Annotated in this window: 56 protein-coding genes, 1 tRNA gene, 1 other RNA gene and 3 pseudogenes (2 of these 61 cut by a window edge); 25 read left to right on the top strand and 36 right to left on the bottom strand. The window is 72.8% G+C overall.

Annotated elements, in window-relative coordinates; translation table 11 throughout:
- Positions 1–216 carry the 5' end (the start) of a hypothetical protein gene (locus OG823_RS24550; RefSeq protein ID WP_371481894.1) on the bottom strand. It extends 792 nt beyond the left edge of the window, so the window shows 216 of its 1008 coding nt (coding positions 1–216); its start codon is at positions 214–216; its stop codon lies off the left edge, out of view.
- Between the two features lie 733 nt (positions 217–949).
- On the opposite strand from OG823_RS24550, the gene OG823_RS24555 reads away from it, so the two are divergent.
- Genes OG823_RS24555 through OG823_RS24565 form a run of 3 tightly spaced genes read left to right on the top strand, consistent with a single transcriptional unit; the run spans position 950 to position 3709 of the window.
- The gene (locus tag OG823_RS24555) at positions 950–1786 is read left to right on the top strand and encodes a Nif3-like dinuclear metal center hexameric protein (protein ID WP_371481895.1); all 837 of its coding nucleotides are present in this window, start codon (positions 950–952) and stop codon (positions 1784–1786) included.
- A gap of 23 nt (positions 1787–1809) precedes the next feature.
- Positions 1810–2553 (top strand): zinc ribbon domain-containing protein, encoded by a 744-nt coding sequence (locus OG823_RS24560; RefSeq protein WP_371481896.1) that lies wholly within the window; start codon positions 1810–1812, stop codon positions 2551–2553.
- A 4-nt stretch (positions 2554–2557) separates the two neighbouring features.
- Positions 2558–3709 carry a bifunctional RNase H/acid phosphatase gene (locus OG823_RS24565; protein WP_371481898.1) on the top strand — a complete coding sequence of 384 codons (1152 nt, stop codon included), beginning with the start codon at positions 2558–2560 and terminating at the stop codon, positions 3707–3709.
- A 73-nt stretch (positions 3710–3782) separates the two neighbouring features.
- On the opposite strand, the gene yaaA is transcribed toward OG823_RS24565, so the two are convergent.
- A complete protein-coding gene (gene yaaA, locus OG823_RS24570; protein WP_371481900.1) occupies positions 3783–4580 on the bottom strand; it encodes a peroxide stress protein YaaA in 798 nt (265 codons plus the stop codon).
- Positions 4581–4843: 263 nt separating this feature from the next.
- Here yaaA and OG823_RS24575 point away from each other — a divergent pair, with 263 nt between their 5' ends.
- From OG823_RS24575 to OG823_RS24595, 5 genes and pseudogenes are all read left to right on the top strand, one after another.
- Complete coding sequence (locus tag OG823_RS24575) at positions 4844–6307, top strand: RNB domain-containing ribonuclease (RefSeq protein ID WP_371481901.1); 1464 nt, start codon at positions 4844–4846, stop codon at positions 6305–6307.
- A 26-nt stretch (positions 6308–6333) separates the two neighbouring features.
- Entirely contained in the window at positions 6334–7833 is a 1500-nt protein-coding gene (locus OG823_RS24580; RefSeq protein ID WP_371481903.1) for an MFS transporter, read from the top strand.
- Positions 7834–7846: 13 nt separating this feature from the next.
- Positions 7847–8249, top strand: an RNA gene (rnpB, locus tag OG823_RS24585) — RNase P RNA component class A.
- Positions 8250–8897: 648 nt separating this feature from the next.
- Positions 8898–9089 (top strand): annotated as a pseudogene (locus OG823_RS24590) (GntR family transcriptional regulator); the annotation flags it as partial.
- 30 nt (positions 9090–9119) lie between these two features.
- Positions 9120–9518 (top strand): UTRA domain-containing protein, encoded by a 399-nt coding sequence (locus OG823_RS24595; protein WP_371484640.1) that lies wholly within the window; start codon positions 9120–9122, stop codon positions 9516–9518.
- A 162-nt stretch (positions 9519–9680) separates the two neighbouring features.
- On the opposite strand, the gene OG823_RS24600 is transcribed toward OG823_RS24595, so the two are convergent.
- Positions 9681–9968, bottom strand: a complete 288-nt coding sequence (locus tag OG823_RS24600; protein ID WP_371481905.1) for a hypothetical protein — start codon at positions 9966–9968, stop codon at positions 9681–9683.
- Positions 9965–10201, bottom strand: coding sequence for a hypothetical protein (locus OG823_RS24605; protein WP_371481907.1), 237 nt, complete (start codon positions 10199–10201; stop codon positions 9965–9967). Before OG823_RS24605 ends, OG823_RS24600 begins: the two co-directional genes overlap by 4 nt.
- A 183-nt stretch (positions 10202–10384) precedes the next feature.
- Here OG823_RS24605 and OG823_RS24610 point away from each other — a divergent pair, with 183 nt between their 5' ends.
- Complete coding sequence (locus OG823_RS24610) at positions 10385–11815, top strand: hypothetical protein (protein ID WP_371481908.1); 1431 nt, start codon at positions 10385–10387, stop codon at positions 11813–11815.
- Here the strand turns inward: OG823_RS24610 and OG823_RS24615 are convergent.
- The 3 genes from OG823_RS24615 to OG823_RS24625 all read right to left on the bottom strand — a co-directional run bounded on the left by OG823_RS24615 (position 11812) and on the right by OG823_RS24625 (position 12939).
- A complete protein-coding gene (locus tag OG823_RS24615; protein WP_371481909.1) occupies positions 11812–12342 on the bottom strand; it encodes an NUDIX hydrolase in 531 nt (176 codons plus the stop codon). The genes OG823_RS24610 and OG823_RS24615 overlap by 4 nt on opposite strands.
- A 136-nt stretch (positions 12343–12478) precedes the next feature.
- Positions 12479–12781, bottom strand: coding sequence for a hypothetical protein (locus OG823_RS24620; RefSeq protein ID WP_371481911.1), 303 nt, complete (start codon positions 12779–12781; stop codon positions 12479–12481).
- Positions 12778–12939, bottom strand: a complete 162-nt coding sequence (locus OG823_RS24625) for a hypothetical protein (RefSeq protein WP_371481913.1) — start codon at positions 12937–12939, stop codon at positions 12778–12780. The genes OG823_RS24620 and OG823_RS24625 overlap by 4 nt, the downstream gene beginning before the upstream one ends.
- On the opposite strand from OG823_RS24625, the pseudogene OG823_RS24630 reads away from it, so the two are divergent.
- Both OG823_RS24630 and OG823_RS24635 read left to right on the top strand, forming a co-directional pair.
- Positions 12937–13308 (top strand): annotated as a pseudogene (locus OG823_RS24630) (radical SAM protein); the annotation flags it as partial. The gene OG823_RS24625 and the pseudogene OG823_RS24630 sit on opposite strands and share 3 nt — an antisense overlap.
- Positions 13309–13345: 37 nt before the next feature.
- Complete coding sequence (locus tag OG823_RS24635) at positions 13346–13477, top strand: hypothetical protein (protein ID WP_371481914.1); 132 nt, start codon at positions 13346–13348, stop codon at positions 13475–13477.
- Between the two features lie 53 nt (positions 13478–13530).
- Here the strand turns inward: OG823_RS24635 and OG823_RS24640 are convergent, their stop codons facing one another.
- The 3 genes from OG823_RS24640 to OG823_RS24650 all read right to left on the bottom strand — a co-directional run bounded on the left by OG823_RS24640 (position 13531) and on the right by OG823_RS24650 (position 18039).
- A complete protein-coding gene (locus OG823_RS24640; RefSeq protein ID WP_371481915.1) occupies positions 13531–14082 on the bottom strand; it encodes a hypothetical protein in 552 nt (183 codons plus the stop codon).
- A 127-nt stretch (positions 14083–14209) separates the two neighbouring features.
- Positions 14210–16480 (bottom strand): carbohydrate-binding module family 20 domain-containing protein, encoded by a 2271-nt coding sequence (locus OG823_RS24645; RefSeq protein WP_371481916.1) that lies wholly within the window; start codon positions 16478–16480, stop codon positions 14210–14212.
- A gap of 995 nt (positions 16481–17475) precedes the next feature.
- On the bottom strand, positions 17476–18039 hold the full coding sequence (locus OG823_RS24650) for a carboxymuconolactone decarboxylase family protein (RefSeq protein WP_371481918.1): 564 nt from the start codon (positions 18037–18039) through the stop codon (positions 17476–17478).
- Positions 18040–18127: 88 nt separating this feature from the next.
- Here OG823_RS24650 and OG823_RS24655 point away from each other — a divergent pair, with 88 nt between their 5' ends.
- Entirely contained in the window at positions 18128–18619 is a 492-nt protein-coding gene (locus OG823_RS24655) for a MarR family winged helix-turn-helix transcriptional regulator (RefSeq protein ID WP_371481919.1), read from the top strand.
- Between the two features lie 100 nt (positions 18620–18719).
- On the opposite strand, the gene OG823_RS24660 is transcribed toward OG823_RS24655, so the two are convergent.
- Positions 18720–18793: transfer RNA gene (locus tag OG823_RS24660), tRNA-Met, on the bottom strand.
- A 319-nt stretch (positions 18794–19112) separates the two neighbouring features.
- On the opposite strand from OG823_RS24660, the gene OG823_RS24665 reads away from it, so the two are divergent.
- The 3 genes and pseudogenes from OG823_RS24665 (at position 19113) to OG823_RS24675 (ending at position 21194) form a co-directional block, all read left to right on the top strand.
- Entirely contained in the window at positions 19113–19361 is a 249-nt protein-coding gene (locus OG823_RS24665; protein ID WP_371484759.1) for a hypothetical protein, read from the top strand.
- 7 nt (positions 19362–19368) lie between these two features.
- A pseudogene (locus OG823_RS24670) lies at positions 19369–19891 on the top strand (class II fructose-bisphosphate aldolase).
- A 103-nt stretch (positions 19892–19994) separates the two neighbouring features.
- A complete protein-coding gene (locus OG823_RS24675) occupies positions 19995–21194 on the top strand; it encodes a HEAT repeat domain-containing protein (RefSeq protein ID WP_371481920.1) in 1200 nt (399 codons plus the stop codon).
- Here the strand turns inward: OG823_RS24675 and OG823_RS24680 are convergent.
- The 4 genes from OG823_RS24680 to OG823_RS24695 all read right to left on the bottom strand — a co-directional run bounded on the left by OG823_RS24680 (position 21155) and on the right by OG823_RS24695 (position 23975).
- Complete coding sequence (locus tag OG823_RS24680; protein ID WP_371481922.1) at positions 21155–22093, bottom strand: RimK family alpha-L-glutamate ligase; 939 nt, start codon at positions 22091–22093, stop codon at positions 21155–21157. The genes OG823_RS24675 and OG823_RS24680 overlap by 40 nt on opposite strands.
- A 156-nt stretch (positions 22094–22249) precedes the next feature.
- Positions 22250–22507, bottom strand: a complete 258-nt coding sequence (locus OG823_RS24685) for a Prokaryotic metallothionein (RefSeq protein ID WP_371481923.1) — start codon at positions 22505–22507, stop codon at positions 22250–22252.
- Positions 22508–22680: 173 nt separating this feature from the next.
- Positions 22681–23076: an ACT domain-containing protein gene (locus OG823_RS24690; protein ID WP_371481925.1), complete on the bottom strand. Its 396-nt coding sequence runs from the start codon at positions 23074–23076 to the stop codon at positions 22681–22683.
- A 215-nt stretch (positions 23077–23291) separates the two neighbouring features.
- Positions 23292–23975 (bottom strand): hypothetical protein, encoded by a 684-nt coding sequence (locus tag OG823_RS24695; protein WP_371481927.1) that lies wholly within the window; start codon positions 23973–23975, stop codon positions 23292–23294.
- Between the two features lie 401 nt (positions 23976–24376).
- Between OG823_RS24695 and OG823_RS24700 the strand changes: the two genes are divergently transcribed.
- Positions 24377–25081 (top strand): PadR family transcriptional regulator, encoded by a 705-nt coding sequence (locus OG823_RS24700; RefSeq protein WP_371484641.1) that lies wholly within the window; start codon positions 24377–24379, stop codon positions 25079–25081.
- Positions 25082–25126: 45 nt separating this feature from the next.
- Here the strand turns inward: OG823_RS24700 and OG823_RS24705 are convergent, their stop codons facing one another.
- Both OG823_RS24705 and OG823_RS24710 read right to left on the bottom strand, forming a co-directional pair.
- Entirely contained in the window at positions 25127–25351 is a 225-nt protein-coding gene (locus tag OG823_RS24705) for a hypothetical protein (protein ID WP_371481929.1), read from the bottom strand.
- Between the two features lie 62 nt (positions 25352–25413).
- Complete coding sequence (locus tag OG823_RS24710; protein WP_371481931.1) at positions 25414–25668, bottom strand: hypothetical protein; 255 nt, start codon at positions 25666–25668, stop codon at positions 25414–25416.
- 532 nt (positions 25669–26200) lie between these two features.
- Between OG823_RS24710 and OG823_RS24715 the strand changes: the two genes are divergently transcribed.
- The gene (locus OG823_RS24715) at positions 26201–26902 is read left to right on the top strand and encodes a bifunctional DNA primase/polymerase (RefSeq protein ID WP_371481932.1); all 702 of its coding nucleotides are present in this window, start codon (positions 26201–26203) and stop codon (positions 26900–26902) included.
- 176 nt (positions 26903–27078) lie between these two features.
- Here the strand turns inward: OG823_RS24715 and map are convergent, their stop codons facing one another.
- Positions 27079–27924 carry a type I methionyl aminopeptidase gene (map, locus tag OG823_RS24720; protein WP_371481934.1) on the bottom strand — a complete coding sequence of 282 codons (846 nt, stop codon included), beginning with the start codon at positions 27922–27924 and terminating at the stop codon, positions 27079–27081.
- A 103-nt stretch (positions 27925–28027) separates the two neighbouring features.
- On the opposite strand from map, the gene OG823_RS24725 reads away from it, so the two are divergent.
- Positions 28028–28252: a hypothetical protein gene (locus tag OG823_RS24725; protein WP_371481936.1), complete on the top strand. Its 225-nt coding sequence runs from the start codon at positions 28028–28030 to the stop codon at positions 28250–28252.
- A gap of 55 nt (positions 28253–28307) precedes the next feature.
- Here OG823_RS24725 and OG823_RS24730 read toward each other — a convergent pair whose 3' ends face one another.
- Complete coding sequence (locus OG823_RS24730; protein ID WP_371481938.1) at positions 28308–29654, bottom strand: MFS transporter; 1347 nt, start codon at positions 29652–29654, stop codon at positions 28308–28310.
- Positions 29655–29766: 112 nt separating this feature from the next.
- Positions 29767–30360 carry a hypothetical protein gene (locus OG823_RS24735; RefSeq protein WP_371481940.1) on the bottom strand — a complete coding sequence of 198 codons (594 nt, stop codon included), beginning with the start codon at positions 30358–30360 and terminating at the stop codon, positions 29767–29769.
- Between the two features lie 47 nt (positions 30361–30407).
- Here OG823_RS24735 and npdG point away from each other — a divergent pair, with 47 nt between their 5' ends.
- A complete protein-coding gene (gene npdG / locus OG823_RS24740) occupies positions 30408–31100 on the top strand; it encodes an NADPH-dependent F420 reductase (RefSeq protein ID WP_371481942.1) in 693 nt (230 codons plus the stop codon).
- Positions 31101–31211: 111 nt separating this feature from the next.
- Positions 31212–31403: a hypothetical protein gene (locus tag OG823_RS24745; protein ID WP_371481943.1), complete on the top strand. Its 192-nt coding sequence runs from the start codon at positions 31212–31214 to the stop codon at positions 31401–31403.
- Here OG823_RS24745 and OG823_RS24750 read toward each other — a convergent pair.
- Entirely contained in the window at positions 31397–32215 is an 819-nt protein-coding gene (locus OG823_RS24750; protein ID WP_371481945.1) for a site-2 protease family protein, read from the bottom strand. The two genes, OG823_RS24745 and OG823_RS24750, sit on opposite strands and share 7 nt — an antisense overlap.
- 250 nt (positions 32216–32465) lie before the next feature.
- On the opposite strand from OG823_RS24750, the gene OG823_RS24755 reads away from it, so the two are divergent.
- Positions 32466–35897, top strand: coding sequence for a BTAD domain-containing putative transcriptional regulator (locus tag OG823_RS24755; protein WP_371481947.1), 3432 nt, complete (start codon positions 32466–32468; stop codon positions 35895–35897).
- 76 nt (positions 35898–35973) lie between these two features.
- Here the strand turns inward: OG823_RS24755 and OG823_RS24760 are convergent, their stop codons facing one another.
- The 3 genes from OG823_RS24760 to panB all read right to left on the bottom strand — a co-directional run bounded on the left by OG823_RS24760 (position 35974) and on the right by panB (position 39004).
- Entirely contained in the window at positions 35974–36792 is an 819-nt protein-coding gene (locus OG823_RS24760; protein WP_371481949.1) for an ABC transporter permease, read from the bottom strand.
- The gene (locus tag OG823_RS24765) at positions 36789–37826 is read right to left on the bottom strand and encodes an ATP-binding cassette domain-containing protein (protein WP_371481950.1); all 1038 of its coding nucleotides are present in this window, start codon (positions 37824–37826) and stop codon (positions 36789–36791) included. Before OG823_RS24765 ends, OG823_RS24760 begins: the two co-directional genes overlap by 4 nt.
- Positions 37827–38134: 308 nt before the next feature.
- Positions 38135–39004 (bottom strand): 3-methyl-2-oxobutanoate hydroxymethyltransferase, encoded by an 870-nt coding sequence (panB, locus tag OG823_RS24770; protein WP_371481951.1) that lies wholly within the window; start codon positions 39002–39004, stop codon positions 38135–38137.
- A 295-nt stretch (positions 39005–39299) separates the two neighbouring features.
- Here panB and OG823_RS24775 point away from each other — a divergent pair, with 295 nt between their 5' ends.
- The 3 genes from OG823_RS24775 to OG823_RS24785 all read left to right on the top strand — a co-directional run bounded on the left by OG823_RS24775 (position 39300) and on the right by OG823_RS24785 (position 43103).
- A complete protein-coding gene (locus tag OG823_RS24775) occupies positions 39300–40925 on the top strand; it encodes an MFS transporter (RefSeq protein ID WP_371481952.1) in 1626 nt (541 codons plus the stop codon).
- A gap of 123 nt (positions 40926–41048) precedes the next feature.
- Positions 41049–41723, top strand: coding sequence for a TetR/AcrR family transcriptional regulator (locus OG823_RS24780; RefSeq protein WP_371481953.1), 675 nt, complete (start codon positions 41049–41051; stop codon positions 41721–41723).
- Positions 41724–42056: 333 nt separating this feature from the next.
- Entirely contained in the window at positions 42057–43103 is a 1047-nt protein-coding gene (locus tag OG823_RS24785) for an endonuclease/exonuclease/phosphatase family protein (RefSeq protein ID WP_371481954.1), read from the top strand.
- A gap of 22 nt (positions 43104–43125) precedes the next feature.
- On the opposite strand, the gene OG823_RS24790 is transcribed toward OG823_RS24785, so the two are convergent.
- Positions 43126–44880 (bottom strand): NAD+ synthase, encoded by a 1755-nt coding sequence (locus OG823_RS24790; RefSeq protein WP_371481956.1) that lies wholly within the window; start codon positions 44878–44880, stop codon positions 43126–43128.
- 290 nt (positions 44881–45170) lie between these two features.
- Between OG823_RS24790 and glnA the strand changes: the two genes are divergently transcribed.
- A complete protein-coding gene (gene glnA, locus OG823_RS24795; protein ID WP_371481957.1) occupies positions 45171–46532 on the top strand; it encodes a type I glutamate--ammonia ligase in 1362 nt (453 codons plus the stop codon).
- A gap of 76 nt (positions 46533–46608) precedes the next feature.
- Here glnA and OG823_RS24800 read toward each other — a convergent pair whose 3' ends face one another.
- The 11 genes from OG823_RS24800 to OG823_RS24850 form a co-directional block, all read right to left on the bottom strand.
- Positions 46609–47874 (bottom strand): tyrosine-type recombinase/integrase, encoded by a 1266-nt coding sequence (locus OG823_RS24800; RefSeq protein ID WP_371481958.1) that lies wholly within the window; start codon positions 47872–47874, stop codon positions 46609–46611.
- Positions 47875–47877: 3 nt separating this feature from the next.
- Positions 47878–48069: a helix-turn-helix transcriptional regulator gene (locus OG823_RS24805; protein WP_371484642.1), complete on the bottom strand. Its 192-nt coding sequence runs from the start codon at positions 48067–48069 to the stop codon at positions 47878–47880.
- A gap of 183 nt (positions 48070–48252) precedes the next feature.
- Positions 48253–49374, bottom strand: a complete 1122-nt coding sequence (locus tag OG823_RS24810) for an AAA family ATPase (protein ID WP_371481960.1) — start codon at positions 49372–49374, stop codon at positions 48253–48255.
- The gene (locus OG823_RS24815; RefSeq protein ID WP_371481961.1) at positions 49371–50246 is read right to left on the bottom strand and encodes a bifunctional DNA primase/polymerase; all 876 of its coding nucleotides are present in this window, start codon (positions 50244–50246) and stop codon (positions 49371–49373) included. The genes OG823_RS24810 and OG823_RS24815 overlap by 4 nt, the downstream gene beginning before the upstream one ends.
- Before the next feature lie 92 nt (positions 50247–50338).
- Entirely contained in the window at positions 50339–51046 is a 708-nt protein-coding gene (locus tag OG823_RS24820; RefSeq protein ID WP_371481963.1) for a hypothetical protein, read from the bottom strand.
- 20 nt (positions 51047–51066) lie between these two features.
- Positions 51067–51429: a hypothetical protein gene (locus tag OG823_RS24825; RefSeq protein WP_371481965.1), complete on the bottom strand. Its 363-nt coding sequence runs from the start codon at positions 51427–51429 to the stop codon at positions 51067–51069.
- Complete coding sequence (locus OG823_RS24830; protein WP_371481967.1) at positions 51426–52985, bottom strand: DNA cytosine methyltransferase; 1560 nt, start codon at positions 52983–52985, stop codon at positions 51426–51428. Before OG823_RS24830 ends, OG823_RS24825 begins: the two co-directional genes overlap by 4 nt.
- Positions 52982–53575, bottom strand: coding sequence for a hypothetical protein (locus OG823_RS24835; RefSeq protein WP_371481969.1), 594 nt, complete (start codon positions 53573–53575; stop codon positions 52982–52984). Before OG823_RS24835 ends, OG823_RS24830 begins: the two co-directional genes overlap by 4 nt.
- A gap of 112 nt (positions 53576–53687) precedes the next feature.
- Positions 53688–54170 (bottom strand): single-stranded DNA-binding protein, encoded by a 483-nt coding sequence (locus OG823_RS24840; protein ID WP_371481971.1) that lies wholly within the window; start codon positions 54168–54170, stop codon positions 53688–53690.
- Between the two features lie 128 nt (positions 54171–54298).
- On the bottom strand, positions 54299–54814 hold the full coding sequence (locus OG823_RS24845) for a hypothetical protein (RefSeq protein WP_371481972.1): 516 nt from the start codon (positions 54812–54814) through the stop codon (positions 54299–54301).
- A 19-nt stretch (positions 54815–54833) separates the two neighbouring features.
- Positions 54834–55179, bottom strand: the 3' portion of a protein-coding gene (locus OG823_RS24850) for a hypothetical protein (protein ID WP_371481973.1). The gene runs 197 nt beyond the window's last position; 346 of the gene's 543 nt are visible here — the last part of the coding sequence; its start codon lies off the right edge, out of view — the gene reads right to left on this strand; its stop codon occupies positions 54834–54836.

The raw sequence follows: 55179 nt of genomic DNA on the forward strand, positions 1-55179 counted from the left end.
CCGGGCGGCGAGACCGGCCCGGCCCGCCTCCCGCCGCACCCGGGCCTGGCGGACCACGACCTCTCCGCCGCCGACCGTGTCCCGGGCCAGGTACAGGCCGCCGCCGGGGTCCTGACGCAGCGCGGTCGTCAGCGCGTACCGCCCGCCGACCAGGCCACCGCCGTGCCGCCCGGCGGGCCTCGGGGCGCCCGGGCGGCGGTGGGCCGGACCGGGCACCGGCCCTCTCCCCTCGACAGGGCCGGCCCGCCCCGGGCCGCGCACACCCCCGACCGCCGCCGGGCCGCCGCTCGCCGCACCGTCCGGCCGGCCGTCCGCCGCCGCGGCTGTCGGGCCGGAGCGGTCCTCCGTGCGCGGCCTGCCCGTCGCTCGCGGCGCGTCGCCCGTACGCGGCCCGTTCTCCCCCCGGCCCTCGACCCCCACCGACCCCGGCCCCCCGGCCGTACGCAGCGATGTGCCCGCTCCCATCCCGCCTCACATCCCCTCGTCTCGGCCCGGCCGGACACCGGGGTGCGCGGTGCTCCGGCACCCCGGCCCGATCGGCTCTCGGAAGTACGGGAACCGCCGCCGGCGTCCGCCGGCCGGCCGGACCCCGGGCGGCCCACCGCCCGGGGGAGCCTTCACTCCTGCCTGCGTGGCCGCCACTGCCGGGGCAACTCCCGTTTGCAGGAGTGAAGTTACTTTCGGGCCGGAAAGGGCTCAACGAGAAGCGGGTCACTTCACTCATAAGGGTGATCAACCGGGGCTTTCGCGCACGCCGCGCCGACCCGGTGTGACCAGGACGCCGCGCCCCCGGGGCGGGAGCGGCCTGCCCCCGGCGCCGGGCCGCTCCCGCCGGGCGCCGACGGCGGGCAGCGGCCGGGCTGACGCCCGCCCGACCGGGCGCCGTCCCGGCCGCTGCGCCGGAGCACCGTGCGCCCGAACGGCCCCCTGCGCACGGTAGTCTCGACAGGTGCCGAAACTGTCCGACGTCATCAGTGCGCTCGAAGAGCTCTACCCGCCGCAGTGGGCGGAGTCCTGGGACGCCGTGGGCCTGGTCTGCGGGGATCCTGACGCCGAGGTCCACCGGGTGCTGTTCGCGGTCGACCCCGTCCAGGCCGTCGTCGACGAGGCCGTCGCATGGGGGGCCGACCTGGTCGTCACCCACCATCCGCTCTACCTGCGCGGCACCACCAGCGTCGCCGCGACCTCCTTCAAGGGCAGGGTCGTGCACACCCTGATCTCCTCCGGGATCGCCCTGCACGTCGCGCACACCAACGCCGACCACGCCGACCCCGGGGTCTCCGACGCGCTCGCCGAGGCCGTCGGCCTGCGGATCACCGGCCCGCTGGTCCCGGACCCGACCGATCCCGCGGGCCGCCGCGGCAGCGGCCGGATCGGCGTGCTGGAGCCCCCGCTCACGCTGTCCGCCTTCGCCGCCCGGGTGGCCGAGGGCCTGCCGGCCACCGCCGCGGGGGTCCGGGTCGCCGGCGACGGTGACCGGCTGATCGGCCGGGTCGCCGTCTGCGGTGGTTCCGGGGACTCCTTCATCGCCCGGGCCAGGGCCGCCGGGGTCGACGCCTACGTCACCGCCGACCTGCGCCACCACCCGGCGTCCGAGGCCGCCGAGGCCTCGCCCCTCGCTCTGGTGGACGCCGCGCACTGGGCCACCGAATGGCCCTGGCTGAACCTCGCCGCGCGGGCCCTCGACGCGGTCTCGACCGAGCACGAGTGGCAGCTGGAGACCAAGGTCTCCCACCGGGTCACCGACCCGTGGACCGCGCACACCCCCATGCCCTTCACCGCCTGACCCGATTCACAGGAGCCCTCCGCTTGAACGCCGCGCCCGCCGACCAGAACCGCCTGCTCGACCTGCAGGCCATCGACTCCCGCCTCGACCAGCTGGCCCACCGGCGTCGCAGCCTGCCCGAGCACGCCGAGATCGACAAGGCCACCGCCGACCACACCGCGCTCAAGTCGCTGACCGTCGCGGCCGAGGCCCAGCTCGGTGACACCACCCGCGAGCTGACCAAGGCCGAGGCGGACGTCGAGCAGGTGCGCAGCCGCTCCGCCCGCAACCAGCAGCGGCTGGACTCCGGCACGATCAACTCCCCCAAGGACCTGGAGAACCTCCAGCACGAGGTCGGCTCGCTGGCCAAGCGCCAGTCCGACCTGGAGGACGTGGTCCTGGAGATCATGGAGCGGATGGAGTCCTCGCAGACCCGGGTCACCGAGCTCGGCGCCCGCCTGGAGCACTCCACCGTCACCCTGGCCGAGGCCGAGGCCCGCCGGGAGGCCGCCTTCGCCGAGATCGACGCGGACGCCGAGAAGGTCCGCCGTGACCGCGAGGCCGTCGCCGTCGCCGTCCCGGACGACCTGATCAAGCTCTACACCCGCCTGCGCGATCAGCAGGGCGGCGTCGGCGCGGCCCGCCTCTACCAGCGCCGCTGCGAGGGCTGCCGGGTCGAGTTCGCGGTCTCCGACCTGAACGCCATCAAGGCCGAGCCCAAGGACGCGGTCGTGCGCTGCGACAACTGCGGGCGCATCCTGGTCCGCACCGCCGAGTCCGGCGTCTGATCCGATGGCGGCGCGGAGGTTCATCGTCGAGGCCGACGGCGGCTCCCGGGGCAACCCGGGGCCGGCCGGCTACGGCGCTCTGGTGCGGGACGGCGACACCGGTCAGATCATCGCCGAGGCCGCCGAGTTCATCGGGCACGCGACCAACAACGTCGCCGAGTACAAGGGCCTGATCGCCGGGCTGCGGGCGGCCCGCGAGATCGACCCCGACGCCACCGTGGACGTCCGGATGGACTCCAAGCTGGTCGTCGAGCAGATGTCGGGGCGCTGGAAGATCAAGCACCCCGACATGCAGCCGCTCGCCGCCGAGGCGAAGGCGGTCCTGCCGCGTGGCCAGGTCAAGTACACCTGGATCCCGCGCGAGAGGAACAAGGACGCGGACCGGCTCGCCAACGAGGCGATGGACGCGGGCCGGGCCGGCCGGCAGTGGGAGCCCAAGCCGCTGAAGGCCGCCAAGCCCGTCGTGGCCGAGGCGCCGGCGCCGCTGGAGACCGCCGCACCCAAGGCGGGCTGGGCCGCCCCGGCCGACCTCGGCACACCCACCACCTTCGTCCTGCTCCGGCACGGCGAGACCGCGCTCACCCCGGAGAAGCGGTTCTCCGGCAGCGGCGGCAGCGACCCCGAGCTGTCCGAGCGCGGCCGCTGGCAGGCCGAGCGGGCCGCCGAGGCGATGGCCGCGCGCGGCAGCGTCCAGGCCGTGGTCAGCTCGCCGATGCGGCGCACCCGGCAGACCGCCGAGACCGTCGCCGCCCGGCTGGGCCTGGACGTGCGGATCGAGGAGGGCCTGCGCGAGCTGGACTTCGGCGACTGGGAGGGCCTGACCTTCGCCGAGGCGCGCGAGCGCCACCCGGCGGACCTCGACGCCTGGCTCGGCTCCGCCAAGGCCAAGCCGACCGGCGGCAGCGAGAGCTTCACCACGCTGACCCACCGGGTCGGTGTCGCCCGCGACAAGATCCTCGCCCGGTACGTGGGCAGGACGGTCCTGGTGGTCTCGCACGTCAGCCCGATCAAGACGCTGGTCCGCCTGGCGCTGGGCGCCCCGCCGGACGCGCTGTACCGGATGGAGCTCTCGGCGGCCGCCGTCAGCGCCGTCCAGTACTACACGGACGGCAACGCCTCGCTGCGGCTGCTCAACGACACCTCCCACCTGCGCTGAGACCGGCCGGAGGCGGGCCCCCTTCCCCCCTCCGGCCGTCCGGTCCGGCGGCCCCGCGCTCCCGCCGTCCGGCTCAGTGGACGTCGGTGACCACCACGTCCAGCTGCCACGGCTTGCGCGCCGTGCCGTGGGCGGCCACCTCGACCCGGTGGCCGAGCTCGGTCAGGACATCCACCAGCTCACCGGGCGTCCTCGGCTCGGCGCCCGTGACCAGCAGATCGCGTACCAGGCGCCCCTTGGTGGCCTTGTTGAAGTGGCTCACCACCGAGCGCTTCAGAACCCCGCCGACCTCGCGCTCCTGGAGCACCCGCACGGTGGCCGTCCGGGCGGCCACCTCGCCGGCCGGCCTCCAGGCCGCCGCGTAGGCCGCGCTGCGCAGGTCCAGCACCAGACCGTCGGCCACCGTCGGCAGCACAGTGGCCATCGCGCTCCGCCAGTACGTTCCGAGCGCCCCCAGCGGGGGGAGTTTCACACCCATCGAGCAGCGGTACGGCGGGATCCGGTCGCTCACCCGCACCGCGCCCCAGAGCCCGGAGAAGACCAGCAGCGAACGCTCGGCCCGCGCGTACGCGGCCTCGTCGAGCTTCGCCAGAGCCAGCGCGTCGAACAGCACGCCCGTGTAGACCTCGCCCGCCGGGCGCGCCCCAGCCGTCAGCAGACCGGCGTCCCGAGCCACCTCGCCGCGCAGGCCGGGGCTCAGACCCAGCACCTCGGCCGCCCGGTCGGTGTCACCCGTGCACAGCTCGACCAGCGCGTCCAGCACGGCGGTGCGTGCCGCCGTCAGTCCCGGCAGGGACAGGCCCTCCAACGCGAGCGGCACGCCGGCCTCGGATGCGGCCTTGCCCTCCGAGGGCGGCAACAGGACCAGCACGGGCGGCACTCCTCAACACTTTGTGGCAGCTGACCCCGACACCCTACGCAACCGGGCCCCGGTGCGCGGAACCGCCGCCACCTCCAGGCGGAGGCCGCCACGGCCGCTGCCGGCCCGACCGTCCGCCCGGCCCCGCGCAGACCTGTCGTCCGGTGGAATCCGCGGGTCCGGTCGTCCGGCAGGACCGGACCGGCCCGCGGCGCCGGCCGGGTTCCCGTGCCCAGATCCACCACGACCCGCCCGGAACGTCCTATTCTGCGCCCATGCCCCGTCGAAAGTTGAGCGTCAAGGCCGCGGACTCCGCCCGGATCAACGCGGAGCTGGCCGAGCTGCGCACCAGCCTGGAGATCCACGCCGAGTGGCCCGACGCGGTGCTGGCGGAGGCCGAGGAGGCGGCGAGCGCACCCCGCCTGCCCGGCCTCGACGCCACCGATCTGCCGCTCTTCACCGTCGACCCGCCGGGTTCGCGCGACCTCGACCAGGCCATGCACCTCGCCCACCGCCCAGGCGGCGGCTACCGCGTGCACTACGCCATCGCCGACGTCGCGGCCTTCGTCCGTCCCGGCGGCGCGATCGACACCGAGGCCCGGCGGCGGGTGCAGACGCTCTACTTCCCCGACCGCCGCGTCCCGCTGCACCCCGCGCGGCTCTCCGAGGACGCCGCGAGCCTGCTCCCCGGTGAGATCCGGCCGGCACTGCTCTGGCAGATCGACCTGGACGACGACGGCGCCGTCGTCCTCGCGGACCTGCGCCGGGCCCAGGTCCGCTCACGGCGGCGCCTGGACTACGCCGGCGTCCAGCAGGCCGTCGACTCCGGTGGCGCCGACGAGCAGCTCGCCCTGCTCGCCACGGTCGGCCGGCTCCGGGCGCAGCAGGAACAGGCCAGGGGCGGGATCAGCCTGCCCGTCCCCGAGCAGGAGGTCGAGGAGACCGCGCACGGGTACGAACTCGTCTACCGCGCCCAGCTGCCCGCCGACGGCTGGAACGCCCAGATCTCGCTGCTCACCGGCATGGCCGCCGCCGAACTCATGCTGGACGCCGGCGTGGGACTGCTCCGCACCCTGCCCACCGCACCGGAGTCCGCCTACACCCGACTGCGCCGGGTCGCCCGGGCCCTGCGGGTGGACTGGCCGGAGGGAACGCCGTACCCCGAGCTGATCCGCTCACTCGATCCCGCCGTCCCGCTGAACGCCGCCTTCCTCAACGAGTGCACCGGCCTGCTGCGCGGCGCCGGCTACCGGGCCTTCGACGAGACCCGGGGCCTGCCGGCACCCGCCGACCCCGGCCACGCCGCGCTCGCCGCCCCCTACGCGCACTGCACCGCGCCACTGCGCCGGCTGGCCGACCGCTTCGTCCAGGAGGTCTGCGCGGCGCTCGCCGGGGGAGTCGACGTGCCCGACTCCGTCCGTGAGGCGCTGCCCGCGCTGCCCGCGCTGATGGCGGGCGGAGAGCGCCGCGCCGCCGAGACCGAGCGGGCCTGTGTCGACCTGGTGGAGGCCGAACTGCTGCACGGTCGCGAGGGCGAGGACTTCGAGGCGGTGGTGGTCGACGTCGACGAGAAGCGGCCCGCCCGCGGCACCGTCCAGCTGCGCGAACCCGCCGTCCGGGCCAAGTGCGGACCGGACGGCACGCGGGCTCCGGCCCCGCTGCCGCTGGGCTCCCTGATCACCGTCCGGCTGACCGAGGCGGACCCGGCCACCCGTACGGTCCGCTTCGCGCCCGTGTAGCGGACCACCGGTGCGATGATCGACGGGTGCTCGAAGCAACCGACCGGCCTGGCCGGACCGCGCAGCCGGACCGTCGCCGCAGACTGCTGATCCTCGGGATCTGCTGCCTCAGCCTGTTCATCGTCGGTCTCGACAACACCGTGGTGAACATCGCGCTCCCGGCGATCCAGCAGGATCTGGACGCCCCGGCCTCCGGCCTTCAGTGGATCATCGACTCCTACACCCTGGTGCTGGCCGCGCTGCTGATGCTCTCCGGATCGGTCGCCGACCGGATCGGCCGCCGCCGGGTCTTCCAGGCCGGGCTGCTGCTGTTCGTGCTCGGCTCGCTGCTGTGCAGCCTCGCGCCGAGCCTGGAGTGGCTGATCGCGTTCCGCGCGGTGCAGGCCGTCGGCGGCTCGATGCTCAACCCGGTGGCCATGTCGATCATCACCAACACCTTCACCGAGCCGCGCGAACGGGCCCAGGCGATCGGCGTCTGGGGCGGTGTGGTCGGCATCAGCATGGCGCTCGGACCGCTGCTCGGCGGCTTCCTGGTGGACGGCGCGGGCTGGCCCTCGATCTTCCTGATCAACGTCCCGGTCGGCCTGCTCGCCATCCTGCTGACCGTCCGGTACGTTCCCGAGTCCCGCGCTCCCAGACCCCGCAGGCTCGATCCGGTCGGGCAACTGCTGATGATCGTCCTGCTCGGCGCCGGCACCGCGGCGATCATCGAGGGCCCGGCGTACGGCTGGACCTCGCCGCTGATCCTCACCCTGGCCACCGTCGCGGTGGCCGCGCTGGTGGCCTTCCCGCTGTGGGAACGGCGCGTCCCGGAGCCGCTGGTCGACCCGAGGTTCTTCCGCAGCGTCCCGTTCGGCGGAGCCACGGTGACCGCCGTGTGCGCCTTCGCGGCGCTCGGCGGCTTCCTCTTCCTGAACACCCTCTACCTGCAGAACGTCCGTCACTACAGCCCGGTCGAGGCCGGCCTGTGGACACTGCCGATGGCCTGCATGATGCTGCTCTGCGCGCCGCTCTCCGGACGGATCGTCGGCCACCGCGGCCCGCGCGGCCCGCTGGTCGCCGCCGGTCTCGGGCTCGCCGCCAGTGGCCTGCTGCTCACCCGCCTCACCGCCGACTCGCCCGCCGGCCTGCTGCTGGTCTCGTACGGCCTCTTCGGTTTCGGCTTCGGCATGGTCAACGCGCCGATCACCAACGCGGCGGTCTCCGGCATGCCGCGCGCCCAGGCCGGCGTCGCCGCCGCGGTCGCCTCCACGAGCCGCCAGATCGGCCAGTCGCTCGGCGTCGCCGTCGTCGGCACGGTCGTCACCTCGGCGATCGTCGGCCCGATGGCCACCGGATTCGCCCCGGCCAGCCACGCCGGCTGGTGGATCGTGGTCGGCCTCGGCGGCGCCATCCTGCTGCTCGGCCTCGTCACCACCACGCAGTGGGCCTCCCGTACCGCTGCCGCCGTCGCCGCCGACTTCGCCCCCGAACGCATCCCGCAACCGGCCGGAGTACGAGGCGCCCCACCCGAGCGGCTACCATGACCACTACGGCGGACGAGCCGGCCGGGCGGTCGCGTCGGGCCCCTTCTGGGGGCTCGCCGAGGAACGTCCGGGCTCCACAGAGCAGGGTGGTGGGTAACGCCCACCCGGGGTGACCCGCGGGACAGTGCCACAGAAAACAGACCGCCTGCGGCTTCGGCCGCAGGTAAGGGTGAAACGGTGGTGTAAGAGACCACCAGCGACCGAGGTGACTCGGCCGGCTCGGTAAACCCCACCCGGAGCAAGGTCAGGATCGGTGCCTCCGGGCACCGTGCGCGAGTGTTCGAGGGCTGCTCGCCCGAGCTCGCGGGTAGACCGCACGAGGCTGTCGGCAACGGCAGCCCTAGATGGATGGCCGCCTCCCCGGGCCGCGCAAGCGCCCCGGGAGACAAAACCCGGCGTACAGGCCGACTCGTCCGCCGCCCTCTCGGTGTTCGCGCCGAGGGGGCTTCTTCATGCCTGTGACCTCCTACGATCTAGTGAGACAGATTGAGATGTACTGTCTCCGCTTTGAGATAAATGGATCTCTACGGGCGCCCTACGGCAGCTCGCGCTCTACGGATTCCCTACGGATTCCAGCCCGGATTGGGCGCCGAGGGCCGGCCGGTCGGCGGGGTTCCCGGGGCGTACGGCCATCCGTACCGCTCGGCCGCAGCCTCCCTCTCGCGCTCCATCAGCAGCACGCAGGTGGCACACGCAGAGATGCTGCGGTGCGGCAGGTACCCGACTTCCGCCGTCTCGACCCCACTGCGGCCACACCGGAAGCAGGCGCTGGCCGGCGTCCAGCTGTACGCGGCGATGACAGCCGGGGCGGGGGTCGGGCTGTCGGGCATGGTGGTGCGCCTTTCGGGTGGTGCGGGGCGGGTCACGCCTCCGGCCAACAGGTTGGCGCGCGTGTTCGAATCAGTGAAGCGGCTGGCCGACGTCACATTCAGTCATCTTCGTGTGCATCCATAGTCAGGGGCAAGATCTTGGGCGCCCAAGATGGCGAGGTCATCCCTACGGTTTGGTCTCAGCCGTTGCGCAACGGCTCACGCCCAGTAGCCGCCTCGCCCGCAGGGACCCACATGCCGCCGGTCGCGCCCTATCAGCGCGTCGCTGCCGAGCTCCGCCGGCGCATCGCTGACGGTCTCTGGCCCCCAGGGCACCAGCTCCCTTCCCGCGCACGGCTCGCCGCCGACTTAGGCACTACCGATGCCGCCGTCCGCCTCGCCATGGCCGTCCTGCGACGCGCGGGAGAACTCGAGGGAACCCAGCGATCACGCCTCGTGGTGGCGCATCCTCCTGCTGTGCGCACACTCATCGATCCGGACGGCGACTGGCCCTACCCCACCGGCGACGGTGGCGGTACTGGCACGTGCCTTGCCAGCCAGGAGCTGGCCGGACGACTGCAACTCGCACCCCGAACCCGCCTGCACTGGGTGCGCTTCGAGTACCTCGACCCGGACCTGCGGCCGAGCCACCTTGTCACCAGCTGGTGGGCCGGCCCGCGCGCGAGCACCTGGGCCCGCGCCGTCGCGGACGCAGGGCTGCACGCGCTCACCGCGGCTGAGGGAGCCCAGCTCGGTCTGGCGCCAGGTGTTCCGGCGTGGCTGGTCCAGCGGACCCGGTACTCGGCGGCCGGGCGGCCCGTCGAGACCGCCGACCTGGTTCTTCCGGCGGACCGCTGGCGGGTGCGGCTCGGGTAGGGGCCGCGGCTGGCTCCTGGCGGGCGATCCACGCCTCGGCCAGGGTCTCCGTGGTGAACCAGTACACGTCCGGCAGTCCGGGCTGCTCCAGCCGCTGGTCGTGCAGCAGGTCCCAGATCCCATAACCGTCCGGCAGCTCGCGGACCTCGAACCGAGGGCCCGTCACCGGCGAAGGGCCGTAAGCACACCCACCGGGGTGATCTGTACCGTTTGCAGCTCTTCGAGCCCGCCGAGCGGCAGGAAGCAGACCTCGAACTTCCCCGTCTTACGGATCTCCGCGCGGATCCGCTCCTCCGCTCCGGACCCGAAGAGCCGGCGAAGGTCGGCCAGCTGGTCCTCGCCGAGCGGCAGTGCGCGCAGGGTCTGCCACGCCAGGACGATCGCTTGCGGCAGGGTCTTTCGGGTGGGCCCCAGTGCGCCTTCGACCTGCACGGTCACCATGTCGCTCATCGGGTGCTCTCCTCGGGTGCGTGGGTGGGGCAGGCGACGACAGCCCAGCCGAGCGGTGCCGACCCGGCGCATGTCTCGGTGTAGACGTGGCCGGCTGGACCGAGCCCCGCGGTGGCGCCGCAGTCCGGCTCGATGCAGACGCGTCCGAGGCGCTGCTCGGCACTGATCTCGATGAAGCGAGGGACGCCGACCAGCGGCCGGTGCTCGACTGCAGGAGGTGTTCTGAGGGGCATGAGCAGAGCGTCCGCCCTGCCAGCGGGCACCGGCAATGGCATCCCACGTGTGAACCGCGCAGCCTTTCACGCAGCCGTGGCGAACACGGAGGGACTCTTCATGCCGGGACTGTGAAACGGGTCAGCGGCCACCGCCCGCACGGTCTAACGTGGTGTCACCCCAGCTATCCCCCGGAGCCGTTGATGCCTCGTGCCAACCACCGGCCGACCGCCGACCGTCTCCGGGCGCAGGCCGCCGCCGAGCAGTGGACCCCCTGGCAGCTGACCCAGGCCGTCGCTGCGACGTGCTCCGTCAGCCTGCTGCAGGCCAGCCGCCTCGCCCACGCCTGGACCCTGGAGACAGCGGTCGTCGCCTTCGCCGACCTCGGCCACCGAGCCACCGTGCAGCAGCTCTCCTCGTGGGAGCGTGGCACGGCTCGCCCGGGCGACGGCAACCTCGACGGCCTCTGCCGCCTCTACCAGACCCGGCCCGACCGGCTCGGCTTCGGCCAGGATTACACCACCGGGCCCGACACACCGACCGCCACACCGGTCGCCCCCCAACCCCCAGCTGTGCCAGTCACCGGACCCCCCGCGGACATGGCAGGCCAGCGAGCCATACTCCGCGCCCTCCTCGCCGGGGCCGGCGTCGGCCTCTCCGCCCCCGTCATCGACGCCCTCGGAGACGTCCGCCGCAGCATGTCCGACACCCTCGGTGACACCCTCAGCGAGACCACCATGGAGCAGTGGGAGCGCTCGGCCACCGAGTACGGCCACGCCTACCAGATGAGCCCACCCAACCAACTGCTCGCCGAGTCGGTCCTCGACTTCGTGGAGGTGCAGCTCCTCCTCGCCCGGCGTCAGCCAGCCGAGTACCGGACCCGACTGTGCCGGGTCGCGGCCCAGCTCGCCGGGACCGCAGGCATCGCCCTCGTCGCACTCGGCGAGCACCGTGAGGCCCGAGCCTGGTTCCGGTGCGCGCAGCTCGCCGCCGAGGAGACCGGAGATCGGGCCCTGCGGGCGTGGTTGCTCACCAGGGAGGCGGTCATCCCCTTCTACTTCAGCAGCCCGCAGGCCGCCGCCGACCTCGCCGAGCGGGCCCGTCTCGTCGCCGGGAACACCGTGTGCTCGACCGCCGCGTGGGCGCCCGCCCTGGAAGCCAGGGCCCTCGCCCGCCTCGGCCGGGCCGGCGACGCCCGCCAGGCCATGCGCATCGCCGAGGCCGCGTTCGCCCGGCTCGGCGCCGACCAGACCGGCGACACCGCGTACGGCTACACCGCCCGCCAACTGCGGTGGCACGTCGGCAGCATGTACACCGTCCTTGGTGACACCCGCCGGGCGCAGGCCGCCCTCGATGAGGCCCTCACCATGTACGCGCCCGTCGAGTACCTCGACCGGGCGCTGATCGCCCTCGACCAGGCAGCCGGACTTGTCCACGTCGGCGAGGTCGCGACGGCCGCGCAGGTCGGCGTGCAGGCGCTCGCCACCCTCCCGGCCGAGCACCTGACCGGCATCGTCGTCTCCCGGGCCCGCGAGGTCGCGGCCAGCGTGCCGGTCAGCGCCTCGCGGATGCCGTGGGTGCGGGACTTGCGTGAGGCGATCCACGCCGGGGCGGCCGGCGCGCTGCCTGCCTAGGGTCGGCGCGCGAGCAGTTGCAGCAGGCCGGTGACCGCGACGCCGGCCACGATCTCCCGGCGGTCGATCATGCCCTGGATCCGGTCGAGGGGGATCCATTCGATGCGGTCCGCCTCGTGGGTGTCGACGGGTGGGGCGACGAACTCGGCGCCGCGGGCGAGGAACGTGTGGTGCTCGGCGTTGCTCATGCCGCCGACGGGCTGGTTGTAGGCGAGCGGCTCCACGGCGGTGACGCGCCAGCCGGTCTCCTCCTCGACCTCGCGGGCGGCTGCGGCCTCCAGGGTCTCGCCGTCCTCGACGATCCCGGAGGGGATCTCCCAGTTCCAGGTGTCGGTGGCGAAGCGGTGGCGCCACATCATCAGCACCTCACCCCGGTCGTTGAGAACGACGGTCGCGGCGACCGGAGCCCAGCGGATGAGGTGGTGCTCGTAGCGGGGATGGCCGGGCGGCTCGACGTCGACCAGGTCGAGCGAGACCCACGGGCTGTCGTAGATGGTGCGGCTGCCGTGGACGGTCCACTCACTCACTGGGCACCCCTCATGATCGCGGTCGTGGCGTGGCCATCCTGTCAGAGGCCGCCCGGGAGCTGGCCGAGGACTGACCCCGGATGCGACGAAGCGCCCCCCTGTCCGGCCGGAGCCGGACAGGGGGCGCGGTGCTTCATCAGGTGTCGTTCGTGGTGGTGCAGATGCTGTCCTCGATCCGGTTCACGGCGTCGCGGAGGCTGGAGCCAGAGTTGGGGTGCAGCTCGTGCTCGATCCGGTCGAGGCGCTCCATCACCCCGGGGCGGGCGGGTACGCCGCGCCGGGGCGGGCTGCCGTTCCAGTCCTCGGCGAAGTCGTCCACGATGCGGGCGATACGACGGACGGCCCGGACGACCCAGGCCAGTAGGCCGATGATCGCCGTGATCGCGACGCACCAGACGACGATTTGGTCGACGGAGGCCACGCCAGTGCTGTCGTTCACTGTGCCTCCGGCGGGGTGTCGGCGGCCGCCGCCGGGGCGAGGTCCAGCGGCGGGAGGGTGGCGCGGGTCGGGGCGGAGCGGAGCCACTCCGGCAGCCAGGACTCCACCAGCGGCAGCGCCATCAGGCGGGTGGCGGCCGCGGCTACAGCCTGCCGCACATGACCTACACGAACATGTCCCCAACGATCTACGGCGGCGCAGAGACCCTGCCTGCGCAGTCCGTTGACCGCCTCCGCAAGCGGAAGGTGTTCACGGGCTGCCACGCGGGCCACACGTTCTTCCACGCCGATCCGCACGGCAAGGCGTCGATCTGCAAGGTCGGCCGCGACCCCCGGATCGACCTCATCGCCGAAGGAGTCGAAGGGCTTCACCGCCTCGGCGGCATCGCCGACTCCCTCATGCTTCGCACCGGTGGCTGCTCCGGCTGCGCGCTGTCGGGCTCCTGCGGGACCTGCCGGCCATTGGCCAAGCTCTACCAGGAGGCGAAGGCACCACTCGCAAGTTACTGCCAGCACGGAGGCTCATAACCCATGTCCCCCCGCCCCGAACCGAAAGAGGCGACCCATGCCCATCACTGACGTGACGATCACCATGCCCAAGCGGCAGGCCGACACGATCGAGTTCGTCGAGGACCTGGAAGCCCTGGTCGAGTCCGAGAAGTGCTCCTGCAACTCGGGTGACGACAACCCGTACTAACCGCAGGTGAGGCCGCAGGCGTCAGCACTACAGAGGCGCCCGCGGCTTCGTCGTCACTCCGCAGTGAGCCGCTCCATGGGCCCGAGGAGCTGCGCCCGCCGCTGCATCCCGACAACAGGCCGCCCCTGGAACTCCCGGACGCGGACCACATCGAAGCCCTGGGACTTGTAGTACCGGACCAATCCGTCCTCCGAGGTCACGCGCCGTACCCACGCCTTGCCCTCACGGCCGGCCCGATCCACCGCCCACCACGCGATGCGGGAGCCCAACCCTTCTCCGGTCGAGGCCGGGTCCGTGAGCGTGCTCACGAGGACCAGCGATTCCTCGGCGCACTCCTCATCGGTGAAGACGGCCCTCCCCAGGGTGTCCAGAACGATGGTGCACCCCCGGGCGACGTCGTCGGCCCCGGTGATGACCCACATCGGAGCGACCCCGTCGCCGGCCCTGCTGGCGATCAGCTCCGCGGTCTGCGGCCACGGCTCGTGTCCCGTCCGCTTCATCCAGGCGAAGCGGCGCGTGGCAAGCTCCTCGATCCGCCCTCGATCGCTGAGAGCCGCGGGACGCATGCGGTACACGAGTGCTCCGGTGGTCTCGGGGAGCACCAAGGCTAAACCATTCACACCCCACACAGAGGGCGTGTCGAGGCCGGGCACACGGTTGCCCCGGGCGCGGCCGTGGTGACGGTCGCGCCCGGGGCCGGCGGTCCTGCCGCCGGAGGTGGTGCGGGGGGTGCTACTTCCAGGTGTCGTTCAGGCTGACCGAGCCGGATGCGCCGGTGGTGCCGCTGCGGTTGGCGCCGGACTCCCAGGTGACGTTCCCGGCCGCGTCCTTGACGATGTACTTGTACTCGAAGGCGCTGTTCGCCGGGAGGGTGACGCCGGCGCTCCAGTTCGGGTAGCCGGCGGAGGAGAGTGCGACCGCGGCGGTCGGGTCCCAGCTGCCGAGGGCGGTGGCGGAGCCGACCACGAAGACGTTCTGGCCGTAGACGGTGGTCTTGTTCTCGGTGAAGTCGACGTTCACCGAGGTGCTGGTGCCGGTGGTGGAGGCGCCGTTCCAGGTGTCGTTGAGAGTGCCGCCGGATCCGCTGTCGGCGCTGTGGTTGGCGCCGGACTCCCAGGTGACGTTCCCGGCCGCGTCCTTGACGATGTACTTGTACTCGAAGGCCGTGTTCGCGGGCAGGCCGACCGTGGTGGACCAGGTCGGGTAGCCGGCCGACGAGAGCGGCACGGCGGAGCCGGGGGCCCAGGATCCGAGGGCCGGGATCGAGCCGACGACGAAGACGTTCTGCCCGGTGACGGTCGTCCGGTACTCGTTGAAGGTCTCCGACACGGTGCCGCTGCTGGGCGGCGGGGAGGTCGGGGGCTGCGTGGTGGGCGGGGTGGTGGTGGGCGGGGTGGTGGTGGGCGGGGCGGTCGGGCAGTCGGTGGTGCAGGGCGGTGCCTGGGCGTAGAGGGCGACGGCGTCGCCGGCCGCGACGGTGGCGGTGGCCTTGCCGGAGGCGTCGACGGTCACGGTGGTGCCCGTGCAGGCACCGGCGGCGGTGACGTCACCGTGGATGACGTCGCAGTAGGCACCGGCGGCCAGGCCGGTGGTGAAGGTCTGGGTGACGGCGGCGGCACTGTTGTTGATCGCGACCCAGGCCCTGCTGCCCCGGCTGAAGGCGATGGCGTTGCCGCCGTTGTCCCACCAGTTGGCCACGGACTGGCCCCTGGCGGCGTTGTGCCAGCCGACCATGTTGGCGATGCCCTGGTTGCGGTCGGTGCAGGTCCAGGTGCTGTTGGAGCAGTTGACGTCGGTGACGTACCCGTTGGCGTCGGCCGGCGGGGAGTCGTCCTTGTTGGCGAAGCGGAATCCGGAGTAGACCTGCGGGGTGCCGTAGTTCCAGGCGAGCTCGAAGATGTGGGCCAGGTTGTACTTGGCGCCGCTGTTGTAGGTGAGCGTGGTCTGGTCGCGCTCCAGGTCGTGGTTGGTCACCATGACCGCGGACTTGTCGCTCGGCTCCAGGCCCCAGCTCTGGCCGAAGGTCTTCAGGTTGGCGATGTTGCCGTTGAACTGGTCCTTGAGCTTGTAGGCGTAGGTGAACTCCAGCACGCTGCCGTTGCCCTCGAACGCGCTCGGCGCGAGCTGACCGCCGCTGCCGGGGAAGATCTCCTGGTAGATGTAGGGCCGTCCGCCCCAGGTGGTGTCGTGCACCCGGGAGAGGATGTTGGCCATGTCGGCCTGGGCGATGTGCTTGGCGGCGTCCACCCGGAAGCCGTCGACGCCGGAGTCGACCATGCTGTTCAGATAGCCGGAGATCTTGCCGCGGACGTAGTCCGACTCGGTGTTCAGATCGGACAGCGAGAGCAGCTGGCACTCCTGGACCTGGGTGACGTTGTTCCAGTCGTTGATGCTCAGGTCCGCGTTCGGGCAGGGCGGCGAGCCGTGGAAGTCCGAGCGGCTGTAGGGGATGTTGTTGTACGTGTAGCCGGTCGGGCTGAAACTCGCGCCGCCGTAGGAGCTGGTACTGCTCTGGTTGACGCCGGCCGTGTGGTTGATCACCGCGTCGGCGTAGACCTTCACGCCCGCGTTGTGGCAGGTCGTGACCATGGCTTTGAACTGGGCCTCGGTGCCCATCCGGCTGTTGAGGCCGTAGGAGACCGGCTGGTAGACCTCCCACCAGGGGTGGGCACCGTTCAGCTTGATCGAGTCGGCCGGCGGTGCGACCTGGACGGCGCCGTAGCCCTTGGGGCCGAGCACGGTGGTGCACTCGGCGGCGACGGAGTTCCAGTTCCATTCGAACAGGTTGGCGATCACATCGCCGCCGTTGGGGGTGGCGGCGGCCTGGGCCGTGCCCTGGAAGGCGATCGGCAGGACGGCGCCGGCCAGCAGTACGCCGGTCGCCAGCAGGCCGAGCGGCGCACGTCGGGCTCGGGCCGACCGGGCCGGGCCGGCTCCGGCTGGTCCGGCCTCGTCAGGTCCGGCGGATTCGTCTGGCGCGGCGTGGCGGATCAACTTGGGCATCGACAAACTCCCGTGGGTGGGTGGGGGCGTCCACCGGCATGCCGAATCCGTCGGGCGTGGGGCCCGGAACGGTGCGGGGAGCAGTGCGGGCATGACCGGGGCTCGGAGAGCGGCTGTCGTCCGAGAGCGAGCGTTGATCTGGTGGGACCGGACGTTCTGCAGACCCGTGGAGATCACCGCCGAAGGCTTCCGGCGGGCCGGTCGTCCTACGGACGCGGGGTGAGCGTCCGGCGGGACGGCGGTGCTGGGCGCCTGGGGTGGGCGCCGGGGTGGGCGGTGCGGGCTGCGAGACGACGATCCCGCCCACGGGGGGAGGGCGTCAAGGCATTCGTGCAAATCCGTGCGTAATCTTGCTGCAAACCCTTTCAGTAGCCGTTCCTGACGGTCGATCATGATCTTCGGGCCCCGGTGGGCGCGGTGGACTCCGCGACACCGGGGGCCGTCCTCCGGTTCCCCGGCGTGAGCCCGTCGCCGAGTCGCCTGTCACCTGCTGTAGTCAGGTGATCGCTCTCATGGGGTCTTATCTTCATGAGTCGAATGATCGATCCGGAAGGCTTTACCGGACTCTTCCGGAAATGGCGGATCCTGGCGTACCTTCAAGGAAGCGAGGTCAATCGAAACAATTTGTTCATCCACTTGTTGAACATAGGGCTGAGGCAGTCAGAAGGAGGGTTCCATGGTCAGCAGCACCGGCGCCGGCGTAGTAGGCGACAGGAAGGCCACGGAGAGATCCAGCCGGACGACGGGCCGGATGTGGATCCGCACGTACCGTGTGGATGCCGACGGCCGGCCGCTGGGCGATGTCGAGCCGCGTGCCGAGTACGCGCCCGTCGACCCCGTGCCGCTCGCCAGGAGTACCTGGCCGCCCTGCGCGTGCCCCCGGCACATCGCGCCGCAGTCCGCGTAGGTCCGGGTAGGTCCGGGTAGGTCCAGAGAGGTCCGCGCGGGTCCGGGCAGGCACACGGAGGTCCGCGCGGAAACGGTCGGACGGATCGTCAGGCCGGCTGCTGGTGCCAGGCGAAGGGCAGCAGGCGCTCGTCGGTCGGTGCCTGGGTCATCCGGTTGGCGAGGGTGGACATCGTGTAGACGCCGATGCCGAGCACCACCTCCAGTGCGTTCTGGGGCGTGAAGCCCTGGTCCAGGAACGACCGCATCGCACTGTCGCCGACCGCGCCGGTGGTTCGCAGGACCTCCAGGGTGAACAGCCGGACCGCCTCCAGCCGGGGATCGTCCAGGGCCCGCTGCTCCCGCAACGCCGTGATGAGACCGGCGTCCGCTCCCATCGCGTTCAGCCGTGCCGTGTGCATGGCCACGCAGACGTGGCAGGCGTTGCGGGTCGCCATGGTCAGCACCAGGACCTCGCGGGCCAGGGGGTCCAGCGTGCTCGATTCGAAGATCGTGTTGATCTTCAGGAAGCCGTCCAGCAGGTGCGGTGAGGTGGCGAGGCGGCGGACCGGGGCCGGGAGATAGCCCAGGTGCTTCACCGTGGCCTCCATGGAGCGGCGGGCGGCGGCGGGTGCGGTGTCGACGTCGTGGTCGGCGAACAGGTTCTCGGGCATGGCGTTTCCCCTCGTGCGATGTGGCCGCGAACGACTAAACTCGTCAACGTGATTGACGAAACAGTAAACCAGGTTGTCGAGTTCTGCAATGGCTGACGCCCGCCGCGCTCCGGGTGCCCAGGGCGCTCCCGGTTTCGAGCTGCCGCTGCTGCTGTTCGCCGGCTTTCGCTCGCTGATCGACCAGCTGCACGCCGAGCTGGCCCGGCAGGGGCACCCGGACGTGCGTCCGGCGTACGGCTTCGCCATGCAGGCGATCGGTCTGGACGGGGTGACCGCCACCGAACTCGGCCGGCGGCTCGGCGTCTCCAAACAGGCCGCCGGCAAGACCGTGGACCGCCTGGAGGGCCTCGGGTACGTGGAGCGGGTGGACGATCCTTCGGACGGGAGGCGCAAGTTGCTGCGGCTCACGCCGAACGGGATCGACTCCCTGATGCGCTCCGCCGCGATCTTCGACGAGCTGCACGACCGGTGGGCCGAGGCGCTCGGCGCGGACCGGCTGGCCGAGCTGGAGGACGGACTGCGCGCTGTGGTGCCGGCGAGCGGCTTCCGGCTCGACGTGGCCGGCTGGTTCGGGGGCTGACCGGCGGAGTCCCGGGGACTTACCGGCGGGGCCCCCGGGGGGCGGTGAAAACAGAAGGACCCGGTGCTGGTGCACCGGGTCCTTCCGTACTTCTCTGCAGTAGCGGGGACAGGATTTGAACCTGCGACCTCTGGGTTATGAGCCCAGCGAGCTACCGAGCTGCTCCACCCCGCGTCGGTAGGTAGAACACTACGCCAGAAACCCGGACCGCCCGACCACCGCCACCCCGGGCGGGCGTGTTGCGGGGCGCCGGGTGGGTGGCCCTGGCGGTGTCTGTGCGAACTTCTGCTCATTAGCACGTGACTTTCACCGGAATGGAGCATCTCCTGCGTGGCCCACCGGGGTGTCTGCGCATCGGGTGATGGCGGCATTGAAAGGGGTGAGCCGTCGGTCGGTTCAGCAGCCTGATCGAGACTTGCGTATTACTGCATGAAAAAGCTATCAATCATGCAGGAAGAACCATTGAGTTCCACTGCCGATCCGGGAGCTCGCGGTGATCCCCACCCCCACCCTGAACGCCCCCCTCGACGCCCTCGACGACACCCGCCGAGTGCCCCGCCCGATCCCGGACGCCTCCCGCCGCGTCGACGGCGTCCTCGTGTGCGCCTGCGTCGAGGGCGCCCGGGCCCTGGAGGGCCTGCTTGGTGGACGGGTCGGGCTCCGGGCCGCCACCCCCGCGGACGGTCGGCGGCCCAGAACCGCCGTACCCGAGCAGGAGATCCGCGTCGCTCGCAGCACCTGACGAGGTCATCGACGCCGCCGTCGCCGAGGGCGCGGGCGTCGGGGCGTTCAACGTCATCCAGCTCGAACACATCCAGGCGGTGGTCGCCGGCGCCGAGCGGGCCGGCCGGCCGACCGGTGATCCTTCAGGTCGGCGAGAACGCCGTCCGCTACCACGCCGCGCTCGCTCCGATCGGCCTGGCCGCGCCGGCCGTCGCCGTCGGGAGCTCGCACGCGATGGACACCCGGGACGCGGTGCTCGACTTCGCGCTGATCGCGCGGCTGCGCGAGGCCGTCCCGGTGCCGCTCGTCCTGCACGGCTCCTCCGGAGTGGCGGACGCCGACCTCGTACGGGCCGTCGCGGCGGGCATCACCAAGGTCAACATCGGTACGCAGCTGAACCGGGTGTTCACCCGGGAACTGCGGGCCGGGCCGGCCGCCGGCCCGGCGCTCGTCGACCCGCGCACGTACGTCGGCCCCGCCCGGGACGCGGTCGCCGCCGAGGTGGCGCGACTGCTCCAGGTGCTGGCGACCGGCCGCACGGGAGCGTAGAGGCTCGGCGTCGCCGGGCTCAGCGGAGCGGCGGCCCGGTACGGCCGGTCCGGTGGCCGGATACTCGCGGGCGCATCCGGGCGCGCACCGGCAGACTGCCCGGATGGAGACGGGGACTGCGGCCGAACTGGTCGATCGGGCACTGGCACTCGCGCGCGCCACGTCGGCGCAGGACACCGACGCGACGGGCCCGGACGACGAATACCGGGCCCTGCTGTGGCGGGCGGCCGGCCTCGACGGGCCGGGGGCGGTGACGATCGGCCTGGCACTCACCGGCTCGGAGGACATCCGCGACCGCGCGGCCGGCTGCGACCTGCTGGGCCGGGCGAGCGACCGGCACGAGCCGCTCCGCGCCCGGGTGGTGGCCGCTCTGGCGGAGCTGGCGGAGCGGGAGACCGAGCCCTACGTGCTCTGCTCGCTGGCCGAGGCGATCGAGCGGACGTACCACCAGCACGCCGTCCCCGTCCTGGTCGCCCTCGCCGGGCATCCCGACGCCGACGTCCGCCGGTACGCCGCCGGCTCCTTCGCCGGCGTCCTGACCGGGCGCTCGGACGGGCCGGACATCCGGTCCCTGATCGCGCTGACCCGTGACCAGGATCCGGAGGTCCGCGACCTGGCGACCTTCACGCTCGGCTTCCAGGCCGACGCGGACAGCCCGGCGATCCGGGCCGCACTCCGGGCCCGGGTGGCGGACGCGCACCCGGAGGTCCGTGAGGAGGGCATCCGCGGCCTCGCCCGTCGGCACGATCCGCGCGCCGTCCCGCTGCTGGCCGGACTGCTCGCCGACCCGGCCGGCGCGCGCCTCCTCACGTTCCGGGCCGCGCAGATCATGGGAGCCCCCGAACTGCTCCCTGCCCTGCGGGAGTACGAGCCCGGGAGCCCCGGGGTAAGCGAGGCCCTGAACGCCTGCGACCCGCAGTGGCGAGCCCGACTGGACTCTGCCGCCTGGGAGTTGGTGTGCGCGGTGGACGTGCTGCGCCCCGACCTGGCGGCCGGCCTGTCGATGGAGCGCTTCGAGGCCGGACTCTCGCTCGGCATCGGGCCCTGCGGTGAGGGCGGCTACTCGGTGGAGGCCCTGTTGAGGCGGGCGGCGGGCGATCCGGGCCGGGCCGCCGCCCTGGTCGCCCGCGACCACCCGGCAGGCGCCGGTCCGGACGTCGGTCCCGGCGAAGATCCGGACGTCGGTCCCGGCGAAGAGCCGGACGTCGGTCCCGGCGAAGACTCGGGTACCGCTCGCGGCGCCGCCGCCCCGGGGCCGCCCGGTCAGGACTGTGCGAGCAGCGCCAAGTGGGCCTCCACATAGGGGATCGCGACCGTTTCCAGGCCGCCGACCGATCCGAACATCGGATGCACGTTGACCTCGAAGACCACCCCGCCGCTCTCGGCCGCGAGGTCCACCCCGGCGAACGGCAGCCCCAGGGACGCGGTCGCGGAGATCGCCAACCTGGCCAGCCCGGCGGGCAGTTCGTCGGGCGCCAGTAGGGTCGAGACCGCGCCCTGCCCTTCGTTGCAGGGCGCGTCCGGATCCGCCTGGACGTGCTCGACCGCCCGCACCACGCGCCCGTCGAGCACCACCACCCGGAACTGGTGCCGCCGCCCGTCCGGGGTGAAGTTGCCGGCGTCCCTGGCGATCAGCCAGTCCTGTCCGGATCTGGCGTAGTGGGCGGCGGCCGCACGCAGGTGGGCGTCCGTGGTGAGGTGGAAGACGTCGCTGCCGCCCATGCCGACGGTCGGTCGGGCCCAGACGTCCCGGCCCAGCTGTTCGAAGGCATCGGCGGCGGTTCCCGGGCTCGGCCGCCGCAGGCTGACGGTCGCCATCTGGGCGATGCCGTCGCGGGCGAAGCGCTCCACGGTGAGGTTCTTCTCGGTGGCGGCCCGCCAGGCCCTGACCCCGCTGCCGAGCGAGGCGACCGCCCGGCGGTCGAGCAGTCGCTGGAACGGCTCGAAGCTCCGGCGCCGGGCGGGCGGAATCTCGTAGACGATCACGGCCGACGGCAGTACCGCGCCCGGCGCCCGCGGTGTCCGGAGGCGGAGCCTGCCGTCGGTGGTGTCCGCCAGACCGGTGCCGCCGGTCATGAAGTAGCGCGCGTCGACCAGTAAGGGTGCTTCTCCGGTGAGCAGTTCGACGGCAGTGGCCAGAGTGGCACGACTGCCCTCCGTCGAGCTGTGGTCGGTCATCAGGACGAGCCGGCTCGGATCCATCCGGCCATGGTGCGGCCTGTCCATGACAGGAACAATGGTGCCCCGGTCCCGGGCGGCCGGAAATCGCCTGTCGGGCGTCGGCGCGGGCGGCCCCACCACGCGGGCAAACCCGTCGGTGGCGGGACCGCCCGCGTGCCCGGATGCCGCCGGGCGGGCTCAGGCGGGGTGGGAGCCGACGGCGTCGCGGATCTGCTCGCCGAGCCCGCCGTTGACCCGGGCGCAGTTGGCGCAGCAGAAGAACCGTCCGGAAACCTCCACGCCGTGCCCGATGATCCGGACCTCGCACTGCTCGCACCGTGGCGCGAGCTTCTGCATCGCGCACTCGAAGCTGTCGAAGGTGTAGGTGTCGCCGGTGATCGTCTTCACCTCGAAGGCCAGCCAGTAGTCGTTCCTGCACACGTCGCAGACCGCCATCGGGTCCGTCTCCCTTCCTGTGGGGGCTGACCGGCCGGTACGGCGCTCAGCGTTCCCAGTCTCGGAGCGGTCCGCGGGCACGGCCATCGGCGCTCAGCCGTCCGGGGAAACCTGCGGGGCGGTGGTCGGGCAGGGGGCGGTGCGGTGGACGGAACGGCGCGCGGCGGGACGGGTCAGTGTCCGGCCGCCAGTTCCTCCAGGGCCCGCACCGCCCGGTCGGCGTCGTCGGCCGTGACGAACAGGTGGTCGTGATGGAAGCCCGCCACCACGTTGCAGCTGATGCCCGCCTGCGCCAGGCATTCCGCCACGGCGGCGGTGAGGCCGACGGCCTCCAGCGCGGAGTGGATCTGCAGGGTGATCCAGGCGGCCACGTACTCGTAGCGCAGGCCGAGCGAGTCGGCCTCCTCCTGCGGCACCACCACCGTGACGCCCTCCGGCTCGGTGACCGTCACCACCGGGCGCATCCCGGGGGGCACCCTCGCCGGGAGGGTGCAGTAGACGTAGCGGCCCGGGTTGAGCACGGGGCGCATTCCACCGAGCAGTTTCGCGAGATCTCGTTCACCGGCCATGCCGGTCACCGTAGCGGCCGGGCGGGCGCCCGGCGGTGAACGACGTGCGGGGCGGGCGGGCGCGATCCCGGGCCGCCGGCCCGGGCCGCCCGGCCCGAGGGGCGTGTCCTCTGACAATGAAGATGGATTACGTGCCAGCGAAGTTGGACCGACGCTGCTTTGTGACAACGGAGTTGGACCGGTGAGGCTGTCATCAGGCCCCTGAGCCGGAACCGCTACAACGGCGCGCCGTTGACGCCGTCCTTGACGCCTCCACGCAGGCCCCACTCATCCAGCCCGGAGTAGATCATCGCAGTACGGCCCCGTGGAAAGGAGAGAGCCTCGGCCTCCCCTGAATAGATCGCCACCAGGGAGTCGACTCCTCGCCACCAGGTGTCGGTCACGCCCATCACTTCGTGCACCGGCTCGTATCCGTCCAGCACGATGCCGTCGACATCGTCGCCGTTGACCCTGACGATCTTCTTTGCCCACATGGAGGCGTGGTGAGCCAGGGCGAGCGACTCCACCCAGCCCTCGACGGTCGCGTGGAGGGATACCCACTGACCTGCGTGAATGCCGAATTCACCGGACGGCCCGATCATGAATGAGAAAGGGACCGCGGTCCGCTGCATCCCGGCTTCAAACCACCACCCTTCGGAGGCTGAGCCCTCGGGCGAGTCCGCTTCGAGGTACCTGGGTCCGCCGTCGTACTTGGGTGCGGGTGGCAGGACCAAGCCGCCCCATCGCGCTTGGTATGCCGCCATCCGATCGATGGCCGCCGCCGGGATGTCTCGCTCAAGCCACCACTGTCTGTGCTCCTTGACCGACTGGACATCGACCCTGACGCCGTGCGCGCGGACGAACGATCGGGCTCGTTGAGTCAGGCCGTCAGGGACATCGTCGAAGAGGTTGAGATTCACCAGGGTGACGCTACCCAGGAGTCGGAGAGGCGGCGGGTCCGGGGCGCTCTCGGCAAGAGCAGCCACGTCAGCGGATGCACAGCGCTCTGGGTCAAGGGGAAGGACCGGACCCTGGCGGGTCAGGAGCGGCGCTCTTCGAGCTCGACCGAATGAGCCAAGTGGCCATGCCGACTCACTCAAGACACAGCATCAGTCCAACTTCGCTGGCCCAAACCACTCAGCGGTCCATCTTGGATGGCACGACTAGCCATCAGTCCAACTTCAGTGGCACGTCGTCCATCTTCGTTGTCACGGGTCAGCAGGACAGTCGGAAGTCGTTGACGAGCGACAGTCAGCGATATATCGTCGAGGTATCGAGACAGTTACTTCGAGACTGTCCGCAAGGAGAGGTGGTGGGTGCGATGCGCCCCGGAAACCCGTACAGGAAGCAAGAGGAAGGCGGACGCGGCGGAGGCCGTCGTGGCCGTGGCCCGGAGTTCGGTGACATCCCCGGTGAGGGGTTCGAGGGGCGGCGCGCCTTCGGGGCGTTCGGACCGCCCTTCGGTGGAGGCGGGCCCGGCGGACCGGGCTTTCCCGGCCGACCGCCCGGCGGCCCGTTCGGTGGCCCGTTCGGCCACGGGCACGGCGGCCGGGGCCACGGCGGCCCGCGTGGCCGGCGTGGTGGGCGGGCCCGGCGTGGGGACGTGCGTGCCTCGCTGCTGGCGCTGCTCAAGGAACGGCCGATGCACGGCTACGAGATGATCGCCGAGATCGGCGAGCGCACCGGCGGGGCGTGGCGCCCCAGCCCCGGTTCGATCTACCCGACGCTCCAGTTGCTGGAGGAGGAGGGGCTGATCACGGCGCAGGAGGTGGCCGGCAAGCGGCTGGTCTCGCTCACCGAGGCGGGGCGGGCCCTGGCCGAGGCCGGCGCCGACGAGCCCTGGGCCGAGGCCGGCCGCGAGGTCGACTGGGAGGCCGTCCAGGAGGTCGGGCAGGCGCTCGGCGCGGTGGACGCCGCGATCCGGCAGGTGATGACCACCGGGACCCCGGAGCAGCGCACCAAGGGTCTGGCCGTCCTCACCGAGGCCCGGAAGAAGCTCTATCTGATCCTCGCCGAGGATGCCTGACCGGCACGGGGGCCGAGGCGGGGGCGGACGGGGCGGTGCGGCTGCTCAGGCGCGTACGGCGAACAGCGCCGCGCAGACGAGCAGCAGCACCGCCCAGCCGAACCAGAGCACGCCGTTCGTCCCGATCGTCACGCTGTAGAGGCTGATCAGCACCAGCAGGCCACCGGCCAGGAACGCCGTCCGCCTGCCGTGGCGTGCCCCGTGTGCCGGGCCGTCGCCCGCCGCCCTATGCGCTCCCGAGCCCTCCGGGTGCCGCTTCGCCTGTGCCATGGCCGTCCTCCGTACCTCGCGGGCGGGCTCGGCCGCCCCTGCCGCCGGATCCGGCGGCAGCGTCAGCCGGGCACTCGGCCCGACTCCTCCTCGGGCGCGCGGCCCGACGCCGCACGGTCGAACTCGTAGCGCCAGTACCAGCGGGCGCCCCGCTGTTCCTTGGCGCGGGTGTACACCAGCGTCTCGGCCGGGGTGTTCCCGACGGCCGGGACCGGCACCCGGTAGATCTTGGGCACGCCGTTGAAGGGGCCCAACGGGATCGGCAGGATCCGGCCGTCCAGTGGCCCGCCGACGAATTCGGTCTCCGCGCTTCTCACTCCACCAGCCTCTCACCTCGCGGGCCCGCCGCGAAGCGGGTGCCGGAGCCGCCTCGACGCTGCCGGGCGCGGTGGCCTGGTGCGGTGGTCCCGGCGCGGTGGTACCCCGTGCGGGCGGCAGTGGCGGTCGCGGCGCCGGTGGCGGTCGGGGCGCGGCCGACCCGCCCGCGGTGTGCGTCACGTGTGGTTGACGAAGCTCGTGGGTGTGACCGGAGAAGCACCGCCCCCGGTCATTCACAGGTCCCCCGCAGCACTATCCTGCTCAGTACGCCCTCGGGTATCGCCCGGGTCAGCGGGCCCGTACGGGCCGGGTCGGGCACGCGTCCGCGTGCTCGTCCGCCGAGCCGCAACTCTCGCACCCCGTACCGTGACCCGGAGCGTCGACCGTCCGGCGACCCCGGCTCCGGCCGGCCGGCGGAGACGGCAGACCGTGCGCCACCGGGAAGCAGCCGGGCCTCGCGGGTGTTGCCTCGGATGTGTTGCATCGAATGCTGTGTCACACCAGGCACAGCAGCGGTACGGAAGGGGCCCGATGGAAGCCGGCAGTAGGTGGACCACCTGGTGGCAGAAGCGCGAACGTCAGCGGGACCGTACGGTTCCGTCGGACAGCCCCGCCGCCCGACTGGATCAGCTGCTCGGCGCCCAGCGCGCCGGTTTCCCGCTCGCACCCGCCGCGCACCCGGCCGGGTACCGATGTTCCTGCGACCGGGTCGGCTGTCCGGCCCCCGCGCAGCACCCGGTCTCCTTCGCCTGGCAGACGCAGGCGACGACCGACCCCGAGCAGCTCGCCCACTGGCTCTCCCGTGACCCGCAGGCGAACTTCATCACCGCCACGGGCCGCGCGCACGACGTTCTGGACGTCCCCGCCGAGGCCGGTGTGCTGGCCCTCGCCAGGCTCATGGAGCTCGGCGTCGATGGGCCGGTCGCGGCCGTCGGCGCCGACCGCTACCTCTTCTTCACCGCCACCCGCGGCACCCCGATCGACGAGGACGAGTGGTGGCCCAGCGTCCTGGACTCCACGCCCGACACCATGTCCGAGCACCCCGGCCTGCGCTGGCACTGCCGCGGCTCCTACACCCTGCTCCCGCCGGCCGCCCTGCCGGACGGCTCGGAGGTGCGCTGGCTGCGCGGCCCCGAGCAGCCCCTGCCGGACGCCCTGCGGGTGCTCGACGTGCTCACGGACGCCTGCACCGAAGTCGGCGCCGTGGCCGAGGAGCAGTGGCTGATCGGCTGACCGGCTGACCTGCCGGGCACCCGGAAGCACGGGCACCCGGATGCACCGGGCACCCGGAAGCACGGGCACCCGGACGCACCGGGCACCGAGCGGTGCCCTCGGCGGGGGACCGCACGCATGCCACTGCCCGGCGCACCCCTCGGGGGGGCGCCGGGCAGTGGCATGCGTGCGCGCCGTCAGGGGAGGGTCAGCACCTCGGCGCCGTCGGCCGTCACGACCAGGGTGTGCTCGAACTGCGCCGTGCGCTTGCGGTCCTTGGTGACGACGGTCCAGCCGTCCTCCCAGATCTCGTAGTCGTACGTCCCGAGGGTGAGCATCGGCTCGATGGTGAAGGTCATCCCCGGCTTGATCACCTCGGTGGCCCGCTCGCTGTCGTAGTGCGGGACGATCAGGCCGGAGTGGAACGACGTGTTGATGCCGTGCCCGGTGAAGTCCCGGACCACGCCGTAGTCGAAGCGCTTGGCGTACGACTCGATGACCCGCCCGATCACGTTGATCTGACGGCCGGGCCTGACGGCCTTGATCGCCCGGTTCAGCGACTCACGGGTGCGCTCGACCAGCAGCCGGGACTCCTCGTCCACGTCACCGCAGAGGTAGGTGGCGTTGAGGTCGCCGTGCACACCGTGGATGAACGCGGTGGCGTCGATGTTGACGATGTCCCCGTCCTGAAGGACGGTCGAGTCCGGGATGCCGTGGCAGATGACCTCGTTGACCGAGGTGCAGATCGACTTCGGGAACCCCCGGTAGCCGAGGTCCGACGGGTACGCGTCGTGGTCGCACATGTACTCGTGCGCGACGGCGTCCAGCGCGTCGGTGGTGACACCCGGGGAGATCAGCTTCGCGGCCTCCTCCATCGCCTGCGCGGCGATCCGGCTCGCGATCCGCATCTTCTCGATCGTCTCGGTGCTCTGCACCTCGGGCCCGGTGTACGGCGCCGGCCCCGGCCGGCCGACGTACTCGGGACGGGCGATGTGCGCCGGAACCTTGCGGGTGGGTGACTGGATACCGGGTACGAGAGCCATGGCGGCGAGTCTATCCGCCGGGCCGGGCCGCCCCCCGTCGTGTGTGCGGGGGAGTGGCCGGGAATGATCGACACGATGTCCGGACGACCAGGAGAGGCCCGCGATGGCTCTGGGATTCAACCGCAGACCGACCGGCAAGCCCGGTGAGTGGTTCTACTGTCTCAAGCACGGCAAGGTCGAGGAGGGGCCGGACTGCCCCGCCAAGGACCGGCTCGGGCCGTACGCCTCCCGGGAGGAGGCCGGCCACGCGCTGGAGATCGCGGACGAGCGCAATCGCGAGTGGCGCGGCGACCCGGCCTGGAAGGACGAGGACCCGCAGCGCTCCTGACCGGGCCGTGGCCCGGTCGGCCGCCGACGCGCGAGCGGCGGTGCGGCGGCGGCGCTCAGCCCACCGGCTCCGGGGCCGGCTTCGGCCGCCGCTCACGCGCGTCCCGTACGGCCGCGGTGTGCGGGTCCGTCCGGGCGTCGTAGGCGAGCAGCTCGGGCAGGGCCGCCGCCAGCGCGACCACACCGACCACGCAGGCCAGTCCGCCCGCCCAGATCGAGCCGCGGACCCCGACCAGCCCGGCCATCGCGCCCACCCTGACCTGGCCCAGCTGGGGGCCGACCGAGTAACTGAGCAGCTCCACCCCGGCGAGGCGCCCGCGCAGCCCGTCCGGGATGGACTGGTTCCACATCGTGGAGCGCCCGAGGCCGCTGACGTTGTCGGCGCCGCCCGCGACGGCGAGCAGGAGCAGTACCGGCCAGATGTTCCCGACCAGGCCCGCCCCGGCCATCGCGGCGCCCCAGCCGAGGGCGGCGAGCACCACCATCCGTCCGTGCCGGTGCACCCGGGAGGTCCAGCCGCTGGTCGCCGAGACCGCCAGCGAGCCGACCGCGGACGCCCCGTACATCAGGCCCAGGGCCCAGTGCGCGTGCAGGTCGTCGGCGAGGAAGGGGAAGATCGCGTTGGGGAAGGCGAACAGCATCGCGCAGATGTCCACCACGTACGTGCCGAGCAGTTCGGGACGGCTGCGGGCGTAGCGCAGCCCGGCGGCGATGCCGGCCAGCGAGGGCTTCTCGGCGCCGGTCGGCGGCGGTACCGCCCGCATTCGGGCGAGCAGCAGCAGGGAGACGGCGAAGGTCAGCACGTCGAGCGCGTACGCGGTCTGCACGCCGGCGAAGGCCACGATCAGTCCGGCCAGGGCCGGGCCGAGGATCGAGCCGGCGCTGCGGTAGAGCGAGTTGAGCGCGAACGCGGCGGTCATCTGGTCGTGTTCGACGATCCGCGGGGTGAGGGTGTCCAGGGCCGGGCGCTGCAGGCCGTCCAGCGCCGCGACCAGGCCCGTGACCAGGTATATCGGCCAGAGCACCGGCGTCGGCAGCAGGGCGTTGAGCAGCAGCAGCGCGGAGAGCAGGCCGAGTCCGGCCTCCGAGGCGAGCACCAGCTTGCGACGGTCCAGCGCGTCGGCGAGCGCGCCGCCCCAGAGACCGAAGGCGATCAGCGGGAGCAGCTCGACCGCGCCGATCAGGCCGACCGCGAGGTAGGAGCCGGTGAGCTCCTTGATCTGCATCGGCACGGCGACGTAGGTCAGGAAGCTGCCGAAGGTGGTGACGCACCCGGCGCTCCACAGCAGCCGGAAGTCCCGGGAGGAGCGCCACGGTGCGAGGTCGGGGCGCAGGCCCCGGAGCAGCGAGCGCAGCCGTCCGCCGGTGGCGGTCCGGCCGGGATGAGGGGGATCGTCGTTCACGGAAGCGAATCCTCCGTCGTCGGCTCCTGCGCACGCAACGCAATTTCCGCCGGGCCGCCGCTGACCGGGGTGCGGCGGGGCCCGGCTCAGCTGCGCGCCGCCGGGCCGCCGCTCACCAGCGCGCGACCGGCGCCGCCGTGAGCCGTCGGAGGAGCCGGGCCACCGGGGCGGCCCCGCCCCGGCGTGCCGGGGCCGCCCCCGCCGCCGCGCTGACCAGGTGCTGGACCAGCTCGAAGGGCTCGTCCTCGGCGCCCGGCACGGTCAGCGACTCGTGCGCCAGGCCGGCCAGCTCGCGGTCGCCGGTGTCCAGCGCGAGGACGGTGGCGCCGCCCCGGCGGGCGTCACACAGCCGCTCCAGCAGCGGCGTGCCCGCCTCGGCGGGCGCCACCACCAGGACCGTCGCCCCGCGCCGGGCCGCCGCGAGCCGCCGAAGGCCCTGGGCCAGGTGGGCGGGGGCGCCCTCCGGCACCCGGTGGCGCAGCAGGGTGGGCGCCAACCGGGGGACGTCCGACCAGGCGGCCTCGTCCTCCAGATGGGCGGCCAGGTGCCAGGGCTCGTACCGGGCGGTGCCGACCAGCAGCAGTCCGCCGGCCGTGCGCCGCCGGGTGACCGAGCGGCGCAGCGCGCCGGCGAAGGACCGGGTCCGTTCGATCCAGCCGGTTCCGGCAAGCGACTCGCTCAGTGCTGAAACTCTCACCGCGTCCATGCCGCCAAGGATGTCCCGGGGGTCGTGCCTTTGGCAGGATCATCGGCATGACTTCCCTCGATTCAGCGACGAACCCCGCCCACGACCTGCCCGACGTCTCCGGTCTCGTCGTGGGTGTCCTGGGCGGCACCGGCGACCAGGGCCGGGGGCTGGCCTACCGGCTGGCCAAGGCCGGCCAGCAGGTGATCATCGGCTCCCGTACGGCCGAGCGCGCCGCGGCCGCGGCGGCCGAGCTCGGCCTCGGCGTACGCGGCGCGGACAACGCGACCACCGCCCGCGAGAGCGACGTGGTGATCGTCGCGGTGCCGTGGGACGGGCACGCGGCCACCCTGGCGGCGCTGCGCGAGGAGCTGGCCGGGAAGATCGTGGTGGACTGCGTCAACCCGCTCGGCTTCGACAAGCAGGGCGCGTACGCCCTCAAGCCGGAGGAGGGCAGCGCCGCCCAGCAGGCCGCCGCCCTGCTGCCGGACTCCCGGGTCACCGCCGCGTTCCACCACCTCTCGGCGGTTCTGCTGCAGGACGCCTCGATCGCGGAGATCGACACCGACGTGATGGTGCTCGGCGAGGAGCGCGCCGCCACCGACGTCGTACAGGCGCTCGCCGCCCGGATTCCCGGCATGCGCGGCGTCTTCGCCGGCCGGCTGCGCAACGCCCACCAGGTGGAGTCGCTGGTGGCCAACCTGATCTCGGTCAACCGCCGCTACAAGGCGCACGCCGGGCTGCGCGTCACCGACGTGTGACCCGGCGCGGTGGCCGCCGCGCCCGCACGCCGAAGGCCCCCTCGGTCCGGACCGAGGGGGCCTTCGGCGACAATGGGAGCCGACCGCACCCGGCTTTAGGAGCCCCCCGCCATGCCCCGCACCGCCCTCTACGCCTCGATCGTCCTCATCCTCGCGGTGGCCGCCGCGGTGGTGTCCTTCGTGCAGGGAAACTGGCTGGGCGTGGTCTGGGTGCTGCTCGCGGGGGTGGCGAGCAACATCGCCTGGTTCCACATCCGCAAGGAGCGCCTGGCGAAGGCCGCCGAGGCCGCCGGGGCTCAGTGACTCCAGAACCGGAAGAGGTATTCGCCGGTCGCGATGTAGTCGGTGCCCACGCCGAACAGGCCGGTGACGGCGTAGACCGCGTCGAAGAAGAACCGGTTCACCTGCGGCTGCCAGAGCAGGGCGAAGACCGCCAGCATCCCGTACGGGGCGAACGGCTCGACCGCCCGTTTGGCCCCCGGTGACAGCCAGGGCTCGACGATCCCGTAGCCGTCGAGCCCGGGCACCGGCAGCAGGTTCAGCAGCGCCGCGCTGACCTGGAACATCGCCAGGTACGCCAGCGCGCCGGACATCGCCGAGTGCAGCATCGGCGGGCCGTCCTGGTAGGCGTGGCTCTGCTGCGCCTCGAACCAGCCGGCCCCCACGACCGTCAGCAGGACGGCCGCGAACACCACGTTCACCAGCGGGCCGGCCGCCGAGATCAGGCTGTGCCTGAGCCGGCCCCGGATGCGGTGGCGCTCGATGTACACCGCTCCGCCGGGCAGGCCGATGCCGCCCATGATCACGAAGACCACCGGCAGCACGAAGCTGAACAGCACGTTGGTGTACTTCAGCGGGTTGAGGGTGAGATACCCCTTCGCGCCGATCGTGGTGTCCCCGCCGTGCAGCGCGGTGCGGGCGTGCCCGTACTCGTGCAGGCAGAGCGAGACCATCCAGCCCGAGATCACGAACAGGAAGACGCCGACGCCGGGGTCGCCGCCGTAGCCCGACCAGACGGCCCAGCCGGAGGTGCCCAGCACGGCCAGCAGCACCCAGAACACCGGGCTGATCCGGCGGTCCTCGCTGCGCGCGCGCCGCGTTTCGGCGAAGGTCATGATGCGTTGGCTCCGGAGGGTTGGAGGGGCGGGTGAACCCGGCCCGGCGGCCGGGAGGACCGGGTGGCGGGCCGGAGGCCGATCATGCCCGGCGGGCCCGGGCGGGACAAGCCGCTCCGGGAGAACGTACCGGACGGTGCCGGGGGTTCCGCGGCTCCCGTCCCGGCGCGGGGCCGGTGGCCGGGCTCCCGGGCCCGCGCAACCGGATATATGTGCGTGCGCACGGCCGGACGTCCACCAGAATGGGTTGGTGCACTACGGCATCCTCGGTACCACCACGGCCCATCACGACGACGGCACAGCGGTCCCCCTGGGGGGTGCCCGGCTGCGCGCGCTGCTCGCCGCACTGGCGCTGCGGCAGGGCCGCCCGGTGCCCGCCGACCTGCTGGTCGAGGAGGTCTGGGGCGCGGAGCCCCCGCAGGACGCGGCCGCGGCGCTACAGACCCTGGTCGGCCGGCTGCGCCGGACCGTCGGCCGGTCCGAGATCGGCTCCGGCCCCGCCGGGTACTGGCTGACCGACCCCCGGACGGACGCCGCGGACTTCCAGCGCCTCGCCGCGGAGGGCCGCCGGGCGCTGGAGACGGCTGAGCACGCCCGGGCCGCCGAGATCCTGCGCGAGGCGCTCGCCCTCTGGCGCGGGGCCCCGCTCGCCGACCTGCCCGACCGGGCCGGCCCGGCCACCCGGCTGGAGGCCCAGTACGAGCAGGCCCGGCGGGCCCGGATCAGTGCCGACCTCGCCCTCGGCCGGGCCGCCGAGGTGACCGCCGAACTCGCCGGACTCGCCGAGCAGTTCCCGCTGGACGAGCAGGTGCAGTACCTGCTGATCCGCGCGTTGCACGAGGGCGGCCGGGGCTCGGACGCGCTGCGCCAGTACGAGCGGGTGCGGCGGTCGCTGGCGGAGGAGCTGGGCGTCGATCCGGGGGCGCAACTGCGCGCTCTGCACGGCGAGTTGTTGAACCCTGCTGCTGCCCCGCCCGTCGCCCAGCCCACCGCCCCCGCCCCGCCCGTCGCCCCGCCCACAGCTCCGCCCACCGCTCCGACCGCTGCGGAGCCGGTCGCGGCCCCTTCGGCCGCGTCGCCCGTCCAGCAGTCGGCCCCGCGCGGCAGCAACCTGCGGCCGAGGCTGACCAGCTTCGTCGGCCGGGAGAGCGATCTGAGCGCCCTGCGGTCCGCCCTGACGACCGGCCGGCTGACCACCCTCACCGGGCCGGGCGGCTCCGGCAAGACCCGCCTCTCGGTGGAGGCGGGCCGGGCCGAACTGGGCGCCGGGAGCTGGCCGGACGGGGTCTGGCTGGCCGAACTGGCCCCACTGGAGAGCCCGGAGGCCGTCCCGGGTGCGGTGCTCTCCGCCCTCGGCCTGCGCGAGACCGTGCTGCACACCGGCAGCAAGGTCGTCGAGGTGATCGAGGGGCGCAGCGACGACCCGGTGCGCCGGATCGTCGAACACTGCGGTCCGCGCCGGATGCTGATCGTCCTGGACAACTGCGAACACCTGATCCAGGCCGCCGCCGACCTCGCCGACCGCCTGCTCGCCGAGTGCCCCGGCCTGACCGTGCTGGCCACCAGCCGGGAGCCGCTCGGCGTGCCCGGGGAGAGCGTCCTGCCGGTGGAGCCGCTGCCCGATCCGGTCGCGCTGCGCCTGCTGGCCGAGCGCGCCGAGGCCGCCCGTCCCGGCTTCGACCCCGCCACCGACCCGGCCGCCTGCGCCGAGATCTGCCGCCGACTCGACGGCCTGCCGCTCGCCATCGAACTCGCCGCCGCCCGACTGAGGGTCATGACGCCCCGTCAGATCGCCGACCGGCTGGACGGACGCTTCGCCCTGCTCACCGCCGGCAGCCGCACCCTGCTGCCCCGCCAGCAGACCCTGCGTGCCGTGGTCGACTGGAGCTGGGAGCTGCTGGACAAGCGCGAGCGCGCCGTGCTGCGCCGCCTGTCGACCTTCGCCGGCGGCTGGACGCTGGAGGACGCCGAGGCGGTCTGCTCCGACGACGCCGGGGTGCCCCGCGAGGAGGTCGCCGACCTGATCCTCTCGCTGGTCGACAAGTCCCTGGTGGTGGCGGGCCTGGACGCGGGCGGCCCGCCCCGCTACTGGATGCTGGAGACCATCCACGAGTACGCGGCGGAGCGTCTGGCCGAGACCCCCGACGACGACGTTCAGCTGCGGCACCTGCGGCACTTCCGGGAGCTGGTCCGGTGCGCCGAGCTCGACATCCACGGCCCGCAGCAACTGCGCCTGCTCGGCGTGCTGGAGCGGGAGCAGGACAACATCCGCACCGCCATGCGCCGGGCGGTCGACCTCCGCCTGGAGGACGAGGCGCTGGTGCTGGTACTGGGGATGAGCTGGTACTGGACCCTGCGCGCCTACGGCGCCGAGGCCCGGGGCTGGTACGACGCCGTCGCCGCCCTGAGCCCGGATCCGTTCGCCGTGGGCGCTCCCCGGCCGGAGCCGCTGACCGTCGACGTCCTCGAGTACGTGCCGCCGCTGCCGGCGGCCGTCCTGGCCGAGAGCCGCCGGCAGTTGAGGCTGTTCCAGCTGATGAGCCTCTTCGAGGGCAACATGGAGGTGCTGGACGACCCGGAGGCCGGCGAGCTGGCCCAGCGGATCCTGGACGTCTACACGCCGGACCTGCCGCAGTCGTACCGGTTCCCGGCCCTGATGCGGGTGTTCGCGTCGTTCCTGGCCGGGCGGCTGGACCACATGCGGGAGCTGCTCGACGAGGCGGTGGAGGGCTGCCGGGTGCACGGCCGGGCCACCGACCTCGCGTTCGTCCTGCAGATCCGCGCCAAGATGCGCAACGACTGGCCGGAGGGCGCGGAGCTGGGGATCCTGGACGGCGAGGAGTCCCTGGAGCTGTTCACCCGGGTGGGCGACCGCTGGGGGATGTCCCAGTCGCTCGCGGCGCGCGGGGAGTCCCTGGCGAACCAGGGCCGGTCCGAGGAGGCGGCCGCCGCGTACCGCGAGGCGATCGTGCTGGCCGAGGAGCTGGGCGCCCCGCAGGAGGTGCCGATGCTCATGGTGCAGCTCGGCAACGCCTTGATGCCGTCCGGTCTGGCCGAGGCCGAGCGGACGATCAGGCAGGCGCTGGATCTCGTCGAGCCCGGCAGCCAGGCGGCCCACGGCGCTTTCCTGTTCGGGCACATGCTGTTGTGCGGGCTGCACGCCGAGCGCGACGAGTACGACCTGGCGATCGCCGAACTCGACCTGCTGGAGGGCTCCCAGAGCCTGTTCGGCTCGCTGCTGCCGGGCATCGTCTCCGCCATGATCGGCTGCAACCGGGGCTGGGTGGTGGCCAGGGCCGGGGATCCGCAGCGCGGTCTGGCCATGCTGCGCGCCGGCTGGCTGGAGCTGCGCGGCGTCCGGGCCCGGGCCGGGGTGTTCGCGGAGCAGATGACGGTGATGCTGGTCCCGGCGGCGGCCGGAGTGCTCCGGGCGATCGCCGAGCAGAGCGGCGAAGACGGCCCCGCCCGGCGGGCCGTCACCCTGCTGGCCGCCCAGGCCGCGCTCGGCGGCCCCGTCTCCGGCGGCCACCTGGAGCAGCTGGAGCGCGATCGCGCCACCCGGCGGCTGCGGGAGATGCTGGGCGACGAGGCGTACGAGGCCGCCCACGCCGTCGGCAGCGGCCTCTCGCTCGGAGAGACCGCCGCCCTGCTGGACGAGCTGGGGGCCCGCCCGCCGTACTGACGGGCGGGCCCGGTGCCCGGTGGTTCCGGTCGGCGCCACCGTGGTGGCCGCCGCCCGCGCCGCGGCGGGCCGGCGCTCAGGTCCGCTTGCGGAACCGGGCCACCGCCAGCGGCGCGAAGATCGCGGTGACGCCGAACGACCAGACGAGGACGATGAGCACCGAGTGCGTCAGCGGGCCGCCGTTGAGCAGGTTCCGGCAGGCGTCGGCGAGTGCCGAGAGCGGGTTGTAGTCGGTGAAGGCCTGCAGCCAGCCCGGCATCGAGTCGGTCGGCGCGAAGATCGAGCTGCCGAACTGCAGGGGCATGATCACCAGCATCGCCACCCCCTGGACGGCCTGCACGCTGCGCAGTGCCATACCGAGCAGCATCGAGATCCACACCATCGACATGCCGAACAGCAGCGAGAGGCCGACGGCGGCCAGCAGTTCCAGCGGGCCGGTCTTCACCTGGAAGCCCAGGATCAGCGCGAACACGATCAGGATGATGAACGAGAGCAGCGCCCGGCAGGTCTCCGCGACGATCTTGGAGAGCAGCACCGCGGAGCGGCCGATCGGCAGCGTCCGGAAGCGGTCCATCACGCCGGTCTGGAAGTCGCTGTTCAGACCGGTGCCGACGGCCATCGCGAGGGTGATCCCGGTCTGACCGAGCAGCCCCGGGATCATGTACTGCTTGTAGGCGTCCTGGCCGCCGGAGATGGCCCCGCCGAAGACGTAGACGAACAGCACGGTGAAGATCACCGGCATCAGCACCGCGTCGAACATCGACTCCGGGTCGGCCTTGATGCGCATCAGGTTGCGGCGGGTCAGCGCGCCGACGTGACGGACGGTCGAGCGCAGCCCGATGCGCTGGTCGGCACCGGTCGGCGCCAGGGCGGGGGTCAGGGTCGCGGCGCTCATCCGACGGGCTCCTTCGCGAGAGTGGGGGCGGTGGCCGGGTCGTCGGCCGGGGCGCCGGCGTGCTTTCCGGTGATGGCGAGGAAGACCTCGTCCAGGCTCGGCATCTTGGTGTCGATCCCGGCGATGCCGAAGCCCCGGGTGCCCAGCACGCCGATGACGGCGGTGAGCTGGTCCTCCTCGGTGATCGGCACCGAGAGCAGGCCGGTGTCGGCGGAGAAGGTGGCGCCGGCGATGCCGCTCTCGGCCAGGCAGCGGGCCATCTCGGGCAGTTCGGCGGGATGCAGCGGGCGTACCTGCAGAGTCCGGCCGCCGACCTGGGCCTTCAGCTCGGCCACCGCGCCGGCGGCGATCACCCGGCCCTTGTCGATGACGGTCAGCTCGTTCGCGAGCTGCTCGGCCTCCTCCATGTACTGCGTGGTGAGCAGGACGGTGGCGCCATCGGCGACCATCCGCTGCACCTCGTCCCAGACCTCGTTGCGGGTGCGCGGGTCCAGGCCGGTGGTGGGCTCGTCGAGGTAGAGCACCTTCGGGTGGCCGATCATGCTGGCCGCGAGGTCGAGCCGGCGGCGCATGCCGCCGGAGTAGGTCCTGGCGGTGCGCTTGGCGGCCTCGGTGAGCGAGAAGCGCTCCAGCAGCTCGCCGGCGCGGGCCTTGGCGTCCTTGCGCGAGAGGTCCAGCAGCCGGCCGATCAGGTAGAGGTTCTCGTAACCGGAGAGCATCTCGTCGACCGAGGCGTACTGCCCGGTGAGGCCGATGGTGCGGCGCAGTTGCTTGGGCTGGCGCAGGACGTCGTAGCCGCCCACGAACGCGGTACCGGCGTCCGGCTTGATCAGCGTGGACAGGACGCGTACCAGGGTGGTCTTGCCGGCGCCGTTCGGGCCGAGGACCCCGAGCACCGTGCCCTGGCGGACGGTCAGGTCGATCCCGTCCAGGGCCTTGGTGGTGCCGTAGTGCTTGACGATGCCGCGGACCTCGACGGCGATGCCCGCGTCGGCGGGTGCCCGGTCGTTCCGGGGAGTAACGATTCGTGTCATGCCCCGAGACTGCCGGGCCGTACTGACAGCCCGCTGTCAGCGATCCGGCGCCGCTGTCAGCCGGCTGTCATACCGCTGTCGAGCCCCGCCGCCTGCCCGGTCGCCTGCCCCGCCCGAGCCCCGCCGCCTGCCCGGTCGCCTGCCTCGTCGCGGCGGCCCCGCCCGAGCCGCGGAGCAGCCCGGGCCGCCGCTCCGGGCGCCGCCCGTACGGCGCGTTTCCGCCCTCGGGCAGCGCACAGGGGCGGGCCCGCGGTCGAAACCGCGGACCCGCCCCTGTGTCGAGTGGCCGGACGGGCCGCCCCGGGCGACTAGCTGAAGCTGTGCTCCGGCGCGGGGAAGGCCCCGGAGCTGACGTCGGCCGCGAACTCGCGGGCGGCCCCGCCGAGGACGGCGCGCAGGTCGGCGTACTGCTTGACGAACTTGGGCACCCGGCCCGCCGTCATGCCGGCCATGTCCGTCCAGACCAGCACCTGGGCGTCGGTGTCCACGCCCGCGCCGATGCCCACGGTCGGGATGGTCAGCTGCTCGGTGGCCTGCGCGGCCAGCTCGGCCGGTACGGCCTCCAGCACGACGGCGAAGGCGCCCGCCTGCTGGACCGCCTTGGCGTCCCGCAGCAGCTGGTGCGCCGCCTCGTCGCCGCGCCCCTGCACGGGGTAGCCGCCGAAGGCGTGCACGGACTGCGGGGTGAGGCCGATGTGGGCCATCACCGGGATCCCGGCCTCCACCAGCAGCTCGATCGAGCGGGCGCTGCGCTCCCCGCCCTCCAGCTTGATCGCGCCGACGCCGGCCTCCTGCATCAGGCGGACCGCGTTGCGCATGGCCTGCGCGGGGGACTCCTGGTAGGAGCCGAACGGCATGTCGGCGACGATCAACGCGCGCTTGGTGCCGCGGACGACGGCTGCGGAGAGCATCACCATCTGGTCCATGGTCACCGGCACGGTGGTCTCGTAGCCGAGGTGACAGTTGCCCGCCGAGTCGCCGACCAGCAGGACCGGGATGCCGGCCTCGTCGAAGACGCCGCCGGTCAGCGCGTCGTAGGCGGTGAGCATCGACCACCTCTCGCCGCGCTGCTTGGCTGCGGCGAGGTCGCGGACGGTGACGCGGCGGTTGGTGACCCCACCGTAGAGGGTGGCGGTGGACGCCTGGGTCGGGGCAGGCGTGGGCGAAGAAGCGTTCATCGAACAGGCTCCTGAAAGGGTCGTGGTCTCGTGGCGCCGTGCGGCGTCCCCGGATCACCTCCATGCTTGCACGCCGCGCGGCGCGCGCAAAGAGGCGTGCGGCACACCGGGTGCGATCCCGGGCACACCGGGCGCGACCGGTCCGGGCGCGGTGGCGGACAGGTGGCGGGCGGCGGAACTTTCCGATACGGGCTCGTCTCGTATCGAAAGTCGCGCTACGCTGCTCCAGGGGGTTGCGAGACGTCATCGTCTCGTAAAGTCCCGCCAGTGTCGTCACGTACGGACGGGAACACCAATGACCACCGCAGCCGCTCCACCCCGGGTACCGGAAGCCATCCACCGCCGCCGCTGGGTGATCCTCGGCACCCTGCTGCTCGCCCTGCTCGTCGTCGTCCTCGACAACTCGATCCTCAACGTGGCGATGAAGACCATCGCCTCGCCCGCGCCGACCGGCCTCGGCGCCACCCAGAGCGATCTCGAATGGGCGATCAACTCCTACACGCTGGTCTTCGCGGGCCTGCTGTTCACCGCGGGCCTGCTGGGCGACCGCTTCGGCCGCAAGAAGTCGCTGCTGGCCGGCATGCTGGTCTTCGGCCTCGGCTCGCTGCTCTCGGCGCTGGCGTCCTCGCCCGGTGAACTGATCGGCTACCGCGCCGTGATGGGCTTCGGCGGGGCGTTCGTGATGCCCGCCACGCTCGCCATCATCATGAACGTCTTCGAGCGTTCCGAGCAGCCGAAGGCGATCGGCATCTGGGCCGGCGCGGTCGGCCTGGCCATCGCGGTCGGCCCGATCACCGGTGGTCTGCTGATCGAGCACTTCTGGTGGGGCTCGGTGTTCCTGGTGAACGTCCCGATCGTGGTCGTGGCGCTGGTCGCCATGGTGCTGATCGTGCCGGACTCCAAGGACCCGAACCCGGGCCGGCTCGACCCGGTGGGTGTGCTGCTGTCGATCGTCGGCCTGGTCGCGCTGATCTACGGCATCATCAAGGGCGGCGAGCTGGCGGACTTCACCGCGCCCGCGGCCTGGGTGCCGCTGCTGATCGGCCTGCTGGCGCTGGTCGCGTTCGTCTGGCACGAGAAGCGCACCGAGCACCCGGCGCTCGACGTCGGCTGGTTCCGCAACAAGGTGTTCAGCGCCTCGGTGACGGTGATCGGCCTGGTCTTCTTCGCGCTCATGGGGGTCTCCTTCTTCGGCGTCTTCTACATGCAGAGCGTGCGCGGCTACAGCCCGCTGATGGCCGGTGTGCTGATGCTGCCGCTGGCCGCCGCCCAGCTGGTCTTCGCGCCGCGCGCCCGGCTGGTCGTGGACCGGATCGGCGTCCGGGCCACCTGCGCCGCCGGCATGGCCCTGATCTCGGTCGCCTTCCTCGGCTACCTGACGCTGGGCACCGGATCGCCGATCTGGGTGCTGGTGCTGATCGCCTTCGTGATGGGCACCGGCATGGCCCACGTGATGCCGCCCGTCACGGTGTCGATCATGAGCTCGCTGCCGCGCGAGAAGGCCGGCGCCGGCTCGGCGCTGAACAACACCTTCCGCCAGGTCGGCGGTTCGCTCGGGGTCGCCGTGCTCGGCGCGGTGCTCTCCACCGTCTACCGCGACGGCATCTCCGACAAGCTCGACCAGCTGCCCGCCGGCCTGCGGGACAAGGCGGGCGAGTCGCTGGAGGCGACCTTCGCCGTCGCCGGAAAGCTCGGCCCCAAGGGCGCCGCGCTGATCGACCCCGCCAAGGACTCCTTCATCCACGCGATGCACGTGGTCGCCGGGCTCTCGGCCGGGGTCACCGCGCTCGGTGTGCTGCTGGCCTGGTTCCTGCTGCCCGCCCGGATCACGGCCGGCCCCGGCCCCGGTACCGCTCCGGCCGGCCGGAGCCGCTCCGAGCAGTCCCCGGCCGCGCTCGAGTCGGAGTCCGCCGAGGTTTGAGCGACCGGGTGGAGAATGGCCCTGTCCCCCGGTTCCGGAGGGACAGGGTCCGCACCCGGGGTGCGGGCCGGGCCGCCGGCCGCGCCGGCGCGCCGGCACGGATCACGAGAAGGAAGAGCGGGAGTGGAGACGGACACCAGGGCAGCGGCGGCAGCGGCGGACCACGCCTGCGCCCACCCCGCCGAGGGCACCTGCGAGGGGCCACGCCGCGGACGTCCGCGCAGTGAGGCGGCCGAGCTGGCCATCTTCTCCGCCGTCGAGCGGCTGATGGAGAGCGGCGCGAGCCTGTCCCAGCTGTCCGTCGAGGGCATCGCCGCGGCCGCCGGGGTCGGCAAGGCCACCATCTACCGTCGCTGGCCCAACAAGGAGGCCCTGCTGGTCGACGTGGTCGCCCGGCTGGAGGCCCCGGAGCCGGAGCTGACCGGCGCCAGCGTCCGGGAGGACCTGGTCCTGATGGTCGACTACATGCGGGTGCGCGGGCTCGCCAAGCGCTCACGCTGGGTGCTCAAGGCGGCCCTGGGCCAGATGAGCAGCTGGCCGGAGCTGCACGCCGCCTACCGGCAGCGGGTGATCCTGCCCCGCCGCGAGCTGCTGCGCTCGGTCGTCCGGCGCGGGATCGCCGAGGGGGAGCTGCGCGCCGATATCGGCGAGGACCTGCTCGCCGAGATCCTGCTCGGCCCGATCCTGGTCCGCACCGTGCTCTGGGACGACTCCGACCTCTCCGACCCCGGGCTCGCCGAGCAGATGGTCGACGCGCTGCTCGTGGGCGTCGCGGCGGACCGCCCGCCGCTGAGCTGAGATCCACCGGTCGCGGCGTCGCCGGGCGCGCCCGGACGACCGGGCGTGCCGGACGGCCGGGTGCGCGGGGCCGTGCGCCCGTCGGCCCGGCGCCGTCGGCCCGTTCACGCCGTCGGCCGTCCGCGCCCGGACCCGCCCTGGTCGGTGCGATGCGAGCGATGCGAGCGGTGCGGGGGACACCCCGACGCGTGGGCCGAATCACGAAACCTGCCGCGCCGGAACCCGGGCGCGGCTCGGCCGCGTCCCACCCGGCATAGGCTGAGCCGGGAAATCCGACACCACGGCATCGGCTCGAACGGGACCGGCAGCACGACGAACCACGAGGGGCCACGCATGGCGCAGGCGGACAGGGCAGCGGCACCGACGGACGGCACGGCGGCGCCCGGCGCCGGTGCGCCGGCCGGTGGCGCGGGCGGCCGCCGGCTGTGGGCGCTGGGGCGGCGCGGCAGCCGCTCCGCCTGGCGGCGTGGCTGGATCGTCGCCGTGCTCGCCGTGCTCACCGCCGCGCTGCTGGCGTTCCACTCCGAGGTCCCCAACGGGCTGGGCAATCTCGGCAGTCTGCTGGAGACCTTCCTGCCCTGGGTGGGTCTGGCCGTCCCGGTGCTGCTGCTGCTCGCGCTCTGGCGGCGCTCGGCCGTCGCCCTGGTGGCGCTGCTGCTGCCGGTCGTGGTCTGGCTCAACCTCTTCGGCGGCCTGCTGACCGACAAGAGCGGCGGCGCGGGCGACTGGACGGTCCTCACCCACAACGTGGCCGCCGCCAACACCGACGTGGCCGGGACGGTCGGGCTGCTGAACGGCTCCGGCGCGCAGATCGTCGCCCTGCAGGAGCTGGCCGGCAAGCAGGTGCCCGCCTACGAGCGGGGGCTGGCCGGGGCGTACCCGTACCACGTGGTGGAGAACACCGTCGGGCTCTGGTCGAAGTTCCCCATCAGCGGGGTCGCCGTGGTGGACATCAAGATGGGCTGGACCAGGGCGTTCCGGGCCCAGGTGACCACCCCCCAGGGCCCGGTCGCGGTGTACGTGGCCCACCTGCCGTCGGTACGGGTGCAGTCCGCGGGCGGCTTCACGGCGGACCGCCGGGACGTCAGCGCGCAGGCCCTGGGCGACGCCGTGCAGGCCGAACCGCTGAAGAAGGTACTGCTGCTCGGGGATCTCAACGGCACGATGAACGACCGCAGCCTCGCCCCGGTGACCTCACAGATGCGTTCCGCCCAGGGCGCGGCGGGTGACGGCTTCGGCTTCAGCTGGCCGGCCGCCCTCCCGATGGCCCGGATCGACCAGATCCTCAGCAAGGGCGGTCTGCGGCCGACCGACTCCCGGGTGCTCGACCGGGACGGCAGCGACCACCGCGCGGTCACCGCCGACTACCGCTACCAGTAGCCGGCGGGCCCGCCCCCGGGGCTCAGCCCCGGCGCCAGCGGTTGGTGATCGGCAGCCGCCGGTCGCGCCCGAAACCCTTGCGGGAGATCTTCGGGCCCGGCGGGTACTGCCGACGCTTGTACTCGGCGGCGTCCACCAGGCGCACCACCCGGTCGACCACGGCTGCCTCGAAGCCGGCCGCGACGATCGCGTCCCGGCCCCGGTCGTCCTCGACATAGGCGTCCAGGACGGTGTCCAGCAGGTCGTAGTCCGGCAGCGAGTCGGTGTCGACCTGGTCGGGGCGCAGCTCCGCGGACGGCGGTTTGGCGATGGTGTTCCCGGGGATCGGCGGCACCTCGCCGCGCTCCTCGGCCACCTCGTTGCGCCAGCGCGCCAGCCGGAAGACCAGCGACTTGTAGACGTCCTTGATCGGCCCGTAGGCGCCCACCGAGTCGCCGTACAGCGTGGAGTAGCCGACCGCCAGCTCGCTCTTGTTGCCCGGCGCGAGGACGAGGTGCCCCTCCTGGTTGGAGATGGCCATCAGCAGGGTGCCGCGCAGCCGGGACTGGAGGTTCTCCTCGGCCAGCCCGGTCAGCTCGGTCGCGTTCGTGTAGGCGTCGAACATCGGGGCGATCGAGACCGTCCGGAAGTGCAGGCCGGTGCGGCGGGCCAGCTCGGCCGCGTCGTCGCGGGAGTGCTGCGAGGAGTACCGGCTGGGCATCGAGACGCAGTGGACGTTGTCGGCGCCCAGGGCGTCCACCGCGATGGCGGCGACCAGCGCCGAGTCGATGCCGCCGGAGAGGCCGATCAGTACCGACCCGAAGCCGTTCTTGCGCACGTAGGCCCGGGTGCCGGAGACCAGCGCGGTGTAGATCTCGGCCTCGTCGGCGACCCGGGGCGCGATCTCGGCGACCAGCGGCTCGGCCGGGGCGGGGCCCGTCTCGCCGCCCAGTTCGGTACGGACCAGGTGCAGGCCGTCGCCGAGCAGCAGCCCGTCCGTGTGGTTGGTCCCAGCGGCCGGCAGGTCGAGGTCGAGGACGACCAGCCGCTCCTCGAACTGCGGGGCGCGGGCCAGCACCTCGCCGTCCGCGCCGACCACGATCGAGTCGCCGTCGAAGACCAGCTCGTCCTGCCCGCCGACCATGTTGACGTAGGCGAGGGCGCAGCCCGCCTCGGCGGCCCGGCGGCGCACCAGCTCCAGGCGTACGTCGTCCTTGTCCCGCTCGTACGGCGAGCCGTTGATGACCAGCAGCAGTCCGGCCCCGGCCTCGCGGGCCGCGCTGACCCGCCCGCCGTCCTGCCAGATGTCCTCGCAGATGGCCAGCGCCACGTCGACGCCGTGCACCCGCAGGACGGCGAGCTGGTCGCCCGGCACGAAGTAGCGGTACTCGTCGAAGACGCCGTAGTTCGGCAGGTGGTGCTTGGCGAACCGGGTGACCACCTCGCCCCGGTGCAGCACGGCGGCGCAGTTCTGCGGGGATCCCGCCGGGCGGCCGAGCTTCGCCGACACGTGCTCGGAGCGGCCGAGGTAGCCGACCAGGACGGGCAGTTCTCCCAGGCCCTCGGCCGCGAGCCGGGCGGCCAGCTCGACCAGCGCGGCCCGGGAGGCCTCCACGAAGGAGCCGCGGAGCGCGAGGTCCTCCACCGGGTACCCGGTGAGGGCCATCTCGGGGAAGGCGACCAGCTGGGCACCGGCCTCGGCGGCCCGCCCGGTCCAGCGCAGCACCTCCTCGGCGTTGCGCGCGAGGTCGCCGACGCAGGGATCGATCTGGCACAGGGCGAGACGGAGATTGGGCATGCCCCGAGTGTAATCGTCTATCTGACGCTATGTCTCGGGCGGGCGGCCCCGGTCGGCAGGGCGACGGCAGCGGACGGCCCCGGGGACGGCTCGGGGACGGCGGCGGACGGCCCCGGGGTGGCAGGGGGCGGACCGGCGACGGCCCCGGGCGGGCCGGAGGTGGACCGGGGGTGACCGCCACCCGACCAGGTGTCGGATTTCCGATGATGATCCGCCATGATGGGGGCAGCCGCTCTCGGGCCGGTGCCTTGCGTAACACGAATGTAAAGAGCAGAGGTGAGACTGTCCCCATGGGTAAGCAGCAGGAGTTCGTGCTTCGCACGCTCGAGGAGCGTGACATCCGATTTGTCCGGCTGTGGTTCACCGATGTCCTCGGGTTCCTGAAGTCGGTCGCCGTGGCACCGGCGGAGCTGGAGCAGGCCTTCGAGGAGGGCATCGGCTTCGACGGATCGGCGATCGAGGGCTTCGCCCGGGTCTACGAGTCCGACATGATCGCCAAGCCGGACCCGACGACCTTCCAGATCCTCCCCTGGCGCTCGGAGACCCCCGGCACCGCGCGGATGTTCTGCGACATCATGATGCCGGACGGCTCGCCCTCCTTCGCGGACCCGCGGTTCGTGCTGAAGCGCACCCTGGAGAAGGCCTCCAGCCTCGGCTTCACCTTCTACACCCATCCCGAGATCGAGTTCTTCCTGCTGAAGAACCTCCCGGGCGACGGCACCGCGCCCGTGCCGGCCGACCAGTCCGGCTACTTCGACCACACCCCGCGCGGGGTGGGCCACGACTTCCGCCGCCAGGCGATCACGATGCTGGAGTCGATGGGCATCTCGGTGGAGTTCTCCCACCACGAGGGTGCCCCCGGCCAGCAGGAGATCGACCTGCGCTACGCCGACGCGCTCTCCACCGCCGACAACATCATGACGTTCCGTCTGGTGATGAAGGAGGTCGCGCTGGAGCAGGGCGTGCACGCCAGCTTCATGCCCAAGCCGTTCTCCGAGCACCCGGGCTCCGGCATGCACACCCACCTCTCGCTGTTCGAGGGGGACCGCAACGCCTTCCACGAGTCCGGCGCCGAGTACCAGCTCTCCAAGACCGGCCGCTCCTTCATCGCCGGCCTGCTGCGGCACGCCGCCGAGACGGCCGCCGTCACCAACCAGTGGGTCAACTCCTACAAGCGGATCTGGGGCGGCTCGCAGCGGACGGCCGGTGCGGGCGGTGAGGCGCCGTCCTACATCTGCTGGGGCCACAACAACCGCTCCGCGCTGATCCGGGTCCCGATGTACAAGCCCGGCAAGCAGGGTTCCACCCGGGTCGAGGTGCGCTCGCTGGACACCGGCTGCAACCCCTACCTCGCCTACGCGGTCACCCTCGCGGCCGGCCTCAAGGGCATCGAGGAGGGCTACGAGCTGCCGCCCGGCGCCGACGACGACGTGTGGGCGCTCTCCGACGCCGAGCGCCGCGCGATGGGCATCCAGCCGATGCCGCAGAACCTCGGCGAGGCGATCGACCTGATGCAGCGCAGTGAGCTGGTGGCCGAGACCCTCGGCGAGCACGTCTTCGACTTCTTCCTGCGCAACAAGCGCCAGGAGTGGGAGGAGTACCGCTCCGAGGTCACCCCGTTCGAGCTGCGGAAGAACCTCCAGGTGCTGTAACAGCAGGTCAGAGTACTTGCCAGGGCGAGTGAACGCTCCGGGCCGACAGATCGAATCCGTCGGCCCGGGTGCCGGTTCACTCGCCCTGGGCCGTCTGTGGGCCGTCAACCAGTGAATCGGCGGCCCCGTAGAGACTGTCCACGGCCCGACGGGCCCGCCTGTCGCTGCTCGGCATCAGGTGCGTGTAGACCCGGAGGGTGAAGCCCGGGTCACTGTGCCCGAGGTACCCGCTCAACGCCTTGATGTTCTCGCCGGCGTCCAGCAGGACAGAGGCGTAGAAGTGCCGCAGCGCGTGCATGCCGTGCTCCCGCGCCGCCTGGTGCCGTTCACCCTTCCCAGGCTCCGGGATGATCGCGGCAGCGACCAGAGCGGGCTTCCAGGCGTAGGTGTTGAAGTCGCTGCGCCTCACGGCACCGCCCTCCGCGCGGGAGAAGAGAAGCGTCTTCGTCAGCGGCGGCCCGTCCGGTGTCAGCCAGGGCAGAGTCACCTCCGCCGCTGGGAAGGCTTCCAGGTGGGCCTTGAAGGCGCGCCCGATCACGTCGGGGAGCGGGACGTCACGAACCTTGCCCCGCTTCGGAGGGGCGAACACGAGGTGCCCTCCGACGACCTTCACCTGGCAGCCCACGTGCAGCCACCCGGTATCGAAGTTGACCTCATCGAGCGGCAGCCCGAAGATCTCGCCCTGACGCAGCCCGCACCCGCCGCCGGCGTCGGCCATGGCCCGGAAGCGCTCCGGTAGTCCGGCCCGGACCGCGAACGCCTGCTCGGTGGTCCATGGCCGGACGCGGGCAGGGGCCCGGCCAGGGGGCGTGACGGACCGGGAGCGGCACGGATTGGTGGTCCGCAAGCGGTCCTCGACAGCCGCGGTGAAGATGCCGGACACGTTCCCGAAGATGACGCGCCGGTAGGACGACGCCGGGACGGCCTTCTCCAACGTGCTGAGCCACTCGCGGATGTGGGACGGGTCGAACGCACCCATGGGGCGTGACCCCAGGTACGGGATCGCGTGCAGCCGGATCTGTGCATCGACGGACGAGCGGGTGTTGAGGTCGGTGGTCTGCGACTTCAGCCACTTCTCCGCGTACTGCCGGAAGGTGGTGAGCGCGGCCTTGGGGTCGAGGTACTGGCCGCGCGACATATCGGCCTCGATGTTGGCCAGCCACTCGTCTGCCTTGCGCTTCTGCCGGTCGGGGAAGGACCGGCTCTTCTCGGTGCCGTCCGGGCCGACGTAGCGGGCGCGGTAGCGCATGCCGGTGCCGTAGCGGTCGGTCTTGACCTTCTGGGGCTTGCCGTCGGGGCCGGGTTCGGTCTTGTACCAGCGGTCCTGAATGTGTCCGGCCATGGGTCAGGCCACCTCTCGGGCCTGATCGGCCACCCATTGGGCGACTTCGGTGGGGTCGTAGCGCAGGTGCCTGCCGACGCGGAAGCCGGGAGGGCCGGTGCGCTTACGGCGCCACTGGTAGATGGTCTCCAGGGGGACGCCGAAGAGGTCGGCGATGTCCTCGGGCTCCAGGTAGCGGGCGGGCAGGGACTTCAGGGGGCGAGCTGCGACGTGGTCGGGCAGCGCTTTCACACGCGGGGTCTGGCGGGTCGCCACGGCGATGTTCTCCTTGCTGCGAGGCGCAGGACAGGACAGCGGGTGGTGTGCTGTCCGGGGTGCTGTCCGGCCTGTTTTGCCTGTTCAGGCGGTACGGCAGGACAGCAGGACAGGCCGGACAGTTCAGGGGATGGGCAGGGTGTCCGGGGAGATGGCGGCGGTGTAGGAGCCGGTGGCGTCTCGGTGGAGCTGGCCGGCTTCGGCCATGCGGGAGCAGGTTCGGCGGGCCAGGTCGATGTCGAGGCCGGTGGCGGTGGCGATGTCCTTGGGGCGGGCGCCGGGGTTGGCGCGGACGTGGCTGAGGATGGTGGCGCGGGTGTCGCCGATGGTGTGGTCGCTGGCGGGGCCGTTGAGGAGGAGCCAGCTGCCGGTGTCGGGCTGGAAGGCGAGGGCGTGTTCGGCTTCGTCGACGTCGCGGCCGGTGATGTGCAGGACGCCGTCGGCCTTGCCGCGGGCGCGCTTGAGGACGAGGGTGGCGTCGGCGGCGCCGGCGAGGCCGTTGGTGCCGGAGACCTCGGCGAGGAAGTCGTCGGAGGCCATCTTGCGGACGTGGTGGACGAGGATGACGGCGACGGCGAAGTGGTCGGCGATGGCCTTGATGTGGCCGATGGCGGCGTAGTCGGCGTCGTAGGCGGACGCGCCGGGGGCGGAGGTGCCGCGGACCTTGGCGAAGACGTCGATGACGACCAGGCGCGCGGTGGGGTTGGCGATGAGCCAGTTGGCGAGCAGCTGGGCGCCGCCCTGCGGCATGGGCGGGCATTCGGTTTCGAGGGTGAGTTCGGCGGGGGCGGGGCGGCCGTCGAGGAGTTTGGTCATGCGGTTCTGGAGTCGGCGGCCGGTGTCCTCCAGGGCGAGGTAGAGGACGGGGCCGGCGGTGACGGGGACGGTGCCGAAGGCGGGGCGTCCGGCGGCGACGTCGAGGCCGAGGCCGAGGGAGAGCCAGGACTTGCCGACCTTGGGCGGTCCGGCGAGCAGGCTGACGCCTTCGGCGAAGAACCCGGGGACGGCCCACTTGGGTTCGGGGAAGGTGGTGGCCATCAGTTCGGCTGCGGTCCAGGTGGTGCGCGGCCGGGGCGGCGCCTGGGGCGGGGCTGTGGGGGCGGTCTTCGGCGCCGGGGTGGGCGGGGCCCAGGGGTCGGACCAGGGGTCCGGTTCGTCCGGCCAGGGGGCGTGCGGGTCGTCGTCGCCGACGATCCGCAGGTGCGGTGCCGGGCGGGCGGCCTCGGTGTCGGCGGGGCGGGTCATGCGGCGCGTCCGGCGGTGGTGTTGGCTAGTCCCCAGTCGAGGCCGGAGCGGATGGTCCGGGCGGCCTCGGCGTCGCCGATCCCGGCGGCGTTGGCGGCTGCGGTGAGCCGGTTCTCGACCTCGGTGCGGGTGAGGTGGCGGGTGGCGACCATGCGGGCCAGGGACCGGGCGGCGCCGACCAGGGCCCGGTTGCGTCCGCCCTCGCCGGTGGTGGCGACTTTGTTGCACTCCCGGTCGAGCGCGGCGTTCGCCCACGCGACGGGGTCGGAGATCCGCCCCGACGTGCGCGCGGGTGCGGGCCGGGCGGTGGTGCTCTCTTTGCTGATCAGCAAAAGAGCGGGGAGTGGCAGGGGCGGCAGGTCGAGTTCCACGCGGTAGGTGGCGCTGTCCACGACCGAACCGGCCGCGACGACGTACCCGCCGGCGGACCGGCTGTCGATCAGCCACCCGAGCGTGCCGACCGTGTTCGGCTGCACCGGCCCGCCGGGCGCCGCGAAGTACAGGTGGCGCCCGCCCCGGCAGGTCCGCACCCGGAACGTCTGGTCGGGCACGGGCTGTCCGGCCCGGCGGAACAGCTCGGCGAACACGTCGGTGCCGTCCGTGATCCCCGGCTCGTCCCACTCCGCCGGCGGCCTCGCCGTGGGCGACTTCGGGGCGTCGAGGTCGACCACGACCAGAGCGGACGGGCCGCACGCGACACCGACGTTGAACGGCCCGGCACCCCAGCACCGCCGGATCCGCACCGGATCCGTGGTGGCCCGCTGCTCCCATGCGGTGATGGCGGGGCGCTTGGTGTTCGGGGTGAGCGGGAAGACGTGCCAGCCGCGTTCGGCGGCGGTGAGGGCGGCGGCCAGCAGCGGGTGTGCGGTCATCGCGGGAGTGCCTTTCGTCGGGCCTGTGGGGCGTTGTTGTGGCCGGGGCGGGCCGGTGGCCGCTATGGGCGGCCACCGGCCGGGAGAGCGGCCTATGCGGCCTTGAGGTGGCGCTCGGGGACGGTGGCGGGGGAGTTGAGGGTGTCGGTCCAGGTGGTGCGCAGGGCGGCGCGGTCCTGGCGGTCGGCGGTGGGGGCGCTGGGCTTGTCGTCGCGGTGGACGGGCATCTGGAGGCCGAGGAAGCCGTGTCCGGCGGCGACGAGGAACGGCTTGCCGGGCCCGGCGGACCAGACGGTGAGCGGCTCGTAACGCTCGGAGGGGGCCTTGGCCCAGCGGGCGAGGTACGCGGCGTTGAGGTGCGCCTCGTCGGTGAGCTGCGGCTCGGCGGCGAGCGCACCGGCGAACAACGGGCGCCACTTCGGGAAGAGGCTCGCGAGCGGGGCGTTCGCCGAGACCCGCAGCGCGCGGTGGCCGTCGCCGATGGTGAGGTGGCCGTCCGGGTCGCTGTCGCCGGCGGGGGCTTCGTAGGTGAGGGTGAGGTCGGCGGGGCGGCGCCGGGTGGGGAACAGGGCCCGCAGGGCGGCGAGGTCGGAGCGGGAGAGGATCGCCTGCCAGGTGGCGGTGTCGGTGGCTTCGCGGCGGGTGAGGGCGAAGGTGTAGCGGTCGGTGGCGCAGGCGAACAGGTGGGTGCCGGTGGCCTCCAGGTAGATGCCGTGCAGGACGGGTAGGGTCTCGTCGGTGCTGATGTGCGGGGTGAGCTGGCTGACGACGGTCGGCAGGTCGGTCAGGGTCAGGGACACGGTTCCTCCAGCGGGCACGGTCAGAGGTCGAACAGGGAGTCCGGCACGGCGGCCGGTTCGGCGGTGCGGCGGGCCCTGCGGGCGGCGCCGAGGGTGGCGTCGTGGCAGGGCGGGCACCACGCGGCGAGCTGCTGCTTGGGAAGGGCGGCGGCCTGGTGCGGGGCGAGCAGCAGGTCGGCGGGCTCGCTCGGCGCGGCGATCAGGTGGACGGTGCCGCCGCCGTGCTGGTGGTTGAGCCCGGCGTGTTCGCGGGGGCAGCGTCCGCCGCCGTCCTTGGCGTGGGACTTGCCGCAGGTGCCGCGGCACTGGCAGCGGCCTGCTGCTGCGGCCATGACGGCCTGCCAGAGGTCGGCGCCGGCGAGCGGCGGGACGCGGGTGCTCACGACGCGCCTCCGGTGGGCAGGTCGTGGCCGGTGATGGCCTCGACGAGGGCGGAGACGATGACCTCGGCGACGGGCGGGGTGACGGCGTTGCCGAACAGGCGGACCTTCTCCCGCTTGTTGCCGAGGACGGTGTAGGCGGTGGGGAAGGCCATGGCGGCGCCGATCTCGCCGGGCTCCAGCATCCGGAACAGCACTTCCTCGACGGGGACTTGGTCGCCCTTGACGAGGGCGTACCGGTCTCGGGTGGTGAGGGCGCCGATCGGCTCGGCGACGGTGCGGGCGGTGCTGTGGCCGTAGTACGGCAGCAGCAGGGACGACCAGTCCGCGCCCGGGTTGCCGGGGGCGGTGGCCAGGCCGTGGTGGTTGCCGGAGGCGGTGACGGTGGCCAGCGCGTCCAGCACCGGACGGGCGTCCGAACTCCCGCCGCGCAGTTCGGCGATGAACGGCATCCAGGCGAGGCCGGTCTCGTTGCGGGCGGTCTGGGTCCGCAGCGGTTCTGTGGTGGGGGCGGCGACCTTGCCGTCGCGGCCCTCGGCGGGGATGAGGAGCGGGGGGACGGCGAGGCCGTCGTTCTCGCGGGTGGTGCGGGTCGGCGCCGGGACGGTGACGGGGGTGGCCTCGTCGCGCCAGGTGCCGCCGGCCGGGGCGAGCATCGGCACCGCGTACTTGGCCAGGCCCGCCCGGATGCGGTCCTGGGTGGCCGGGGCGTAGGGGGTGAACTTCTTGCGGTTGGGCTTGCCGTCGCCGATCCGGCGGCCGGGCAGCGACCAGTCGATGATGGCGGCGGCTGGGAGCACGGGCGGTTCCAGGACGGTGTTGCGGCAGGTGACGTGCGGGCAGCGGTAGACGTACTGCTGGCGGTAGCGGCCCATGTCGGCGCCACGCCTCTTGAACACCTGCACCGCCCGGACGACCTTCTCGCAGCCGGGGCACCACGCCTGCGGTCGGAGCCACTTGTCCCAGTCCGGGGTGCGGCCCAAGTCCTTGCGCCAGTAGGCGAGGTAGAGCCTGTCCCTCGACTGCGGGGCGGCGGCCGTTACCTTCGGGCGGGCGTGCATGGAGTTCAGGGCGATGAGGCGGGTCGCGTAGCCGAGGTCGCGGATGTCCTGCACCCACGCCTGCCAGAGGTCCCACGCGCGGACGTCGATGACGTTCTCGACGACCCCGGCCAGCACCGGGCGCCCGCGTGCGGCCATGGCCTCCAGGTAGCGCGGCACGTCCCACATCAGCGCGCGGGAGCGGTCGGTGGCCTCGTCGGGGAGGGTGTCGCCGAACAGGTCGGGCTGCTTGTCGAAGTCCCGCTTCTTGCCGCGGGCGTTCGACCACTTCGGGCACTCCGGAGAGGCCCAGAAAATGTCCCCGGCGGGGAACTTGGCGACGTCGGCGTCGTGCAGGTCACCGAGGAAGTGGTCGGCGTCGGGGAAGTTCGCGGTGTGGGACGCGATGGCCTTGTCCCAGTGGTTGGCGGCGAGCACGGGCTTCACGCCGGGGACGGCCTTCGCGCCGGTGCTGCTGCCGCCCGCGCCGCAGAAGAAGTCGATGTACGTCAGCGTCACCGTCGGCCTCCGGTCAGGCCGCCGACCAGGTGGGCGTTGGTGTTGGCGAACGTCGCGAGCAGGCCGACAGCGAGTTTGGCCTCGCGGGTCATCACGGGGCCGGGGCGGGCGGTGGTGGGCGTGATGAGGATGTCCTCGGGCACGGGAACGAGCAGGGTGGCGCTCAGCAGCAGGGCCGGACGGCGGCCTGCGGCGGGCTCGGCCAGGCGGGCCCACCGGCTGGTCCCGCGGTCGTACGGGTCGCGCTCCCAGTCGGCGGGCTGCCCGGCGGGGCGGTGGGCGAGGACGTCGTGCCGCAGCGGCAGCTCGATGCGGAGCGCGAGCCGGTCGTAGTCCTCGCCGACGGTGACGAGCGTCAGATCGCGCAGGTCGGGGCGGGTACGGACGTAGCCGGGGGACATCACGGGGCTGGTGGCGATCAGCCACGCGGCGCGGGCGAACTCCCGCGCGGTGAGCGGGTCGCCGTCCTCGTGGAGGAGGTTGGCGTTCAGGCGGAGGTAGCTGCCGTAGCGGGAGCCACCCTCGGAGGCGTTCTCGCGGTCGTAGGCGTCGTCGGTGAAGGCGAGCGTGTCGCGGTCGAACTCGGGCATGCTTGGTGCTCCGGTCTCGTCTCGTGCGTGATCGGGTTGGCCCCGCAGCAGCCGGTGAAGCCCGGCAAGGTCGTCCGGCTGCTGCGGGGTTTCGTGCTGTCCGGGCCAGGGCCTAGAACGGCGGTTCCTCGGCGAAGCCACCGCCCGCTGGCGTCCCGGCGGGCGCGGGCGCGGCGCTGGACCAGGCGTCGGTGGCCGAAGTGGCTTGTCCGGGTGCGGTGTTGGGGCGCTGGGTGCGGGTGACCTTGGCGGTGGCGAAGCGCAGGGACGGGCCGATGTCGTCGAGGTCGAGGCCGAGCATGGAGCGGTTCTCGCCCTCGGGGGTCTGCCAGTTGTGCTGGACGAGGCGGCCGGTTGCAACGACCCGCATTCCCTTGGTGAGGGTCTCGGTGACGTGCTCGGCGATCTCGCGCCAGGCGGTGACGCGCAGGAACAGGGCGGTGCCGTCGCGCCACTGGCCGGTGGTCTTGTCGTAGGTGCGCGGGGTGGAGGCGATGGTGAACTTGGCCATCGCCACGCCGGCGGGGGTGAAGCGCAGTTCGGGGTCGTCGGTCAGGTTGCCGATGACGGTGACGGGGGTTTCTCCGACAGACACGGGGCTGCCTCCAGGGGCGTCGCGTGGTGGTCCGGGAGCGGTCTGTCCGGTCCCCCGCACCACCCGGGCCGCGCCGCTGGCTGCGGAGCGGTCCGGGTGGCACGGCCGGTCGGGCAGACGGGCGCGGGTCAGCCGGCGAGGAGGTGCTCGATGCGGTAGGCCTCTTCCTCGTCGCGGCCGATCGAGGCGCTGTGGTCGGCGAGCCAGCGGCGGGATTGGCGCTCGATGCCGAGGTGGTGGCGGTTGCGGGCCAGGGCGTCGGCGGCGGTGCGGGGGCGGCTCATCTGCACGGCGTGGACCAGCTCGTGCACGAGGGTGGGGAACAGCTGGCCGTCCTGGCGCATCGCGGCGATGTGGAGCAGGACCAGCACGCGGCCGTCCGCGGTGGGGACGGTCATGCCGGTGGCGATGTGGGCGTCGCGGCGCTGGCTCTCGTTCTCCATCACGGTGCGCCACCAGCTGGGGCGTCCGCCGGTGGCACGGGCGACGGCGGGACCGAAGTCGCCGGGGTGGGCCAGGCGCACGAGGGTGTCGGGCATCGGCTCGCGCATGTGGTCCCTGACCAGCCGGGCGGCCTCGGGCAGGAAGCGGTCCACGGTGCGGCGCAGCAGCCGGGGGCCGGTGGGTTCAAGGGTGACGGTCATGGCGGGTTGTCCTTCCGGGTCAGTGGCGGGCGGCGCGGGCGGCGGCGATGTCGAGCTGGCGGTGGACCTGGGCGGCGGTGCGGCCGGGGGCGTCGTTCCACTGGTCGACGGTGCGGATGGTGGGGTCCTGGGCGGTGAACTGCTCCATGAGGTGGTGGCGGGCGTGCATGGCGGTGTTCTGGGTGCCGTATCCGGCTGCTATGACGGCGAGTTGGGCGCCGAGCAGGCAGCGGCGGCCCTGCTCGTCCCAGAGCAGGCCCTGGCACCAGCCGTGGACGGTGAGGTAGCGGGAGACCAGGCGCAGGTGGGTGGCGGTGTCGATGGGCACCGGGGCCGGCGGACGTCGGCGCAGGCGGTCCATGCGG

It is taken from the genome of Kitasatospora sp. NBC_00315, assembly GCF_041435095.1.
Lineage (GTDB): Bacteria > Actinomycetota > Actinomycetes > Streptomycetales > Streptomycetaceae > Kitasatospora.

What these genes read in the sequence shown, in the direction of transcription:
- OG823_RS24605 (WP_371481907.1), bottom strand. Translation starts at nt 10,201, where the DNA reads ATGCCCCTCAGAACACCTCCTGCAGTCGAGCACCGGCCGCTGGTCGGC.
- OG823_RS24645 (WP_371481916.1), bottom strand. Translation starts at nt 16,480, where the DNA reads ATGCCCAAGTTGATCCGCCACGCCGCGCCAGACGAATCCGCCGGACCT.
- OG823_RS24810 (WP_371481960.1), bottom strand. Translation starts at nt 49,374, where the DNA reads ATGACCCGCCCCGCCGACACCGAGGCCGCCCGCCCGGCACCGCACCTG.
- OG823_RS24705 (WP_371481929.1), bottom strand. Translation starts at nt 25,351, where the DNA reads ATGGCACAGGCGAAGCGGCACCCGGAGGGCTCGGGAGCGCATAGGGCG.
- glnA (WP_371481957.1), top strand. Translation starts at nt 45,171, where the DNA reads ATGGGTAAGCAGCAGGAGTTCGTGCTTCGCACGCTCGAGGAGCGTGAC.
- OG823_RS24600 (WP_371481905.1), bottom strand. Translation starts at nt 9,968, where the DNA reads ATGAGCGACATGGTGACCGTGCAGGTCGAAGGCGCACTGGGGCCCACC.
- map (WP_371481934.1), bottom strand. Translation starts at nt 27,924, where the DNA reads ATGGCTCTCGTACCCGGTATCCAGTCACCCACCCGCAAGGTTCCGGCG.
- OG823_RS24655 (WP_371481919.1), top strand. Translation starts at nt 18,128, where the DNA reads ATGGCTGACGCCCGCCGCGCTCCGGGTGCCCAGGGCGCTCCCGGTTTC.
- OG823_RS24845 (WP_371481972.1), bottom strand. Translation starts at nt 54,814, where the DNA reads ATGACCGTCACCCTTGAACCCACCGGCCCCCGGCTGCTGCGCCGCACC.
- OG823_RS24790 (WP_371481956.1), bottom strand. Translation starts at nt 44,880, where the DNA reads ATGCCCAATCTCCGTCTCGCCCTGTGCCAGATCGATCCCTGCGTCGGC.
- OG823_RS24675 (WP_371481920.1), top strand. Translation starts at nt 19,995, where the DNA reads ATGGAGACGGGGACTGCGGCCGAACTGGTCGATCGGGCACTGGCACTC.
- OG823_RS24750 (WP_371481945.1), bottom strand. Translation starts at nt 32,215, where the DNA reads ATGACCTTCGCCGAAACGCGGCGCGCGCGCAGCGAGGACCGCCGGATC.
- OG823_RS24735 (WP_371481940.1), bottom strand. Translation starts at nt 30,360, where the DNA reads ATGGACGCGGTGAGAGTTTCAGCACTGAGCGAGTCGCTTGCCGGAACC.
- npdG (WP_371481942.1), top strand. Translation starts at nt 30,408, where the DNA reads ATGACTTCCCTCGATTCAGCGACGAACCCCGCCCACGACCTGCCCGAC.
- OG823_RS24575 (WP_371481901.1), top strand. Translation starts at nt 4,844, where the DNA reads ATGCCCCGTCGAAAGTTGAGCGTCAAGGCCGCGGACTCCGCCCGGATC.
- OG823_RS24715 (WP_371481932.1), top strand. Translation starts at nt 26,201, where the DNA reads ATGGAAGCCGGCAGTAGGTGGACCACCTGGTGGCAGAAGCGCGAACGT.
- OG823_RS24680 (WP_371481922.1), bottom strand. Translation starts at nt 22,093, where the DNA reads ATGGATCCGAGCCGGCTCGTCCTGATGACCGACCACAGCTCGACGGAG.
- OG823_RS24635 (WP_371481914.1), top strand. Translation starts at nt 13,346, where the DNA reads ATGCCCATCACTGACGTGACGATCACCATGCCCAAGCGGCAGGCCGAC.
- OG823_RS24650 (WP_371481918.1), bottom strand. Translation starts at nt 18,039, where the DNA reads ATGCCCGAGAACCTGTTCGCCGACCACGACGTCGACACCGCACCCGCC.
- OG823_RS24610 (WP_371481908.1), top strand. Translation starts at nt 10,385, where the DNA reads ATGCCTCGTGCCAACCACCGGCCGACCGCCGACCGTCTCCGGGCGCAG.
- OG823_RS24800 (WP_371481958.1), bottom strand. Translation starts at nt 47,874, where the DNA reads ATGGCCGGACACATTCAGGACCGCTGGTACAAGACCGAACCCGGCCCC.
- OG823_RS24815 (WP_371481961.1), bottom strand. Translation starts at nt 50,246, where the DNA reads ATGACCGCACACCCGCTGCTGGCCGCCGCCCTCACCGCCGCCGAACGC.
- OG823_RS24700 (WP_371484641.1), top strand. Translation starts at nt 24,377, where the DNA reads ATGCGCCCCGGAAACCCGTACAGGAAGCAAGAGGAAGGCGGACGCGGC.
- panB (WP_371481951.1), bottom strand. Translation starts at nt 39,004, where the DNA reads ATGAACGCTTCTTCGCCCACGCCTGCCCCGACCCAGGCGTCCACCGCC.
- OG823_RS24760 (WP_371481949.1), bottom strand. Translation starts at nt 36,792, where the DNA reads ATGAGCGCCGCGACCCTGACCCCCGCCCTGGCGCCGACCGGTGCCGAC.
- OG823_RS24685 (WP_371481923.1), bottom strand. Translation starts at nt 22,507, where the DNA reads ATGGCGGTCTGCGACGTGTGCAGGAACGACTACTGGCTGGCCTTCGAG.
- OG823_RS24565 (WP_371481898.1), top strand. Translation starts at nt 2,558, where the DNA reads ATGGCGGCGCGGAGGTTCATCGTCGAGGCCGACGGCGGCTCCCGGGGC.
- OG823_RS24775 (WP_371481952.1), top strand. Translation starts at nt 39,300, where the DNA reads ATGACCACCGCAGCCGCTCCACCCCGGGTACCGGAAGCCATCCACCGC.
- OG823_RS24765 (WP_371481950.1), bottom strand. Translation starts at nt 37,826, where the DNA reads ATGACACGAATCGTTACTCCCCGGAACGACCGGGCACCCGCCGACGCG.
- OG823_RS24745 (WP_371481943.1), top strand. Translation starts at nt 31,212, where the DNA reads ATGCCCCGCACCGCCCTCTACGCCTCGATCGTCCTCATCCTCGCGGTG.
- OG823_RS24725 (WP_371481936.1), top strand. Translation starts at nt 28,028, where the DNA reads ATGGCTCTGGGATTCAACCGCAGACCGACCGGCAAGCCCGGTGAGTGG.
- OG823_RS24785 (WP_371481954.1), top strand. Translation starts at nt 42,057, where the DNA reads ATGGCGCAGGCGGACAGGGCAGCGGCACCGACGGACGGCACGGCGGCG.
- OG823_RS24690 (WP_371481925.1), bottom strand. Translation starts at nt 23,076, where the DNA reads ATGGCCGGTGAACGAGATCTCGCGAAACTGCTCGGTGGAATGCGCCCC.
- OG823_RS24835 (WP_371481969.1), bottom strand. Translation starts at nt 53,575, where the DNA reads ATGCCCGAGTTCGACCGCGACACGCTCGCCTTCACCGACGACGCCTAC.